Raw genomic sequence first — 43715 nt, forward strand, 5'->3', positions numbered from 1 at the left:
GGCTCTACCGGACCTCAAGGTAACACGGGCGCTACTGGTTCTACTGGACCTCAAGGTAAGACGGGCGCTACAGGTTCTACCGGACCTCATGGTAATACTGGCGCTCAAGGCAACACTGGCGCTACTGGTTCTACCGGACCTCAGGGTAATACAGGCGCTCAAGGCAACACTGGCGCTACTGGTTCTACCGGACCTCAAGGCAACACTGGCGCTATTGGTTCTACTGGACCTCAAGGTAACACGGGCGCTACCGGTTCTACTGGACCTCAAGGTAATACAGGCGCTCAAGGCAACACGGGCGCTACTGGTTCTACCGGACCTCAAGGCAACACTGGTGCCACTGGCTCTACCGGACCTCAAGGCAACACGGGGGCGGCGGGCGCTACTGGACCTCAAGGTAATACTGGTGCCCAAGGTAACACGGGGGCTCAAGGACCAACTGGTGCTACGGGCGCTACGGGCATTGGTGTTACAGGACCTACTGGACCTACTGGAACTGGCTTCCCAGTAGCAACAATTGTTGTTACAAACAACATTCAACAAACAGTCCTCCAATTTAATAACTTTATCTTTAGTACTGCAATTAACGTAAACGATATTATCTTTAACGGCACAAATACAGTTACTGTTATCAATGCTGGTATTTATGTAATTAGCGTATCCATTTCTACAACTGCGCCAGGATGTGCTCCACTTGGAGTAGGAATTTCAATTAATGGAGCAGTCGCAACTGACAACTTCTCTTCAAATCTAATAGGCGACTCACTTTCCTTTACAACAATTGAAACTTTAGCAGCTGGCACAAATCTCTCTGTCCAATCTACTCTTAACGAGATTACAATTCCTGCAACCGGAAACACTAACATCAGGCTAACTGTATTTAGAATCGCTTAAATTTCAATCTTATGTAGTTAATGACAAATAAAAAAAGAGCGAGTTCTCTCGCTCTTTTTTGTTATGTACAGTTAATTACTATTCTAATTCAATGGAAACATTTTTTTGTGGTACAAATGTAGAAATTGCATGTTTATAAATAAGCTGTTGCTTACCTTCTGTTTCCAGTAGGACTGTAAAGTTATCAAAACCTTTAATTAATCCACGAAGCTGGAAACCATTTAATAAGTACAGCGTAACGAACGTATTTTCTTTACGGAGTTGATTTAAAAACTGATCTTGAATATTGATTGATTGCTTCATGTCGAATCCTCCTCTTTTTCTCTACTTACTATTATTCGACTTTAGTTGTAACTTTCCTTCTATGTATCGTAAAATTTCTGACGTTTTTTCACCATCAGTAACATCGAACCACGCGACATCCATTTTATTACGGAACCACGTTAATTGACGTTTTGCATAACGGCGTGAATTCGTCTTTAATTGTGATACCGATTCTTCTAAAGAGACACGATTCTCAAAATAATCATATAACTCTTTATAACCAATCGCTTGAATAGATTGACACTCTCGCACTCCTCTTTCATGCAGACCTTTTACTTCCTCTAATAAACCTTGTTCAACCATTAGGTCAACACGCAAGTTAATGCGATCGTATAGCATTTCTCGATCCATTGTCAAGCCAATTAATGAAACATCGTACAGTAACTCGTTTTCTTGCTTTTCGAGCTGGTTACTCATTTTTTCACCCGTCGTGTGAAAAATTTCCAACGCCCGAATAACACGCCTTACATTATTTGCATGAATACGCTCCGCACTTTCCGGATCTACTTCTTGCAACTTTTCATGTACATATTCCACACCGTGTTCTAACGCTAACTTTTCCATCTGCTCTCGGTAAACAGCATCCCCAGCCTTATCGGTAAACTGGTAATCGAATAGAACAGATTGTATATAAAGGCCGGTTCCACCAACAATAATCGGTAATTTCCCGCGCTCTGTAATTTCTCGAATGTACTTACGAACACGTTCTTGAAATTCCGCCACAGAAAATGAATCTTCCGGATTTTTTATATCAATCATATAATGCGGAATTCCGTCCATCTCATCCGTCGTTACCTTTGCAGTCCCAATATCCATCGTACGATAAATTTGCATGGAATCACCACTAATAATCTCACCATTCAACGCTTTTGCAAGATCGATACTTAATTTCGTCTTTCCGACAGCAGTTGGCCCAATGATGACAGCAACTTTTTCACGTTGCACTTCTCCCATATCATTCAACTCTCTTTATCTAATATACTCCATCTATTGATTATACCCAATCTTACCAATTTTAACGGCATGATTGCAAGTTCTTTGAATCCAGTACATGAAATTACACATAAAAAAAGAGCATAGCTTGTCCAATTCTGCATATACATGATAAAAAATAGCTCGGAGAGGGTGCAATGACTATGAAACAAGCCACTATCGATTTTCCATTATTAATAAAAGACCTTATTTTAGCTACTGCTACAAAAGAACAAAATTGTTCACAAGAAGAATTATACTTCGCACTAAATTGTTTACTACGTTCCTTTCATTCTACTCTTCAAGAAACAGCGTTACATCCAGAAAATAAAAATACAGAGTATATGCAAACTCAATTTTGCACCGCGTATAAAATTATTACAGGTAAAACAATTTACCCTTTTCAATAATTCTTATATAAAAAAAGCGGCCGCTTAGACATTTTCAAGCAGCCGTTTTTTATTTTAATAAATTATTTTATAACTTTCACTTTAACGGATTTACGACCCCAACTATCAGCAGTGCCATCTGAACCAACTAAAACATCAATACGGTTTCCTTTAATCGCACCACCAGTATCTCCAGCAATTGCTTCTCCATATCCTTCCACCCACACTTTTGATCCGAGAGGAATTACTTTCGGATCAACAGCAATAACTTTCATATTTGGATTCGCTGTTAAATCATGCCCCATCGCAGTTAACACACGACCACCATATGTGCCATTTTCACTCGGATTAGCTGTGTAAGCTGTCGCTTCTACTGTTATTTCACGACCACCAGCAGGTGCACTTGTTTCAGTAGATTTCGTCACTGGTTTAGCTGCCGGCTTCGCTTGCGCTACTGGTTTACTTGATTCTCCACTTTTAACAGATCCTTTTCCATTAACTGCTGTATCATTTTTAGCCGGAGTTTTCTCCTTAACTGCTGTATCATTTTTAACCGCCGTTTTCACCTTAGTTGGCGCTTCAGCTTGAGCTGGAACTTCATTTCTTTCAATAACAGGTGCTGTACCTGTTAAAAATGGTACGTGAACATACGCCGCTTTCCCATCATATTCGAATTGTAACCATTCTTTTTGTACTTGATTTGTCGTTTCAATCAAGTCATCTTTTTTAAGCGTGCCAAGAATTTCTGAATCAGTATTCGCTCCAGCACGAACGTTTAATACGTTTGCTGTTACATAATAAGAACTTTTCGTAAACTCAGCACTTACAAACGCTTCTTTTCCATCTAATTTAATTTTGGACCATCCGTTTTCTGTATTTATAACATCTAATTTATTTCCACTTAACATTTTACCTACAAGCTTTGATTCTACAGTTGGGTTTTCTCTAACGTTTAATACATCTGTTGTTACAATCGTTTCCGCTTTAGCAGAACCTACAAAAATCCCAAGACCAAAAACTGCTGCTGTTGCTATACCTAATAATTTCTTCATGAATAGCCTCCATTTGCTTTGTTTTCGTGTTCTCATTATAGCAACAGTCTTTTACAGAATTTCGAAAATCACACAATTACAAAGCATTCGTAATAAACGATTAATGATTTGTAACATAAATTCCCATATTAAAGAATTGTATTTCTACCATAATTATCAAGGGTTTTCATATATTTACCATAAGATAGTATAAGAATTTTTTTCCAGAAAAAATTACAGTATTACTTTTTTGTTACAAAAAAATCACTTTTCATTACATCTTTTACCAAAATCCATCATAATCCAATTATTAAATTACTTTTTTGTAACGAAAAAGGAACAGCTCCTATTAGCTGTCCCTTTTTATCTTTTATTTAACTCTCTTCTTCCAAACACCTATCATAATAGCTGAAACAATCGTCCCTATTAATATAGAGAAAATATATAGCAACGGTTTATTTACTAATGCTATAACAAATAACCCACCATGTGGTGCCGGTAATGTAATTTGGAATAACATAGATAACGCACCGGCAATACTTGAACCAACAACACAACTTACAATTACTCGAACCGGATCTGCAGCTGCAAATGGAATCGCACCTTCTGTAATAAACGACGCTCCCATTATATAATTTGTTAAACCAGATTTACGCTCCGTTTCTGTAAACTTCGTTTTAAAGAATGTAGTTGCTAATGCAATTGCTAATGGCGGTACCATACCACCAGCCATAACAGCGGAGTGCACTCCAAAATTCTTTGCTTCTATTGCAGCAATACCAAATGTAAATGCAGCTTTATTAATTGGACCACCCATATCAATTGCCATCATACCACCTAAAATAAGACCTAATAATATAGCATTCGTACCACTCAAACCATTTAACCATCCTGTTAACATTTCATTTAATGCTACTACAGGTGGATTTACTACTTTTTGCATAACAACTCCTGTAATCAACAATCCCAAGACTGGATATAACAAAACAGGTTTAATTCCTTCTAACTGTACTGGTAATCCTGAAAATAATCTTTTCAACCCTAAAACAACATATCCAGCTAAGAAACCAGCGATTAATCCACCTAAAAATCCAGCATTCGCTTGTGCTGCTAAAAACCCACCTACAACACCAGGCATAAAACCAGGACGATCAGCAATAGAACTCGCAATAAATCCAGCTAAAATTGGTACAAGGAATAAAAATGCACCTGTTTTTCCTCCACCAATAGACATTAGCAATTCAGCTAAAGGTCCTTCTGCCTTTATACCACCAACCCAAAACGCTAGCGCAATTAAAATCCCGCCACCAACAACGAATGGAAGCATATTACTTACACCGCTCATTAAATGCTTATAAATTCCTAGCCCTTTTTCTTTCTCTACATTTTCTGGCTTCCCATTCTCTTTTGCACCTTTAAAGATTGGTGCATCTTGTTTTACAGCTCGATTAAGAAGGATTTCAGTTTTTCTAATACCATCAGCGACTGGCACTTGAATGACATGCTTTCCAGCAAAACGGTTCATTTCTACTTGTTTATCTGCCGCAACAATAATCGCTGTTGCGCGTTCAATATCCTCTTTCGTTAAACCGTTCTTTATACCTGTTGATCCGTTCGTTTCAACTTTAATCGCAATCCCTAACTCTGCTGCTTTTGCTTTTAAACTATCAGCAGCCATATATGTGTGAGCGATACCAGTCGGACAAGCTGTAACAGCTAATACGTATGGTTCATTCCCTTCTGGTTTTGCAACTTCAATTTCAGCTTCTTCTTTTTCATTCTCTTTTTCATCAAATAAACGAAGAAGTTCCTCTTCATCCTTTGCTTCTAATAATTGTTTACGAAAACCTTCATCCATTAACAATGTAGATAGACGAGACAACGTTTCTAAATGCGTATTATTTGCCCCTTCACTCGCAGCAATCATAAAGAATAAATGAGCAGGCTGTCCATCAAGCGATTCATAGTTGATACCGCTTACACTTCTACCAAAACAAATCGCTGGTTGCTTAACAGCTTTCGTCTTTGCATGAGGTATAGCAATACCTTCACCAATTCCAGTTGTGCTTTGTGATTCTCTCTTTAAAATAGATTCTTTAAATTCAGCTTTATTATTTAAACGATTCGCACCATTTAATTTCTCAACTAATTCATCTATAACAGCTTCTTTATTTGAAGCTGTCAAATTCATAATGACTATATCCCTTTTTAATAGTTCTGTAATTTTCATATGTTACTTCCCCCTATCGCTTAGCTACAATTACTTGCGACAATAATTCTTCTACTTTTTCCTTTGTACATAAATCCGCCGAAAATGCTGTTGCACTCCCTGTTGCAACACCATATTGAAATGCCTTTTCAATATTTTTTGTCTGCTCATATTTACCTACAAACCCTGCAACAAGGGAATCTCCTGCCCCAACTGAATTTATTACAACACCTTTTGGAACAGTTGCTTCATATATACCTTCTGCCGTAAATAATAAAGCTCCATCTCCTGCCATTGATACTATAACGTGCTCTACACCTTGTTCGATTAATTTTCTTCCATATGGTAAAATGTCTTCTACTGTTGAAAGCTCCACTCCGAATAACTCACCAAGTTCATGATGATTTGGCTTTATTAAAAATGGCTTATTTTTAGTTACATGCTGCAGTGCACTTCCACTTGCATCTACTACTACTCGAATACCTTTTTCGGCTCCAAACGCTGCGATTTTCTCATAAAAGGTATTTGGAATAGAAGCTGGTACACTTCCAGCTAGTACAACACAATCTCCAGATTGCATACTTTCAATTTTTTTCATCAATTGTTCAAATTGCTCATTTGTCACAATAGGACCCTGTCCATTTAACTCTGTTTCTTCTTGCCCTTTTACTTTCACATTAATTCGGGACTCTCCACCTACTTGGACGAAGTTTGTTGTTACACCTTCATCATGTAATACATCTTTAATAAATTGACCGGTAAATCCACCCGTAAATCCAAGCGCTACATTTTCGACACCTAAACGATGAAGAACGCGAGAAACATTAATCCCTTTTCCTCCAGGAAACTTCATATCTTTCTCTGCTCGATTTACTGTTCCTAAATCGAAAGAATTAACTTGTACTACATAATCAATAGATGGGTTTAAAGTAACTGTATAGATCATTGTTTATCAGCCTCAATTACATTGGTTTGTCTTTTATATTTTTCTAAATCAATTTCTAAATGATTGGTAATAATGCTCGCCTCTTCAACATTTGCAATTTTTGCAAATGCAACTTCAGAAAACTTACTTTCATCAATTAAAAAATAACCTTCGTTTGCTAATGTTAATGCCATTTGTTTCAAGAGTGCTTCTTCTGGATCTGGTGTTGTAAAACCAAGCTGTTCATGTACACCATTCGCTCCTAAAAAACATTTATCAAAGCGATATTTCTGCATACTTTCCTGCGCCATAGCACCAATTAAGGCTTTCGTCCTACTCTTCATCATTCCGCCTAGTAAATACGCACGAATATTATTTTCAACTAAAGCTTCAATATGCATAAGTCCATTCGTAACGACAGTAACATCTTTATTTATTAAAAATGGAATCATTTCAAATGTTGTACTTCCTGCATCTACATAAATGCAATCACCTTGTTCAACAAAGGTGGCCGCAAACTTTGCAATTTGTTGCTTTATATGAATGTTTTTGGATGATTTTTCAATCATTGTTGGCTCCTGTCCTTTTCCTGTTAAAACAGCGGCACCACCATGAACTCTTTTTAATAACCTTTGTTTTTCCAATTGCGCTAAATCACGACGAATTGTCGATTCAGAGCTTTCTGTTCTTTCAACTAATTGCTGCAATTTAACAACTTTTTGTTCTTTTACAAGTTGCAATATCATTTGATGACGTTCAGGAGTTAACATTTTCTTCACCTCTACTTTGATTACAGTATAATGAAAACGATCACAAAAATCAATCAAAATCAATCAAAAATAATCACAAACATTCATAAACATTTATAAATAACAAAAAAGAAACCTATTTGATACAACAATCAAATAGGTTTCTTCTCTCGATTCACTTATAAAGAAGCTTTATATATATTTAGAACATCATCTTTATTTAACTTTTTAAAGTTACCGAATTCACCATAAGCCATCGCTTTATCCGCCATTAAGTCAATTTCACTTTCTCTAATAGCGTAATCAGCTAATGTTACTGGCGCTTCAATTGAAGTCCAAAATTGACGTAACGCCTCAATTCCCTCTAATGCAACCTCTTTATCTGTCTTCCCATCTGTTTCTACATCGAATACACGAATAGCGAACTGTTTAAAGCGACTCACATTTTCATCTATAACATGCTTCATCCAATTTGGGAATAGAATTGCAAGGCCACCTCCGTGCGGTATATCATGAACAGCAGAAACTGCATGCTCAATATTATGAGTTGCCCAATCCCCTCTTACTCCCATCGCTAAAATGCCGTTTAGCGCCATCGTTCCACAATATAAAATTGTTTCCCTATGCTCATAATTTTCTAGATCACTTAAAAGCTTAGGTGCTGTTTCAATTACTGTTCTTAAAACAGATTCACAATAACGATCTTGTAGTTCTGTATTTGTTCCATGATGGAAATATTGTTCTAATACGTGCGACATAATATCGACCATACCGTAAATTGTTTGATCTTTCGGTACAGACGCAGTATGAACTGGATCTAAGATCGAAAACTGCGGGAAGGTAACCGGGCTACCCCAGCCGTATTTTTCATTCGTTTCCCAGTTTGTAATTACAGATCCTGCATTCATTTCAGAGCCAGTTGCCGCAAGAGTGAGTACAGTACCAAACGGTAGCGCCTCACTAGCAAATGATTTTTTCGTTACAATATCCCATACATCTCCATCATATTTACTACCAGCAGCAATCGCTTTCGTACAGTCAATTACACTTCCTCCACCAACTGCTAAAATAAAGTCGATTCCATTATCTTTACAAATTTGAACCCCTTTCTTTACAGTTGATACACGAGGATTCGGTTCAACACCTGTCAACTCAAACACTTCCGCATTTCTATCCTTTAAAATAGAAATTACATTATCATAAATACCGTTTCTTTTAATACTGCCTCCTCCATATACGAGAAGAACTTTTTTACCGAACTGTAGAATTTCAGTTTTTAACTGCTCCAATTGTCCTTTACCAAAAATAAGTTTTGCTGGATTACGAAATACAAAATTTTGCATATACCTTTACCATCCCTTCCATATAAAAAGCAACTATACTTTTGTATACCACACTTTTTTAATTTCACAAACAAATTTGCTTAACAAAAAAATCCCAGCCTTTAGGCTGAGATTTTTTATTGATAATAAGGTGAGATCATTAAGTAAACAATAACACCAGATAAACTCACATATAACCAAATCGGCATCGTCCAACGTACAATTTTACGGTGACGTGTTAATTGATTCGTAAAACCAAATACGAGTGCGAACAATGCAAGTGGTACAATAATTGCCGCAAGGATAATATGTGTAATTAAAATGATGAAATACACGTATTTAATGAAACCTTCTCCACCGAAATGCGTTGCCGGTGCCAAGTAATGATACGATAAATATGACACACAAAATAATAAAGTCGTTGTAAATGCCGCAAGAATAAAACCGCGATGCATCTTTACATTCTTTTTAATAATAGAAAATAAAGCTGCTAATAAAAATACAAACGTAAAACTATTAAAAATTGCATTTAACATTGGTAAGATAGTTACATCAAAATGTACTTCTCCTTCATAGCCAACAGGTCCAAAGAACAAAAATAAAATAATCGCATTTACAATTACAGAAAGCGTTATCACAATAGGAGCATAGCTTTTCTGATTTGTTGATTGATCCACCAAATTGGTCACTCCTCTTCATTCAAATATGTATAATTAACCTCACTATTTTAACATATTATTCACGTTGTAAATGTGACAATAGTTTGACACAGTAAGACGGTGCAAAGAAAAAATCCTTCTTAACAATACTTCTTAAGAAGGATTTTATCGCTTTATTATTCAAATAGCAATGCGATTAGTTTTTATTAAAAAACGTATTGCTATACGCTTGATATATTTCAGACACTTGATATCCCATTAATGAAATTGCTGTTAATGAAAAGAAACCAATCATAAGAAATCGAAACCACATATAAATCTCCTCCTTGTATTTAGCTTAAAAAGCGTTGGCTACATAACAAGTTGGATGGCATTCTTCTTCATCACTTTCCTTCTTCTTCACAATCGCCGTTATAAAACGAATCATAAAGGATATAACAAAAGGAATTTGTTTATCATTTATATTGGCATAGTTTAGCAACGGCTCTCGTTGCAAATCGAACGGGGATGAGAAGGAATAGAACATACCTTGCTCTTCCATATATACGATTACAATTTTCATACAGAATACTATCCCAAGAAACGAAACAATATCTTGCCAATCCGTCGTATATAGCAAATTATAAAGCTCCAATACGTACTCTTCCATCATCATCCCCCCTTCCTTTTTTACCATTTTGCTCGCCTTCGTATAAAAAGTCAAGAAAAAAATTTATATTCACTATGACAATAGTAATTACTTGTTTCTATGTTTATATATGATTCTTTTATAGCAATGATTGGGTGTAACTCTCTTCCAAAACAATAAATTAGAATCGAACGGATTCTTCATTTCTACTTTTAGGTTTCAAAACTGTGCTATTTTTATTTCTATTTCACATCCATATCTAAATTATGAAGAGATTCTTCTCCATTTCTTAAATAGCTATTTACGAGACTTAAAAGCAATTTACCACCAACTAACATTGCACGTTCATCAAAATCAAATTGAGGATGATGATGTGGATATGTTGCTCCTATTTCTTCATTACCCGCACCTGTGAAGAAAAATGCTCCTGGAACATGTTCTAAGTAGTATGCAAAATCTTCTCCACCCATAATTGGTGGAACCTCTAATACACGCTCTCTTCCAAAATCACGCTCTGCAATTTTCATAAAACGATTCGTTTCATCCAAATGATTAATTAATATTGGATATCCACGTTTGTATTGAATATCCACTTCCGCATGGAGTGAATGACAGATTCCCTCTACAATTCGTTTGAATTCTTCTTCTATAAAATCTCTTATTTCAGGATCTAACGTTCGAATTGTTCCTGTTAGTGTTGCTGTATCCGCAATAATATTATCCGCCTGACCAGCGTGGAATGTACCGACTGTTAACACGGCAGATTGAACTGGATCTATTTTTCGACTCACTAAAAGTTGCAATTGATTAATAACTTGTGTCGCTACAATAATTGCATCTACAGTATGATGCGGCATACCTCCGTGACCGCCTCGCCCTTGAATCTTCACTTCAAAAGTATCCGCTGCTGCCATCATCGCTCCAGCCTTCGCACCAACAATTCCTAAGGGCATTTGAGAAGATAAATGTGTACCAAAGACAACATCTACCCCTTCTAAACAACCGTCCTCAATCATAGCAATTGCCCCGCCAGGTTCTTTCTCTTCTGCATGTTGATGTATAAGTACTATTTTTCCAGAAAGCTGGTCTCGGTTATCACTTAATACTTTCGCAACTCCTAAAAGTGTTGCCGTATGCCCATCATGCCCACAAGCATGCATGACGCCAGGAATTTTTGATTTATATGAAACTTGTTTTTCATCTTGAATAGGTAGCGCATCAAAATCAGCACGTAACGCTATCGTCTTCCCAGGTCTTCCACCTTCAATTACGCCGATTACCCCTCTTCCACCTACATCTGTTTTCACATCAATATGAAAACTTTTTAAGATTCCAGCTATTTTTTTTGGTGTTTCTATTTCTTGAAACGATAGCTCTGGGTATTGATGAAAATCTCTTCGCCACGAAACCATTTGGTTATATAAACTTTCCAATTCTTTATGCCATGTTTCTATCATAGAAATTCCCCTTTCTTTTTAACACTTTAAATAAAAAGTACACAATATTCTGGTTTTAATCAATAGAAAAAGAACTTTCTATTAAAAGTTCTCTTCTTTTCAAACATGTTAAACGCCCTATTCTAATTACTATTTTGCTTCAATACAAAAACTGAAAGTTCCGGTACACTCCAAAATCTTACAGGCATTCGAGTCGTCCCAATACCTCGATTTACATATAAATGTAACGGCTTACTCGTTCCTTCTAATTCATACATTCCTTCAACATACTTCTCTGCTAATTTTGTGGTAATTAAAGGGCCCACAAAGGGAATTTGAACTTGTCCTCCATGACTATGTCCTGACATTTGAAAATCAACTGGATAATGAGCTACTTTGTCTACAACATCAGGCTCATGCACTAATAGCATATTGAAATCTTGTTGTCTTAAGTTTTTTAAAGTCGAGTCTATTTGTGGTTTTCCTAATAAGAAATCATCCAAACCTGATATTGTAATATACTTGCCATTTTCCACTTTAATTTTCTGCACTTCATTTACTAAAACAGAAAAACCAGCCTCCTCCATGTACTTTTTGTAAAATAAACTACCACCCCCACCTCTATCATGATTCCCAAACACAGCATATTTCCCTAGGGGAGCATGAATTTTCTGCAAAATCCCTTTCGCTTCTTCTCTTTCCGCATTATAAGATCCAAACTTATCTATTAAATCTCCTGTAAAAACTACTATATCTGGATGTAAATCATTCATCTTCTCCACCAAATTTTCTAGTTGTTTCAATGTAAACTCTGGCCCTAAATGTACATCTGAGAATTGCAATATTTTTTTGTTATTAAACTCTTTAGGAATCGTAGGAGCTTCTATTTCATTCCACGTAACTGTTACTAGTTTTCTTTCTATTTCTGCCGCATAGAAATACAAGCTTACTGGAATCATTAATATACTTATGAAACTAATAATAAGTTTCTTTAAGATTGATTTTTTTTTCTCTTTTTTTACATGATGCGTATTCACGTTTTCACCTCTAGATGTAGTTTAAAACCTTTTTGTTACATTGATGTGACAATATGAAAAAATGTTAAGCTACACTCGATTTTATCCCCATATAAATTTGACAAATTTATACACATTCCATAACATATTTTTATAATACATAGATTTTTAAAAATGTTTCTTCTATTCGTTCCATCACAATATTTATGGAGGGGTTATTCATGTCTGTATGTACACCAGAAGAGATTACTGAACTTGCTGCTAATTCCGGAAGAAAAAAAGCTCATTTATCCTTACTCCCTATGCTAATTCTCGGATTTTTCGGTGGTGCTTTTATAGCATTAGGATATTTACTCGATATTCATGTTATTGGGACAATGCCAAAATCTTGGGGATCATTTACTAGTTTTTTAGGTGCTGCTGTCTTCCCTATCGGTCTTATACTCGTTATTCTTGCGGGCGGCGAATTAGTAACCGGAAACATGATGACAGTTTCAATGGCTTGGCTTCACAAAAAAATCACCTTATTTCACTTAATACGAAATTTAGTTATTGTTACGTTTAGCAATTTCATAGGCGCTGTATTCGTTGCTTATTTTTTCGGTCACATCGTCGGCTTAACAGAGGGAGCTTTTCTAGCGAAAACAGTATCTATTGCACAAGCTAAACTACAAGATACACCACTGCAAGCCTTCATTTCTGCAATTGGATGTAATTGGCTCGTTTCTTTAGCTGTTTGGCTTAGTATGGGAAGTAAAGAATTTATCGGAAAGATTATCGGTATTTGGTTCCCAGTTATGACATTCGTTGCTATTGGCTTTCAGCACGTTGTAGCCAATATGTTTGTCCTTCCAGCTGCCATTTTTGCTGGTCATTTAACTTGGGCTGAATATTTTCCAAATTTCATTTTTGTTTTCTTTGGCAATTTAGTAGGAGGTATGTTATTTGTAGCATTACCTTATTTCATATCTTATAATAAGAAACTATCTTCCACTACAGAGAAGACTGAAATAAAGAACAAATCTGTGTCCGCTTAAATTGAATGTCTATAAAGTGATCCTAAAAAATATTACAAATTTCATTTTTTTCGTGAATATATCTACGTACACTTGTTCTCGAATGTTTTATACGTTATAATAACAACTTAAATAGCATTATTTACATATGAGGTGAAAAACATGAATAAAACAGAATTAATTAAAAGCGTAGCACAAAATGCTGAGATTTCTCAAAAAGAAGCTACTGTAGTTTTACAAACTGTAGTAGAATCAATCACTAACACTTTAGCTGCTGGTGAAAAAGTACAACTTATCGGATTCGGTACATTCGAAGTTCGCGAAAGAGCTGCTCGTACAGGCCGTAACCCACAAACTGGTGAAGAAATGCAAATTGCAGCTTCTAAAGTACCTGCTTTCAAAGCTGGTAAAGAACTAAAAGAAGCTGTAAAATAATGAAAAAATAGCCTTCTCATTTATGAGGAGGCTATTTTTTTCATTACATAATTAATAAAAATCTGACCATTATGCTGCTTATTTTGTTCCTTTATGCAAATATAATCTACCCTTTCAAAGAATGGTTTTGCTGTAATACTGGCCTCTGTATATATATCTCTATGCTGCAAGTTCACTGCTTCTTTTTCTAACTTCTGTAGTATGTAAGAAGCTATTCCTTTTCCTTGATAATCTTTATGCGTAAATAAACGATCTACGTAATGTTCCTCATTATAATCCCCAAATCCTACTATCACACCTTTATAATCAGCAACGTAACAAATATTCTCTTCTAAAGACTGTAGCCATCTCTCTCTATCTAGTCGCTCTGGAGCCCATGCCTGTAACTGTAACAAGTTATAATCTTTTACATTAACCGTATGAACCGTTTCATAGAATAATTGCAATACTTGTTCTAAATCCTCTTTCTGAAATGTTCTAATTATAATATCTTTAAACATATATAAATCTCCTCATCAAGCTATCACTTCTATTTCTGCTATATTATATCTTTTTTCTTTCTATACGAACAAAAAACAATACTTATTCAAAATATTGTTTTTTGTAAAAAAGCATATTTAATTCTCATTATAGTTAAAAGTTTTTAAGTTTTTAAGTTTTTAATTTAAATCTTTGTAATCTTAATGCATTTAATACGACCGATACAGAGCTAAATGCCATTGCTGCACCTGCAACCCAAGGAGCTAAGAAACCGAGCGCCGCAATTGGAATTCCTAGGCCGTTATAAGCTAACGCCCAGAATAGATTTTGCTTAATATTTCTAATCGTCATTTTACTCATAAAAATTGCATCAGCAATACTATTTAAATCACCACGGATTAACGTAATATCCGCTGCTTCCATTGCTACATCTGTTCCTGTTCCGATTGCCATTCCGATGTCTGCTGTAGCAAGAGCAGGAGCATCATTTATTCCATCTCCAACCATAGCCACTTTCTTACCACTAGCTTGAAGTTTTTTCACTTCTTCTGCTTTTCCTTCTGGTAATACTTCTGCAATTACGTGATCAATACCAACTTGCTTAGCAATTGCTTGAGCAGTTTGTGTATTATCCCCTGTAATCATAACAACGTCTAGACCCATTTTCTTAAGCCTTGCAATTGCTGCTTTTGAAGTATCTTTTACAGTATCCGCAACGGCAACTATTCCAGCATGCTCCTTATCTATCGCTATTAACATTGCTGTTTTTCCTTCTCGTTCTAGTTCTTCCATCGATTTAGAAACTTCTTCAATATCAATATTAAACTTCTTCATTAATCGGCGTGTACCAATTAATAAGTGTTTTCCTTCCACAACCGATTCAATACCAAATCCCGGAATTGCTTCAAACGTTTCTGAACTTGGGATATCAATTCCCTTTTCTTTAATTCCTTCTACAATTGCTTCTGCAAGTGGATGTTCAGAATTTCTTTCTGCTGCACCGACTAATTTTAATATTTCCTTCTCTTCAAATCCATCTGCTACAATTATATCAGTTAATACCGGTTTTCCATTTGTCACTGTACCTGTTTTATCTAAAATAATCGTATCTAATCGATGGGTTGCTTCTAAATGCTCTCCACCTTTAAATAAAATGCCATATTCAGCTGATCTTCCTGAGCCCGCCATAATAGATGTAGGTGTTGCAAGACCTAATGCACATGGACAAGCGATAACAAGCACTGCTATCATTTTCTCAAGTGCTCCTCCAAAATCACCAGGTGTAACAAATATCATCCATACCGCAAATGTGATTATAGCAATCACAACTACAACAGGTACGAAAATACCTGAAATTTGATCAGCTACCCTTTGAATAGGAGCTTTCGAACCTTGAGCCTCTTCCACTACTTTAATAATTTGAGCTAATGCAGTGTCTCTTCCTACCTTAGTTGCCTTAACTTTTAAAAATCCATTTTTATTCATTGTAGAACCGATTACTACATCCCCAATTGTTTTATCAACTGGAATACTCTCGCCTGTTAACATCGATTCATCTATCGCTGATTTTCCTTCTACAATTTCTCCATCTACTGGGATTTTTTCACCAGGTTTAACATAGACAACATCACCAGCTACCACTTCTTCGATTAAAATTTTCATTTCTGTTCCATCTCGTACAACTGTAGCAGTTTTCGCCTGTAATCCCATCAATTTTTTAATAGCTTCTGATGAACGTCCTTTTGCTTTTGCCTCAAATAATTTACCTAAAATAATTAATGTAATAAGTACCGCACTCGTTTCAAAATATAAATCTGTCATATGTTCCGAGGAACCTATCGATTGAACACTTAAATACACACTATAGAAATAAGCTGCTGACGTTCCGAGTGCCACGAGAACATCCATGTTTGCACTTTTATTGCGTAATGCTTTATACGCACCAATATAAAACTGAGCTCCAATTATAAACTGCACTGGAGTTGCAAGAGCTAGCTGCACCCACGGATTCATAAGCATATCAGGTAAATAAATAAACGATGTAAATGAGAAGTGACTTACCATTGCCCACAATAACGGAAATGATAAAACAAACGAAATAATAAACTTTTTCTTTTGTCGCTCAATTTCTTGTAATCGATGATCTGTTGATAAATTTTGCTCATCTGATTTCACTTCTAATTTATACCCTAATTTTGTAATCGTACTCTTCATTTCATTAACATTAATTTCATCAGGATTAAATTCTACAGTAGCTGATTCTAAAGCGAAATTTACTGTTGCCTTACTCACACCATCTAGCTTATTTAAACGTTTTTCCACCCTATTCGCACATGCAGCACACGTCATTCCCGATACGGTAAATTCAGCTTTATCACTTACAACCCCATATCCTAACGATTCAACTTTTTCTTTAAATTCTTGCGGATTTGTTTGAGTTGGATCGTACACAATTTTTGTTTTTTCAAGTGCAAAATTCACATTTGCATCTTGAACACCTTCACCTTTTTTAAGACCCTTTTCAATTCTATTTGCACATGCTGCACATGTCATTCCTGATATTTGAAGATTGGCCTCTTTTTGTTCATTCATTCCTCTCACCTCTATATACCCTTACGAGGTATAATTATTAGCAAAATAAATCGTACTCCATATAAAGTACGATTTACTTCTATATTTAAAAATTATTATTGGACATCGTATCCTTGATCTTCGATTGCAACAACAATGTCTTTTAAAGTGACGATTGATGGATTAATAGTAACTTCAACAATTCCTTCTGCTAATTGAACTTTCACTTGTTCCACACCGTTTAATTCTTTTACACTTCCTTCAATAGAATTTACACAATGTCCACAAGACATACCCTCAACCTTTAATGTTAACTGTTCCATTTAAAATCCTCCTCTTGTTCATTCATTGTTTGTTAATCACAACCTCATTTTACCATACCCCCCTAAGGTAATCAATGGTTTTATATAATGATTTTTATATTTTTTTATAAATTCCTTGTTTTCTCTTATCCCACACAGCATTCTTTGAAATAAATCCATTCATTCTACGACAAAACATATATATACCCCTTATAGGTATATAACAGGAGTTTAATCAATCGAACTATTACGTACACTCTGAAATTCCCTAGCCTTCTTGCTGTCGCTAAGCTTTAAGGTAAAGGTCTTAAATAAACAAAAAACAAGCTAGTTAGATACTAGCTTGTTTTTTAAGCCTTTGAAAATCGTTCAAATACGGTCATTAATTCTTCAATTGCTTCATCACCATTACCATCCTTAATAGCACCTGAAACACAATGACTTGTATGATTTTTGAGAACACCCATTCCTACTTTTTTCATCGCTGCATTAATCGCTGAAATCTGCACTAAAATATCTACACAATAGCGATCATTTTCAATCATATTTTGAATACCACGGACTTGTCCTTCAATTCGCTTTAATCTATTTATAATTTGCTCTTTTTCTTTTTCTGATCTATGTGTTACCGCTTCATGTTCTTTATGATCCATATTATCACCTTCTTAAAGTTTCTCTTCATCTGATAAAAATAAATGTCTTTTTGAGTATATCAATTATAGCATTAAATATCTATGTATTGATACCCCATATGAGTATCTAATGTTTATATGATTATTCTTAACAAATTATTAGCTTCTCAATCTCAATTATCATTATACCCTGTCCCTTTTCCAAAAACCATTTAAGTGAAACTTTAATCAACGAGGTTTTTGTTCATCTCCCACTTATTATTAACCCGCAAATAGCTGGATAAATAAAAGCCTCAATCTTCACATATTTGAATTGAGGCTTTTTTCTTCCTATTATATATAAAGTTATTGTTGATCACATACTTTTGTGTCATTCACTACTGAAGTTCCTTCAACAGTTACCGTATGAAAACAGTCATTTACTCGAACAGTAACAACGTTATCTTGTCGATCAATGATATGATATTCATTAAATTGTTTATTAAGAGCACTGCGAATTTGCTCTCCTTCATAAATTGGAATGCCATGTGATAAAACCCAAATAAGCCCAGCGATAGCAAGAATAGTTTTCATACGATCTACCTCCTTGAGAATAAAGTGAACTTTTAATCGGTGTTTATTTCAGCCCTACTAATCATTAGTTGAATCAGTCGAGCTTTTATGGGGTAAGTTCATTTCGTCTATTTTATGTTTATGCTAATTGTGACGGAATTGTGACAACTTTTTGTCTCTTTAGACGAAAAATTGAAACAAAACTTTCAAAAAGGACAATTCTATTTACGTAAAACGAAGAGGCTATGGAGAATTTTCTCCATAGCCTCTTCGTTTCGTTTTATTAAACAACCATTTCACTATGCTTACTCTTTAAGAGTTTTAATTTAAATTGTATTGTGTTCAATATAAAAATCATGCTTTAACATATTAATAATATTTTGAAGCAATTCTTGATCATCCTGATTTTTATCAATCATTACATGGCAGCTTAAAGCATCTAATCCTGATGTAATTGTCCAAATATGAAGATCGTGTATATCACGTACACCCTCTACTCCTTTAATAGCTTGCTTAACTTGTTCTATTTCAATTGAAACAGGTGTACCCTCCATAAGTATATGAATGGAATGTTTTGTTACTCCCCATGCACTAATTAAATTTGCTAATAAATCTTAATCCTTTACTTAAAGAAGTCGGTACAACTGATGCATGATTCTCTCCTTCAGCCTCATAAAACTTAAGCCTAAACTTCTCATGTTTGAATTGAAGAAGACGCTCTGATAATGCATTTGCATCTACAACCATATGTCCTCGTTCCAATGATCCCACTGTAAGGAATACTCCCGTTTCAACCTTCGCTTCATTTAATTCATTTATAAGATTCTCTTCTTTTTCAAGTACGGATTGATTATTCCACCAAATAGACGGGCTACTAATAAAATAATTTTGAAAAGCGTTTACATTTGTAAATAGTATATGTAACGCAAATAATCCACCTAAAGAATGTCCAAATAACGTTTGCTTTTCTTTATCGATTTCAAAAACATTTTCAATTTGTGGTTTCAATTCTTCTTCAATAAATGTAAAGAAGTTATGTGCCCCTCCTGTTTTAGGCCACGGTTTGCCATCCGGTTTTAAAGGAGCATCTTTTGAAATTACGGCAGGTGTAAAATCATAACATCTTTCCTCTCCTGAAAATGCCCCTTCAATCGGATATCCAATACCAACTATAATAGCTGGTGAAACACCTGTTTTTTCTGCTCTAACCGATTGTATTTTAATCGCTTCATGGAACGTTTGAAAAAAGGCATTTCCATCTAATACATATATGACAGGATATCCTGAATCTAGTGCTGGTTGCCTCGGCTTTGAAATATGAATTTGATATTCCTTACCTTCTAATTTTGAATACATTTTCCATCGTTCTGTATTAGATGTAATAATCTGCTGTTTTTCGATAGTGGTATTCATTGTATATCCCCCTTCTTTAACTCGTTACATATATTTCCACTTTTTCATCTTGGGATACAACACTATCATAACCGAAACAAACAGGGGCCCCATTATATGGATCAATCATGACACGTGCATCAATATGAAATACTTCTTTTAATACTTCATTCGTAATAATTTCTTCTGGGCTACCAATTGTAACAATTTCCCCTTCTTTCATTGCAATAATTTCATCTGAAAATCTCGCTGCATGGTTAATATCATGCAGTACCATTACGACCGTACAATTATGTTCTTTATTTAATTTCTCCACGATTTGCAGTACATCTAATTGGTGTGACATATCAAGGTATGTCGTTGGCTCGTCTAATAATAAAACTTCAGTCTCTTGTGCTAAAGCCATCGCTAGCCATACTTTTTGTCTTTGTCCACCTGATAAATTCGCAATTTGTCTCGTCCGAAACGCTGATGTTTTGGTAATATCTAATGCCCAATCAATCATTTCTTTATCTTTTGAAGTTAACTTATTCACGTTATTACGATGTGGGTAGCGCCCATAAGAAACCAACTCTTCTACCTTAATCTCCCCCGGGGCAATTGGATTTTGCGGAAGTAAAGCTAACTGTTTCGCGATTTCTTTCGTTGAAATCGTATTTAAATCTTGGCCTTGTAAATATACTTTACCGCTTTTTTGTTTTAAAATTCGTCCCATCGTTTTTAATAGTGTTGATTTCCCACACCCATTTGGACCGATAATTGTCGTTACTTTTCCTTTTTGTATTTCCACATTTAAATCGCGAAACACTGTAAGTTTTTCATAATTTGCTTCTAAGTTTTTTGCACTTAAAATATTCACTTTTGTTTCCTCCTCTTACGCTTTCGCCTTATAAAGTAAATATAAGAAATACGGTACACCGACAATAGCAATAACAATCCCGACAGGCAATTCTGCAGGCATAAAAATTGTTTTTGCGATAAAATCTGAAGCAATTACAAGTAGCATCCCAATCACTCCGCATGTGGGAATTACATATTTATGTTGAATGCCAACAAGTCTTTTGGCTATATGCGGCGCCATTAGACCAATAAATCCAATACTTCCTGAAACAGCAACACATGCACTTACAAGTCCAATGCTGCTTAATAACAAAATGGACTTCTCTCTTTCTACTGAAACGCCTAAACTTGTAATACTCGTTTCTTCCAATTGAAATAAATCTAGCAAATAAGCTTTCTTTTTTATAATTGGAATTAATATAATAAGCCATGGCAACATTGCAATAATGTATTTCCAGTTTGCATTATATATGCTACCTGAAACCCACACAGCTGCCATTTCAAAGTCAGTTGCTTTCATTTTCAATGATAAACACATAGAAAATGCTCCGAATCCTGATCCTATTGCGATCCCTGTTAGTAAAAGGCGTTGTGAATCTAACTTTCCATTTCGCCAAGAAAATATATAAATTAATACAGCCGCGCCTAACCCTCCAACTAAGCCAAACATCGGCATCATCATTATCGAAATCCAATCCGTACTCTTTACTTGTCCTTGGAAAAAGAACATAAAAATTACGATTGCAGTTCCTGCACCGGCATTTACTCCTAAAATACCCGGATCAGCTAAACCATTTCTCGTAATCCCTTGAATAACAGCGCCAGCTATCCCTAGGCCTAATCCTACTAGGCCAGCGATTATGATTCGCGGCAGTCTAAAATCAAATATAACTAAATCATGTTCTGGGACTGGGTCAATCCGAAAAATTGTTCGAAAGACATCCGTAATTGTAATATCAAATGTACCATTCGTTAAGCTAATATAAATGGTACATAAAATTAAAAGTATAATAGTCCCCATAGTCATTACAAAACGCTGACTTGAACCTTTAAGCATGTCTCTCTCCCCCTCTTGTACGAATTAAATAAAGGAAGAAAGGAATTCCAATTAGAGACGTAACAACGCCTATTGGTGTTTCAAATGGATAATTTACAAATCTACTTAATACATCACATAAAGCAAGAAAAACACCACCAATTACTCCAGCACAAGGCACAATCCATTTATAATCTATACCGATTAGAAAGCGAGTAATATGAGGAATAATTAGTCCTACAAAACCTATTTTCCCTACTAAAGCAACTGCTGTACCAGTCAGAAACACAACAGATAAAATTGCAGTCACTTTTATAATTTTCGTACGCTGTCCTAAGTTAATAGACACTTCTTCTCCCAATGAAAGGATTGTAATAGATTTCGAAATGAGAAGTGCTAAAATAATACCAACTATACCAAACGGAATTGCTAATTTAAGTATATTGGGATCTACTTGATCTAATTTCGCGTTGTACCAAAAACTAATATTTTGAGAGACTTGAAAATAAGAAGCAATTGCGGCAGAAAGACTACTTAAAAATGTCCCTATCACGGTTCCTATAATTGCTAATCTTACAGGTGACAATCCGTTTCTAAGCAGTGAACCAAATCCAAAAACAATTCCTGCGCCTAATGCTGAACCCAGCATAGAACATAAAATCATGTTGACTGAAGACATTCCCGGAAGGAATACCATACACATTGTAATAACAAAAGCAGAACCATCCGTCACACCCATAATAGAAGGGGATGCAAGATAATTCCTTGTCATCCCCTGCATAAGTGCTCCTGATATGGCTAGAAAAGCTCCAACTAAAAGAGCTCCAATTACCCTTGGTAAACGAGACGTAACAATAATATTATGATTTACATTACTCGAATCAAAATGAAACAATGCATTCCACGTCGTTTCAAAATCGATATTTTTTGTCCCATATAAGATAGATAAAATAACAGTAAGTAAAATACATATGGGTGCTAAGCATAAAATTATCATTGGAAGTGAATTTATTTTCCGCATATCATTCAACGCACCTTACTAATTTTATTATTTAGTCAAATTTTTCACTGCTTCTTTTAAAAATACTGTTTTACTCCAAGCAGTACCACCTTGTGCAATAGGATCTACAGTATTTACAAATACTTTCTTCTCTTTTACAGCATTTACACTTTGCCAAATTGGATTACTTTCTATTTCTTCTAGTACTTTTGGTTTATTATTTTCACTTGCTTCATATTGTAAAAATACGTAATCCGGATTTATTTGAGCCAATTGTTCTAAAGAGATTTTCTCTTGCGCTTTTACATTTTTAAGTTGTTCTGGAGCCGTTAACCCAAGGTCTTTATAAATTACAGGGTTGAAGTATACTTCTTCTGGATAAACGAATAATGTATTTGCTCTTAATCTTATTACAAGTACCTTTTTATCTTTTAACTTATCTCCAATTTTTGCTTTCGCTTTTTCAGCATCTGCTTTATAATCCTTAATAATTTTTTCTGCTTTGTCTTTTTTACCAGATAGTTCTCCCATTAATTTTAAGTTTTCTTCCCAATCTGTAGAAACATGTGATATTGGGATTGTTGGAGCTACCTTCGTAAATTTCTCAGCCGCTTCTGCTGGGAATTTCGTACTTGATGTAATAACATCAGGTTTTAATTGAAGTAATGTTTCAAAGTTTGGTTCCATTTTCTCACCGATAGATTTCGCACCTTCTAAATCTTTCGCAACGTTCCCTGGTAATTTCCCACCAATCGTAATTGCCCCCACTGGTTTAATTCCAAGTACTGCCGCATCTTCCATTGACTCTAAACTAGCTGTCGCAATTTTATCTACTTTTGCTGGCACTGTATATTCTTTACCTAAATATGTAATTTTTCGCTTTTCATCTTTGTTCGTTTCCGTAGCTTTCGTCTGTTGCTTTTGCTCCCCTGAAGTTTTATCCGCACTATTACATGCTGCTAAACCTACACTTAAAACTGTAACCATCCCTAATGTAAATAATTTCTTGTTCATTTTTGTATATCTCCTCTCGAATCCTTTAAATATATTATTTCAACTATGAAACCTAATTACATGAAACATATTTCTCATCTATATTTCACATCATTAATAAATCTACTTAAAATGGAGAGCCATTCTCGTTCACTTCCCCTAGTATTAAATTCTTTACAACCCTCATCCGACGATACTCATTACCAGTGATAATGATTATCGTTATTAAGTATATATTTAATATCATATTATTTCAAGAATGATTTGAAAAATTTTAACAAACTGAATAAAAAAAGAAGTATCCTCCTTTCTCCAGGAAGATACTTCTTTTTTAGAAATCTATATGTAATTCAACTGGGCAATGGTCTGATCCCATCACTTCACTATTAATTTTTGCATCCGTTATCTGCTCTTTCATTCTTTCAGAGACAACAAAATAGTCTAAACGCCATCCAATATTTTTCGCTCTTGCTCCCATGCGATATGACCACCACGAGTATGCTTCCTCCTGATCAGGATAAAGGTAACGATACGTATCAACAAATCCTTCTTCTAAAATGCGTGTAAACTTCTCCCTTTCCTCATCAGAAAAACCAGGGTTTTTCCGATTGCTTTTTGGGTTTTTCAAATCGATTTCTTTATGGGCAACATTTAGATCACCACAGAAAATAACTGGTTTCTTTTCATCTAATCGCTTTATATAGGCCCTGAAATCATCTTCCCATTTCATTCTGTAATCTAAACGCTCTAATCCTCGTTTTGAGTTTGGTGTATACAGCGTTATCATATAAAAATCATCAAATTCTAATGTAATAACTCGTCCTTCTTGATCATGCTCTTCAATTCCTAAACCATACATAACAGAAATCGGTTCTTTTTTCGTAAAAATAGCAGTTCCTGAATACCCCTTTTTCACAGCATAATTCCAGTATGTATAGTATCCCTCTGGATTTAAATCAATTTGTCCATTTTGTAATTTAATTTCTTGTAAACAAAATATATCTACATTAGATTCTTCTAGATATTCTAGAAATCCACCTTTTGCAATAACTGCTCGCAAACCATTTACATTCCATGAAATCAACTTCATTTATGTTCCTCCTCTTGGTGTGCACTTTCAAAATCCATGCTAACACAAAAGTGAGAAACTATCACATTTTCACCTTTGTAATCTTGCTCTTACATTCGTAAATACGTACATACGTACTTTATTCAGGTTATACTAATGCCAGAGGTGATGTTCTGTGCATAATGAAAAGTTCACAGTAACAAATGAGTATTGGCAAGCGATTATTCAGAATGATACCGCATATGATGACAAATTCTTTTATGCTGTAAAATCAACTGGTATCTTTTGCCGGCCATCATGCAAATCGAGAATACCGAATAAAAACAATGTACGAATTTTTCTTCATGCCGAGCAAGCAATGCATGAAAATTTTCGTCCTTGTAAACGTTGTAAACCAAATGGGCTTACTTTGCCTATTGAAGAATGGGTAGAGCAAATTAAAAACTATATCAAAAATCATTATAACGAAGCATTAACTCTCAGCCTACTCGCAGAAATGTGCCACGGCAGTCCGTATCATTTACAACGCACATTCAAAAGATTGACGGGAATAAGTCCAATAGAATATATACAGCAATTCAGAGTCGTTAAAGCGAAAGAATTCCTTTTAAATACGAACCAAACCGTTATGGAAATTAGTACTGCTGTCGGGATAGAAAACCCGGAATATTTCGCGACTTTATTTAAAAAGAAGACAGGGTTTACCCCTACTGAATACCGAAAAAAGAACGAGATAAATGAGGAATGAAATAATGGAACCACATGAAAATAAAACTATATATTGGACATTGCTTGTTCATAAACATTGGCGTATGCATATTGCAGCCACTTCAACTGGATTATGCTTCATCGGGTCGCAAAATGAAACTTTTGAAGAACTAAATACGTGGGCTAGAAAAAAACTACCACAACATACACTCATCCAAAATCCAGATTATTTGCAAACATTTACGAAAGAAATCAGCGAGTATTTGGAAAACAAGCGAGAAGCCTTTACATTTCCTATCGATGCTTACGGAACTGAATTTCAATTATCTGTATGGAGTACGGTACGTGAAATTCCTTATGGAAAGACACATTCTTATTCAGAAATTGCGGAAAGAATACAAAGTCCTAATGCAGTACGTGCTGTCGGTGCCGCTGTTGGAGCAAATCCTCTTCTTATTACAATTCCTTGTCACCGTGTTATAGGAAAAGACGGAAAACTTACTGGTTTTAGAGGTGGCTTGGAAATGAAGAAAGCTTTGCTCAAATTAGAAGCAATACGGGAGGAATAAATATGACAGAAGGTTGTAATGAAATATTATCTTTAGTCGTTCCTAAAGAATTTAGTTTTCAAGAAAACTTACGCTATCTTTCACGTTCTAAAAATGAATGTATGTTTCACATTGAAAATAATAAAATCTATAAAGTCATTCCTGTTCAAAACATAAATCCATTAGTTGAAATTAGTTTGAATACTGATGGCAATATTCAAATACTTTTTTTAGGAGAATCATATATCTCTGAAAAATGGGTACACGATGCCGTATCTAACTATGTAAAAGAGTGGTTTGATTTAACTACTGATTTAGCTCCCTTCTATAAATTAGCTAAACACGATCCACTCCTTCAAAAACCCATTAAAGAATTTTACGGTCTTCGTACTTTGGGAATTCCGGATTTATTTGAAGCACTATGCTGGGGAATTATCGGTCAACAAATTAACCTCACATATGCCTATACTTTAAAAAGAAGATTCGTTGAGCACTTTGGGGATTATGTAGAATGGAATGATAGAAAACATTGGATATTTCCATCACCTGAAATAATAGCAAATCTAGATGTAGAAGATCTCGCTACATTAAAAATGACTACAAGAAAGTGCGAATACTTAATTGATACCGCACAGCGCATTACAAAAGGTAAATTATCAAAAGAATCTCTATTACAAATACAAGATATGAAGCAAGCCGAAAAACAATTAACTGACATTCGGGGTATAGGACCATGGACAGCTCACTATGTTTTAATGCGATGCTTACGATTCCCTTCTGCCTTTCCAATTGACGATGTCGGTCTGCATAATGCGATTAAATTTATAACAGGTTCCGAAAATAAACCGACTAAAAATGAAATAAAAGAATTTGCAGCAAATTGGATAAATTGGGAGTCTTACGCAACATTTTATTTATGGCGAGTGCTTTTTTTCAATATATTTTCAGGTGATATTTCATCATCACTTTTTGTATAATAGTTTTCATCATGATATGGTAACGATAAGTGTTCTAATTTCTCATCGTCTTCTACACACATAATTTTTAAATTATATCCTGCTAAATCAACTGGAAAGAAAACCTCTTCACTTTGATTTTCATTTAATGCTATATCAATCATATTTTTTAATTGCTCTAATCCTTCTTTATTTCCAATAATAATAGCTTGATCATGCCACATTTGTTGTCCGTATATATGACATATTTTATAATCTTTAAAATTCATAAATGTTCTCCTACCTAGTTTTCACATGTGAAAACTTCACACATACTGGCTCTGGAACATTGACGTCCGTCTGTACAAGCGTCAGCTCACCTGTCATTTCATCCCTAGCAAATAAAGTCAAAGTATTGGATCTTTCATTCGCAGTAATTAAAAATTTACCATCCGGATCTAAAGAAAAATCACGTGGCCAATCTCCTTCTGCCGATACTGTTTCAATAAAAGCGAGCTCTCCATTGTGCTCGTTCACTCGGAAAACTGCAATACTATTATGTCCCCTATTTGCTGCGTAAACAAATTTACCATCAGAAGAAATCTGAATCGCACTTCCATAACTATCCTGACTATACTCTTCAGGTAATGTAGAAATGTATTGTTTTTCTTTAAAACCACCACTCTTCGCATCATATTGAAGTACAATAATCTCTGAACTTAGTTCCGTCATAATGTATGCAAGCTGTTCATTGGGGTGGAATACAAGGTGCCGCGGACCACTACCAGGTTTAACAGATAAACCATTGATTTCTATTAATTTCCCGTCACTCTCTTTATATGTAATCACTTTGTCCATTCCTAAATCAACTGCTACTACATATTTTTCATCAGGCGTAAAATTCACATAATGAGCATGCGCCTTTTCTTGTCTTTCCTTATTCGGTCCTGAACCTTTATGTTCTACAATTGCCGTAGTAGCATTTATACTTCCGTCGCTCTGTTTTACTACATAAGATTCAACTGTTCCTTTATGATAATTCGCTGCTACTACTGTACTATTCTCTCGATCCACACTTAAGTGACACGGAGATGCCCCTTCTAAAAGTTGCGTGTTAATCAAATCCAGATTACCTGTTTTATTACAAATGGAAAAACTAGCAATTCCACCGAGTCTACTATCTTTCGCAACTGAATAAAGATATTGATTGTTATGACTAAGTGTTACATATGTAGGACTTCCTATAGAAGCTGCTAATTTAATCTCTTTAATTTCTCCAAGTTTCGTATCAAGTATAAATTTATAAATCCCCTTACTATTTGCTTTTGTATATGTCCCTATATAACCATGAAACTCATTTTCACTCATAGCATTACCCCCTTCACAAAGCAGGAATTTACAAATATATTGTAAACAAGTATATCACTTTACCTTGTATTTTTTAGTATAGAAAAGAACCAAGTAGCACTCATTACTACTTGGTTCTCTTTTTAGGCTTGCTCTTCAAATCGTCTTGCAATTTCTACGATAACTTGAACAGCTTTTTCCATAGTATCTACCGAAACATATTCAAATTTACCGTGGTAATTTTCACCGCCAGTGAAAATATTTGGCGTCGGTAATCCCATATATGATAATTGCGATCCATCTGTCCCGCCACGAATCGGATGAATATTCGGCTCAATATTTAAACTTTTCATTGCCTCATAAGCAATATCAACAATTTCTCTCACCGGTTCAATTTTTTCAAGCATGTTGAAATATTGGTCATTCATTTCTAAAACGACCGCATCTTCGCCATACTTTTCTTGCATGCTCTTCACAATATTTTTAACGTTATTTTTACGTACTTCAAAATTTTCACGATCAAAATCTCGAATAATATAGTAAGCTTTACTTTGCTCGACATCACCATTTAAAGAAAGTAAATGATAAAATCCTTCATATCCTTCCGTATACTCTGGTGCATCTTCTACTGGTAAATGCCCATTAAACTCCATAGCAAGCTTAGTGGCGTTACGCATTTTGTTTTTCGCTGTTCCAGGATGTGTGTTTGTCCCTTTAAAAGTTAACTTAGCACTTGCAGCGTTAAAACTTTCATACTCTAAACCACCTAATGGACCTCCATCCATCGTATAAGCAAATGATGCACCAAACGCTTCTACATCAAAATGTGCTGGTCCACGGCCAATTTCTTCATCTGGTGTGAATGCTACTCTTATTTTTCCATGCTTAATTTGCGAATTATGTATTAAATAATTCATTGCGACCATGATTTCTGTAAGACCAGCTTTATCATCTGCTCCAAGAAGTGTTGTGCCATCAGTTGTAATAATGGTATGTCCTTTATATGATGGTAATTCTGGGAACTGTTCTGGTGTTAACACAACATTTAATTCTTCATTTAACGTAATAGCTTTCCCATCAAAATCCTCATGAATTTGTGGCTTTACATTTTCCCCTGTAAAATCTGTTGCCGTATCTAAATGGGCTAAAAAGCCGATTACAGGAACATCCTTATCCGTATTAGCAGGAAGTGTCGCCATTACATAACCATTGTCATCCATCGTCACTTCTGATAATCCGATCTCTTTTAACTCTTCTACTAATAACTTACCAAATTCAATTTGTCCAGGTGTTGTTGGTACTGTATGGCTTTCTTCATTTGATTGTGTATCAATCTTTACATATCTCGTAAATCTTTCAATAAGTTCTTGTTTCAAATTCGTTCACTCCCTTTTATATTTCTTTCTCTATTATAATCCTTAAAACGAAATATTTTAACTTTTTTGACTGTGAAGATGTATATTTCATGTACATTGTTAACACTTTTAAAAAAATCATAAAAAGACATAATATTTGTACATTGAAATTCTAACATGTAATATACATAATTATATAATGGGAGGTTTAAAAGATGAGACTAACTCTCTTTCGCTATTTTCTTTTTTTCTTAGGATTAATTTTCTTTGGGCTCGGAAACGCTCTTGCAGTCAAAGTTAAATTCCTCGGGTTACATCCTTGGGAAGTTTTAAATATGGCTCTCTATGAACGATTCGGATGGACACTTGGTACTTGGAGTGTTATATGCGGGTTATGCCTCGTACTTATTTCTTTATTAGTAGATCCAAAATATATAAACGTAGGCACATTTTTAAATGCATTGCTTATCGGCCCTATTATGGACTTTTTCTTACAATCAAACATCCTTCCAAACGCTACTGATTATTTATGGATAAATTTATTCATTTTGTTTTCTGGTATTGTAATTACAGGTATTGGGGGCGGTATGTACGTTGCGGCTGGAATTGGTGCTGGACCACGCGATGGATTCATGCTTACTATTTCTGACAAAACTGGACTGTCTATTAGCCGGGCTCGAATCATTGTAGAATGTGTTGTACTAGTTATTGGATATATGCTAGGAGGTCCTGTTTTCATCGTAACTTTTCTATACACTTTTATTCAAAGTCCAATCTTTCAGCAATCATTTAAGATATTTCAAACATTCTTACATACTTTACATAACAAAAACAAAGAGCAAATTAATGAAAATATATAAAACATAACTTAATACCAATTACTCTTTTCATTAACTTTCTTACAAATAATTCGCCCTATTTACGATTCCCACCGCAAATAGGGTGTTTCTTTTTTCATCCGAAAAAATATATTTAATTAAACATCAAGAGCATATACTACTCATTCACAATAAAAGTATATACATCATTATAAATACAACCATTTACTCTAATAACATACTTCCCAGGCTCACTAAAACTAATTGTGTATTTGTTTAACTGAATTGCCTCCTTATTTCCAGAAAGAACGTCGATGCTTCTACCACTCAATAAATAAGATTCACTTTGATTCATCGCTACATTAATAGCATTGAACTTCTCCTCTTTCACTTGCGTTGTTTCTGCAGCGCTTACAGTTGGTTCTAAAAAAAGTAATCCACTTAATCCGATTGAACCCACTAGAGCTACTCCTGCAAATTTCTTCATTTTTTTCATCACAATGACCTCCTTATAATTTTAGTGTAAAGGCGATGCCCCCCTTACACCACAAAGCCTATATGTTAAGAAATGAAAAGTAAACGTGTATAGTAAGACAAAATTCTACATTTTTTTCTCCTATTGAATATAAATCCAGCGTTTGGAGTTTTGTCACATTTAAAATTGGTTTAACATTCTAAAAATAGTTGATAAAAATGCTTTCTCTTCAAAAAAAGAGTGTGTTTTAAAAGTTACTTTTAAAACACACTCCATATATTCAGTTTCATTCTTCTCTCCACAATTTCTCTACATTCATTAATTGCTCGTCTTTAAATTCTAACTTATATACGTCTGGTTTTGATGTATTCATTAAAAATTCAAGCCCATATTGGTTATCAAAATGGTTCATCATCAATGTCATTACAAGCCCATGTGTACCAACTACAATTTTATGTCCTTGAAAATCTATTAATATTTCTTTTAATACTTTCACTACTCTTCTCTGACAATCAACATACGATTCTCCTTCAGTTAGTGTGAAATCTGGATTAGAAAACATCTTCTTTACGAGTGGATACACTTCCTTATCTGATATAATCTTATCCTCACTTAAAAACCTACACTCTTTGAGATTTTCATATACTATTATTTCTTTTTCATGAAAATTAGCTGACTTTTCTATCGTTAACATAGCCCTCTTATACGGACTTGAAATGAAAGTATCAATCCCCTCTGTTTTTAATATCTCAGTTACTTTATGGGCATCTAAAGTTCCCTTCTCAGTTAATCCACGTGTTCTTTCATTTCCTTCTAATTTTGGTGATTCACCATGTCTAACCATATAGATGTATGTATTCATAATTCCTCCTTGAAAATATTTATAAGTTAATTACTTATATTAATCTCTGCCGTCCCAAAACTTGAGTACAAGCAAAATATAAATTAATTCTTCTTTTAAACTATTTTATGAACTTTGCTAAACTGTTCGTCTAATCCATTCCCAAACTAAACTCTCAAATAAATCCGGCTGTTCAATTTGCAAATTATGTCCCGCCATATCTAACACCGCTAATGTTGCTCTTGGGTAATCTTCAATCATTCGTACAATATCTTGATAACCTACCGTTATATCTTGTCTTCCGGCTAATAAAAGAACGGGTTTCTCATATTTCTTACGATGAAAATCCATAGTAAGAGGATAATTTTTTTGCAATCTGTCAATAAACTCATAATTAGCAATATCTAGCCCCGGCTTAATCTCTTCTTTGAATCGCTTATATGTATATTCATTCGCTACCACTGCTAATTCGCAAAATTCTTCCCTTTCGGTTGAAGTGAGCGTTTTTAAAAATTCCTCATCTCTTACAATTACCTGTTTATCTGGTAGAAGTCTTTTTCCTGGTTGTGCTACAACAACAGGACATACTAATAATAATCCATTAACCCTCTCAAACATCTTTGAAAGTATCCCTCTAGCTAAATATCCCCCGTATGATTCTCCTACCAATAAAAATTCTTCAGCAGAAATGATTTCCTCAATAAATGTGATAAGCACTTCTACTATACGATCTGAACTATTTATCCACCCTGGAGCATTCGATTTCCCCATGCCAGGTAAATCAATATAAATTCTCTGATAACCTTCATATTTCTGAAATACTGATTCCATACACCTCTTCATTAACCTATGGTCAGGAGCACAACCATGTATGATAAGGACTGGTTTACCTTCTCCTACAATTTCATAGTATATTTCTGCATCCTTAATCCGGCATATCATAAAATGTCCTCCTTTTTTATATCCTTCTTTAGAGACAAAACCATAAGAATATGCGTTCTTATTTTATAACATTCGATAACTTTTTTTCAAATGTAAATTTTCAGATTATAAACACAAAAAGGCTTGCCTTTAAGTTTCTACCCTTACTAAGGAGCCTTTTTATATTTTCTTTTATCCAAATTGAAAGTTGAAATCTCCTCCTCCTTCTAACAGTTCCGTTACACCTTATCCTTCTATTTGCATCAACACAATTCTCCAACCATCCGGATCCTCTATCGTTATCCCCTTATCTTTCCAATATGGATTTTCTGGTTCTACTTCATCGTATCCCATTGCATGCAGCCTTTTACTCACTTTTTTCATTTCACTATCTTCACGCATGTAAAATACAAGTAAATTGTCTTTTGTTGGAGCCGGACAAGGGCTCCCATCTATATGTCTTGTAAATTCTAAATGATACTCTTCATCTGGTAGACCGAACATGATTCCATCATAGCCTTCATGATCGTAGAATTCACCTATACGTTTTAAACCTAACCCTTTTTCATAGAATGCTATAATCTCTTCAAACTTATCTGTTGGACGTGCTATTCTAAACTTCACCCAATTTTTCATGCTCTTCCTCCCATACTAAAAATTTTATGAAGTGTTACTTATTATTGTATATACTTAACATCTTTCTGAAATCCCTCATTAGTACGAGAATAGCTACATACAAAGGTCTTACTTAATACTCTATAATAACGAAAAACTCCCCTCATCTAGAGAGAAGTTCCCATCGTTTTATATGCACTTTTGCATCTTCACTTGCAAATTACTAAAAAACCTTTAAAATTTACAAGATGACTAAATATACAAATTTTATCTACATTCCTTATAAACTAAAAATTATTAACTACAACATTTTTTCAATTTTAAGAAGTATTATACTCTTCGTTTTTTTCTTATAAGCATGCTTTTTATAAGGAAATCTGGTACAATCCTTAAGTAATATTAATATGTATAGATATTACGAATATAGTACATACTTTAAGAAGGTGATTTTATTGAAATTAAATAAAAATTTACAAATATGTATATTAATCGCAACGTTAATATGCTATTCAATCTATTCTATGTTTTTCTTTCTATTCCCTACTCATTTTTCAAATTTCAATGTACGCTTCGCTTCACTCATCGTTGAAGCCATTACATTTATATCACTAATTTACTCTATATATTCTAAAAAAGTTAGTTCAAATCCTTTTTGGATATGTATCACAATAGCAATTGGTAGTTTTTTATTAGGAAAAATAGTATATACGTATCAAGATACCTTTTTCGAAATTCCAATACATCATTTTACTATTTCTGATGTATTTTACATGTTTTTTCTATTCTTCTGCCTTATCGCTTTCTGCTATAAAATCTTAAAAGAGTGCAATAAATGGGAAAAGGCGTTCTTTATTTGTGATCTATGTATCGTACTCATTTCTATATTTACATTAGAATGGTATTTATTTAATCAGCCAGATTTAAATATATTTTCCCTTTCACTGGGAGATATTTTTCTCTCCTTTCTATATCCAGTTGCAGACCTATTATTTCTTCTACTAGGTGTTAGTCTCTTTTTCCGTCCAACTGTTTTTAATTCAAAAAGGAAAATTTATATTTTTATTTTTGTATTAATAAGTTCTGCAACTTTTAACTATATTTATTTTTACTTACATAACCATTTATCAACTGACACGATAACATCATTACGTCTTTTATATAGAATACCTATATTACTTATCGCAATAGCTGGGGCTATTTCAGAAGATTATAATAGTCATAAAAATTATTTCATTGTAAACCCTATACTAGGAAAAAAAGTATTAGTCGTATTTCCCTATCTTGCTGTTGCAATACTAATCGGGTTTACATTAAAAGAACAAACAGCATCTTCAACTCTCATTACAGGAAATTGTATTACTTTTGTTTTCGTACTCATTCGTCATTCTATTGTACGTATGCAAAACAATTCCCTAACAAAACGTCTACAAGCATTTAATGCTCAACTAGAAGAAAAAGTTACTTTACGGACCTCTGATTTAGTCCAAAAATCAGAGGCTTTATCGCAAAAACAACAAAAATTCAAATCTTTATATGAGTATCATCCTGATCCTATTTTTACGATTGATTTAAATGGAATATTCTTAAATGTAAATAAAGCTGGGAGTATACTACTTGGAGCACCAACGAACGAGTTACTTGGTGAAACATGTTTTTCGATTATTTTAGAAGAAGATAAACATAAACTAGCATCTGCATTAGAAAAGGTTAAACAACAAGAATCAGCATCTTTACAACTTAGTTCTCAATATAAAGATGGCTTTACTTATTTTTTATACGTTACCATCGTTCCTATTATGATAGATGGACAAATTTCAGGAAGCTATATTATGGTAAAGGATATTACTGCGCTCAAAAAACAACAAGAAGAAATAAAATATTTAGCATTCCACGATACTGTAACGAAAATCGGGAATCGAGCCTTTTCCCATAAGAAATTAAGAAAAGTTATAAAGAATGCTCAAACAACACAAAGTGAGTTTGCATTATTATATTTAGATTTAGATCGCTTTAAAGTAATTAACGATACACTTGGACATTCGTCAGGTGATTACATATTAGAAGAAGTAGCAAAACGTTTCCAATCATGTCTTCCATCACATACTCATGTGTCAAGAATCGGTGGCGATGAATTTACAATTTTAATCGAAAACTATATAGACCATGATTCCTTATTCCAGTTATGTAACAAACTATTTGAAAGCATGAAAAAACCGTTTGTCATACATGAGCATAAATTAACTTTATCACTTAGTATCGGCATCGCTATATATCCATCTGGCGGAATCGATACCGCTACACTCTTAAAAAACGCTAATGTTGCAATGTATGATGCTAAGGAAAAAGAGCTTAACTCTGTCTCTATTTATGACGATGTAATCGCTAAAAAAATTGAAAGACGATTACAATTAGAAAAAGATTTACCAAACGCAATTCAAAATGAAGAATTATTCCTTTTATATCAACCTCAGGTTGATAGTGAATCTAATAAAATTATCGGTGCTGAAGCTTTAATCAGATGGAATCATCCCGAATTAGGTGTTATTTCTCCATATGAATTTATCCCGTTTGCCGAAGAAACACTACAAATTATTCCAATAGGAAAATGGACATTACAGCAAGCCTGTCAGCAAATGAAACGTTGGCACGCACTCGGATATTCACATTTAAAAATAGGAGTAAATCTATCTGCTAAAGAATTTGAACAAGAAGATTTTGTAAAGTCTATTTCTTCTACATTAGCAACTACAGGTTTACCAGCAAGTTCTCTCGATCTTGAATTAACAGAACGAATTGCAATGATGGATGAGAGAGAAACATTGATAAAACTGCGTACACTAAAAAGTTTAGGCATTCACATTTCAATCGACGACTTTGGTACAGGCTATTCTTCCCTAGCCTACTTACCTTTATATCCAATCGATACGTTAAAAATCCCGAGAGAATTTATTACAATGTCTGAAACGTGTGAAGATGGAATGGAAATCATTAAAACGATCATCACATTAGCACATACACTAGGAATGTCTGTCATTGCTGAAGGTGTAGAAACGAAAGAACACGTAAATTTCCTTCAAAAAAATAAATGTCAGTTTATTCAAGGTTATTATTACAGTAAACCTATTCATACAAATGCATTTACTAAGCTGTTAGAAAACGGTATTCGTCCATAGTATATAGCTCTATACAGAATATAATCGGCATAAGTAACAATGAATTTGAACAACTACAGTAAAAAGGAAAGAAGATACCTTCTTTCCTTTTATTTTTCCATTCAAATTTCTATTATTTGACGACTTCATTTATTAAATCTATTAATTGATGAATCCCCTCATCATTTGTTTTCTTATATCCATTCATGTTTTGAATATATCTCTCCTTATTGGCATACAACTGATTTACTGCATGTGTAAATGTACTATTACTTACTCTATCTTGAAGTAAAACTTCCGCATACCCTTGTTGTGCAAAATAGTCAGCATTTAAAACTTGATCCCCTCTACTGGAACCGTTAGTTAACGGAATAAGCAACATCGGTTTCTTCAAAAATAACAATTCAGAAATAGCAGTAGAACCCGCTCTGGAGACTACAACACTTGCCATATTCAATATATGCGGCAACTCTTCCCCTATATATTCAAATTGCATATAACCTTCCATGCCAATAGATGAGTCCATCTTTCCTTTACCGCACATATGAACAATATTAAAACCTATTAATAATGTATCTAAACTTTTCCTTACCATATCATTTATCCATTGCGCACCTTGACTCCCGCCCATAATTAACAATACCGGTTTATCTTGCTGAAATTCACAATAGCTTCTTCCTCGTAATACGTTACCTCTCTCGATTTCTTCTCTTACAATTGGCCCCACATAAACCTTCTTCTCAGTACTTACATTACCCCCTGTTTGAGGAAATGTTGTGCATAGTTTTTTAGAAAAAGGTAATGCTATTTTATTTGCCAACCCTAACGTACTATCTGGTTCACGTATTATTATAGGTACACGATTTAACCATGCCCCTATAACTACAGGAACTGAAACAAATCCTCCTGCAGAAAAGATAACGTCAGGCTTCATTTTCTTAATTAATTTATAACTTTGTAAGCAACCGTGTATAATTTTGAAAGGATCTTTAAAGTTCTCCCAATCCCAATATCTCCTAAGCTTCCCGGTTGAAATACTATTATACTTAACATTTTGAACCAATAATTTTTCAATTCCATTTTGAGATCCAGTATACTCAACTCTCCATCCCTTTTCTATAAATTTAGGAATCAATACAATGTTAATCATAACGTGTCCGGCTGTACCGCCCCCAGTAAAAAGAATCTTTTTGCTCATAACTTATATCCACCTTTATCATTAAAAATCTAGCTTTATATTAATCTTTCAAATGTAAATATACTTACTATTATTTATATAAATCTTTAAATCTATTCCTATATCTTGTAAAAGATCTTTGATGAGTTCATAAAAATCATTTCCATACTCACTACACTCATACTGAGCAAAAACTTGAATCACATGCCTAGTTCTTGTCTCTAGTGCTGGCTTTATTGGATCAACCTTTTTTTCTTCCACATACGCTCGATATTGATTTATTGCCTCATAGAGGTGCAACACATGCGCTTCTTCATCTTTCCAATCCAGCGTATCAACAATCGAAAGAAATAGCGTATTTTGATTATCTATTGCTTCATAACCATTCATATACTTCTTACACCCTTTTTTATTTTTCATTGAATGCAGATGTCACTGCGCTTCGCATACTCAAGTACATCTTTTAATGATTGATGAAATTGGATTTTTGGGACCCAACCTAACTTTTTTATATCCTCTAACACTAAACTTTTATTTGAGTCACTCTCAAAATTCTCTGTTTCTTTTATAGTAAAGTTCAGCTGTGTTAATCCTTTATATTGTTCTAATACATCTAATAAAGATCGTTTTACTCCTGATCCAATATTATATTCTTTTCCATTTATACCATCATGCAATAACAAATGATACGCTTTAACTGCATCACGTACATCTAGAAAGTCCCTACTATCTTTCAAACTGTTTACTTCAATAATTGGTTCACTTTTACCCGACTCTATATCTATCATTTTTTTTGCAAGAATAGAACAAATGCCATTCGATACTCCTGGACCAATTAAGTTCGAGGGCTTTGCAATGATAATATTTGAATCCATTAATCCACCCCAAGCCTCTGCGACGATTACTTGCATAGTTTTACTTAAACTATATGGATTTGAAACCTTTATGTTGTTCATACTATCTGCTTGCAATGCAGATCCTATAACTAATGTTCTACAATGTGGTGCTTCTTGCTTAATTGCTTCTAATAAATATAACGTCCCTATTACATTAATCTCCATGTATTCAAGAGCAGCTGTCCAAGACTCTATGACCGAATTCCTTCCTGCTAAATGCAATACATAGTCTGGCTTTATTTGTTTAATTACCTTCATTACTTCGCTCTTATTAGTTAAATTACAAGTAATGCCATTCCTGAATTTTTCTCTATATGAGCGATTTTGAAACATAGGAATTACATGAAAGCCCTTGTCTAAAAAATATTGGCAAGCATGGCGCCCTGTGAAGCCATTTGCACCAGTTATTAAAAGCTTCGCATTTTTTTTCATAGTAAAAATCCTCCTTTTTCTAACATTTGTTTCACCTCATGTTTTGCAAGTAAGTCTTGTTGAGAACTAAAACTCTTCACATCCACAAGCGGATAACTAGCATAATATTCTTGAAGTCCCTCTATAGGAATAGTCGGTAGTACCACAAAATAATTTTGATCAAAACTTATACTTGTTTTACTCTCTACCTCAGATAAAAGCATTTCACTTAATTTTTCACCAGGTCTTATCCCTACCTCTTTTATCTTCACGTTTTCTTTTTTTGAATCTTCAATCAACACTTTTGCTAAATCCGTTATTTTACATGCTGGCATTTTCATAACAAAGATCTCCCCTCCTCTTCCTTCAGATGCTGCTTTAAATAACAATCCAACAGCATCTTCAATTGTTAAGAAAAATCTAGTCATATTTTCATCAGTAATCCCTACCTGTGAAGACTTTTTAATTTGCTTTTTAAAAAGCGGTACCACACTTCCACTCGTCCCTAAAACATTTCCACCACGAACACAAATGAATTTTGTTTTCTTCGTTTGCACATTCGCATGAACCATTAACTTTTCACCAATTGCTTTTGTCATCCCATACGTATTTGATGGGTCGGCCGCTTTATCAGTTGAAACATATGTAACTTTCTCAACTTGCTTCTGGATTGATGCTTCAATTACATTTTGCGTACCATGTATATTTGTTTTTATAGCTTCATAAGGATAATACTCACATACTGGAAGATGTTTTAAAGCTGCAAGATGGAATACATAATGTACACCTTGGCAAGCATAGACTAGTTGGTCTTTATCACGAATATCTCCAATAATAAATTTTAATCTATCGTCATTTATAAACTGTTGCTGCATTTCAAACTGAACTGTCTCATTCCTTGAAAAAACCCTAATTTCTTTCGGCGATTTTTCTAATAGTTGTTTTATAAGTTCATGTCCCCACGAACCTGTTCCACCAGTAATTAAAATTATTTTATTAAGCATTCCTTTTCCTCCTACCATACATTTCAATAAAAATTGTACTTACCAAAGCTATTGAATTATTTTCAATTGATTCAAATCATAATCGTCGTTTGTTACATTAAATTGACAAAATAAAAAAACAGAAACTATTAAACATAGTTTCTGTTTTTCATTTCACCTCTTAACAGTAAGATTTTTCATACTGTTTGCACGATAACTATATTACTTGTAAAAAAACACCGCTCATTTATTTCATATACTCGTAATAAAATAAATAGAATGATTCATAACCAATATCATGTTTAAATTCATGAAAAGGGAGGTAATGGAATGTACCAAAGCAACTCAAATAATACATATAACGAAGCTTCCAAAGCACTTCCTCTCTCCCTATTTGATGTGAAAAATGAGTTAAAACAAAAATGCAAACTCATTCATTCTGGAACCATGTATAAATTAACGAAAGAAGAGCAACTCATCATCGACAACATAAAAGCACAAACAAAACAACTAAATAAAAATAATGTAACAAGAACACGTGCATACTACCAATTTTACACTCAATATCCAGAAATACATTGGGCACTACTTGGACATATGGTATCACGTAACGGTGGTTGGAATATGACCGATTTAAAGGGAGATTTATATACGAGAATTTTATCTGAGAAAGATCAAATTACATTTTTTACTTTCTTAGAAAGAGGAAATTGGCTCATTTTCCAAGATGTATATCCTCAATTTTTGCTATATGAACAAAGTGTAAAAAGATCACAAAGGCTATTTCACCTTCTCCCTCACCTAAATGTTTCTACATTTATGGAAACGATGTGGAACGATTTTTGGAAAACAGGTAACAAAAAAACATTAGCCATTGCAACTATTATTAATGAACAAAACTACTTAGAAAAAAGAGTTATTCAAAATGTACACTTTAAAAAGACTGTACTAAATAGTATTGGATTTAAACTCTTTGATTTCTTTCAGTTTAATCATATCCTTTTCCCATTCCACGAAAATGATAAGAAACAAAAAGTATTACTATTTGGTGATACAATGAAGCATTTTACGTCCTTGCATGAACGAATCTTAATTGGAAAAAGGTTGTATTCACTATTATTTCGGGATACACATATTTTATCTCAAATAATAAGTTGGGCCCAACATCATCCACACACAGGCTCAAGGAAAGATTACTGGCCTCATTTATTTTCAAGTGTAAATGAATCTTTTTCCCGTGAGTTTTATAAACGCCGAATAAAGAAATGCCAGTTGCGTAGTGGCGCATATCGTATATACAGCCCTGCACTCATCTACGCATGGCGCGATATGAAACATGAAGAAGATGAAAGTAAAGATTGGTTTACTGATTGGCAAGTTGTAAATTACTTAGTTGATAAGGAGGAGAGTATAAGTGGACAAATTTCAGAAGACTACTGCAAAACACTCGAAAAAATTGAACTTGCCATTCTCGCAAAGAAAAATGTCCTCCTTCGAGAAGAAGAATAATTTTCTAGCATTAGCAGTTACAATCTTACTCTCTGCTATTATTGGAACTTGTTTAGATGCTTTCTTTGTTAATAAACAAATATATGCTTTTCCGGTTAGACCCTTCTCATCCACATTTTCAGTTAACATAGCTTTCACGTTACTCGTACTACCGATTTTAACAGCCTCTTTTATACAAATTTCAAAAACATTATCTACAGTTTCTAGAACTCTATTTATTATTTCAATAGGCGTTTGCGCTAGCATTTTTGAGCAAATTGCTGAGAGGTTAGGTTTATTTATTCATAGTGCAGATTGGCATCATAGTTACTCTTTGTTTGGATATATGTTATTTTTATTTTTCATATGGAAGGTCTATCAGTCAATTATTAGTAAAAACGGATACTAAAAGGCTAACAATCCTTTTAATACCCGTTTTTATTATAATCCGTTCTTCCTTTTTCACATACAAATCTTTATGCATATGACTCTGATAACTCAATAATTTTATCACCGATACTTCTCTCGTCAATCTTTAAACATGTTGACGCATGATTCATTAATACTTCATGACTACCAATACAAATACTTTCCTTAGCATGTATAAACATTGATAAATCGTTTGAATCATTACCAAACACTACGAATTCTCCCTCTTGTATACCTAATCGTTTTAAGCCTTCCCATTTATCAATATGTGGCGGACTTATATCAATAATCCCCTCTTTATCGTGCTCATATATTCTTATAGGAAGTTCTTCCAACGCATTTATAATTAATTCTTTTTTTATATTATCAGGAAATAAAACCACCTTTACCACTTCATCAATTTCATCAATATTCATATTAATAGCCAATTGATTAGGGTCGATATTTTTGTAGATAGGGTGATTCTCGCTTCCTGTATAAGCATAATTCCACTGACTATCTACCAAATATGAAAGACTATACTTTTCTATGATTGAACGCATCGCACTTACTGTTTCAATATCAAAAGGTATAACTTCAACAACTTTTCTCTCCTTTGCGATAAAGGCACCATTCCCACCAATCATTGAATAATGATGCATATGAGTTGGTAGAACAGGTAATAAATCTCTAATAGGTCTAGCAGATGCAAATATAATCTCATGTCCTCTACTATGACAAGCGTCGAGCGCTTGAATAATCTCTTTGGTTATTGCTTTTCCTTTAAAACAAATAGTACCATCGATATCAAAAATAAATTTCATATACATCACTCCTTTCTTTTTAATGTAAATGAATTATTTTATAATAGACAGGACAGATGTCCCAAAAGGAGAAATATTATGCAAAAGATTGTAGATAATACCTTACTATTAAGCTACTTAAATAATGAGTACATAAAGAAGTTATTCCAACAATTCAATCATCCATTTGAGATTCGCAGATATGCAGCAAAAGAAACTGTATTACAAGAAGGCGAGACTATTGACGGCCTATACATTCAAATGTCAGGACGTACAAAGATAACTTCCAGTGTAATTACAGGTAAAGCATTATTACTACGCTTTTGTTCCGCAGTTTCTATCATGGGAGATATTGAATTAATTCAATCCGTAGACATACAATCTCATGTAACCTCCGAGCAACAGACTGATTTTCTTTTTATCGATAAAAATTATGTAACAAATTACCTATTACAAGACGTAGCCTTTCTTCAAGAGCTAATTCATCATGTCACTTATAAACTACAAACCTGCACAACTGCTTCACGTATCAATTTACTGGCTTCTGTGGAGACACGCTTTGCTAGTTATTTATGCACAGCCCGAAATCCATCTAATTTATTTGAGCGAGAAATTCATACTAAAGATCATCATGAAATTGCCTCATTAATCGGGTCAACTACTCGTCATCTTAATCGAATCATTGAAAAACTAATAACTAACAATATAATTCATAAAAATAATAAGCAAATTATTGTTGATGATTGGAAAGCTATTGAAGAACTTTCAAATGGACTACGATATGAATAAAAGTTTAATAATTATATAGACCCTACCTATAATAAAGAGACCGTTGTAAAATGGTCTTATCGCTGTCAAGTAGACAGTATTAAAAAGACTAAGCAGCCATCGAGACTCGATATTCTATCGGAGCTCGATGGTTGAGTCGTTTTTGGAACCGTTTATAGTTATAAAAGTAAATA

The 43715-nt window shown here is 34.2% G+C and carries 46 protein-coding genes and 1 pseudogene; 12 read left to right on the forward strand and 35 right to left on the reverse strand.

Annotated features, from left to right (window positions below):
- The coding region (locus MR071_RS22290) for a Gly-Xaa-Xaa repeat protein (protein ID WP_242238038.1) at window positions 1-894 on the forward strand (894 nt) is incomplete at its 5' end.
- Window positions 895-972: 78 nt separating this feature from the next.
- Here MR071_RS22290 and hfq read toward each other — a convergent pair.
- Window positions 973-1197: an RNA chaperone Hfq gene (gene hfq / locus MR071_RS22295; RefSeq protein ID WP_000813896.1), complete on the reverse strand. Its 225-nt coding sequence runs from the start codon at window positions 1195-1197 to the stop codon at window positions 973-975.
- Between the two features lie 21 nt (window positions 1198-1218).
- Window positions 1219-2172 (reverse strand): tRNA (adenosine(37)-N6)-dimethylallyltransferase MiaA, encoded by a 954-nt coding sequence (gene miaA / locus MR071_RS22300; protein WP_105585360.1) that lies wholly within the window; start codon window positions 2170-2172, stop codon window positions 1219-1221.
- A gap of 182 nt (window positions 2173-2354) precedes the next feature.
- Between miaA and MR071_RS22305 the strand changes: the two genes are divergently transcribed.
- Window positions 2355-2600, forward strand: coding sequence for a hypothetical protein (locus MR071_RS22305; RefSeq protein ID WP_002199601.1), 246 nt, complete (start codon window positions 2355-2357; stop codon window positions 2598-2600).
- 62 nt (window positions 2601-2662) lie between these two features.
- Here the strand turns inward: MR071_RS22305 and entD are convergent, their stop codons facing one another.
- The 9 genes from entD to MR071_RS22350 form a co-directional block, all read right to left on the reverse strand.
- Window positions 2663-3631 carry a cell wall-binding protein EntD gene (entD, locus tag MR071_RS22310; protein ID WP_242238040.1) on the reverse strand — a complete coding sequence of 323 codons (969 nt, stop codon included), beginning with the start codon at window positions 3629-3631 and terminating at the stop codon, window positions 2663-2665.
- 349 nt (window positions 3632-3980) lie between these two features.
- Complete coding sequence (locus tag MR071_RS22315) at window positions 3981-5840, reverse strand: PTS fructose transporter subunit IIABC (protein WP_242238042.1); 1860 nt, start codon at window positions 5838-5840, stop codon at window positions 3981-3983.
- Between the two features lie 13 nt (window positions 5841-5853).
- A complete protein-coding gene (gene pfkB / locus MR071_RS22320) occupies window positions 5854-6765 on the reverse strand; it encodes a 1-phosphofructokinase (RefSeq protein WP_242238043.1) in 912 nt (303 codons plus the stop codon).
- Window positions 6762-7514: a DeoR/GlpR family DNA-binding transcription regulator gene (locus MR071_RS22325; RefSeq protein WP_105585364.1), complete on the reverse strand. Its 753-nt coding sequence runs from the start codon at window positions 7512-7514 to the stop codon at window positions 6762-6764. Before MR071_RS22325 ends, pfkB begins: the two co-directional genes overlap by 4 nt.
- Window positions 7515-7672: 158 nt before the next feature.
- Window positions 7673-8836 carry an iron-containing alcohol dehydrogenase gene (locus tag MR071_RS22330; protein ID WP_242238044.1) on the reverse strand — a complete coding sequence of 388 codons (1164 nt, stop codon included), beginning with the start codon at window positions 8834-8836 and terminating at the stop codon, window positions 7673-7675.
- Between the two features lie 116 nt (window positions 8837-8952).
- Complete coding sequence (locus tag MR071_RS22335; RefSeq protein ID WP_000228315.1) at window positions 8953-9495, reverse strand: DUF420 domain-containing protein; 543 nt, start codon at window positions 9493-9495, stop codon at window positions 8953-8955.
- 316 nt (window positions 9496-9811) lie between these two features.
- Window positions 9812-10150, reverse strand: a complete 339-nt coding sequence (locus MR071_RS22340; protein ID WP_142395805.1) for a hypothetical protein — start codon at window positions 10148-10150, stop codon at window positions 9812-9814.
- Between the two features lie 194 nt (window positions 10151-10344).
- Entirely contained in the window at window positions 10345-11559 is a 1215-nt protein-coding gene (locus tag MR071_RS22345; protein WP_242238045.1) for an amidohydrolase, read from the reverse strand.
- A gap of 122 nt (window positions 11560-11681) precedes the next feature.
- Window positions 11682-12575, reverse strand: coding sequence for a metallophosphoesterase (locus MR071_RS22350; RefSeq protein WP_105585368.1), 894 nt, complete (start codon window positions 12573-12575; stop codon window positions 11682-11684).
- Window positions 12576-12775: 200 nt separating this feature from the next.
- Between MR071_RS22350 and MR071_RS22355 the strand changes: the two genes are divergently transcribed.
- Entirely contained in the window at window positions 12776-13591 is an 816-nt protein-coding gene (locus tag MR071_RS22355; RefSeq protein ID WP_105585369.1) for a formate/nitrite transporter family protein, read from the forward strand.
- A 141-nt stretch (window positions 13592-13732) separates the two neighbouring features.
- Window positions 13733-14005 (forward strand): HU family DNA-binding protein, encoded by a 273-nt coding sequence (locus MR071_RS22360; protein ID WP_001043913.1) that lies wholly within the window; start codon window positions 13733-13735, stop codon window positions 14003-14005.
- Between the two features lie 20 nt (window positions 14006-14025).
- Here MR071_RS22360 and MR071_RS22365 read toward each other — a convergent pair whose 3' ends face one another.
- From MR071_RS22365 to MR071_RS22420, 12 genes and pseudogenes are all read right to left on the reverse strand, one after another.
- Entirely contained in the window at window positions 14026-14505 is a 480-nt protein-coding gene (locus tag MR071_RS22365; protein ID WP_242238046.1) for a GNAT family N-acetyltransferase, read from the reverse strand.
- A gap of 151 nt (window positions 14506-14656) precedes the next feature.
- The gene (locus tag MR071_RS22370; protein ID WP_242238047.1) at window positions 14657-17077 is read right to left on the reverse strand and encodes a heavy metal translocating P-type ATPase; all 2421 of its coding nucleotides are present in this window, start codon (window positions 17075-17077) and stop codon (window positions 14657-14659) included.
- Between the two features lie 95 nt (window positions 17078-17172).
- A complete protein-coding gene (copZ, locus tag MR071_RS22375; RefSeq protein ID WP_105585372.1) occupies window positions 17173-17379 on the reverse strand; it encodes a copper chaperone CopZ in 207 nt (68 codons plus the stop codon).
- Window positions 17380-17708: 329 nt separating this feature from the next.
- Entirely contained in the window at window positions 17709-18011 is a 303-nt protein-coding gene (locus MR071_RS22380; RefSeq protein WP_000349636.1) for a metal-sensing transcriptional repressor, read from the reverse strand.
- A 324-nt stretch (window positions 18012-18335) separates the two neighbouring features.
- Window positions 18336-18563, reverse strand: a complete 228-nt coding sequence (locus MR071_RS22385; protein ID WP_000849107.1) for a hypothetical protein — start codon at window positions 18561-18563, stop codon at window positions 18336-18338.
- Between the two features lie 262 nt (window positions 18564-18825).
- Window positions 18826-19141 (reverse strand): annotated as a pseudogene (locus MR071_RS22390) (cation transporter dimerization domain-containing protein); the annotation flags it as partial.
- On the reverse strand, window positions 19134-19955 hold the full coding sequence (locus MR071_RS22395; protein ID WP_105585374.1) for an alpha/beta hydrolase: 822 nt from the start codon (window positions 19953-19955) through the stop codon (window positions 19134-19136). The gene MR071_RS22395 and the pseudogene MR071_RS22390, both read right to left, overlap by 8 nt.
- A 16-nt stretch (window positions 19956-19971) precedes the next feature.
- Complete coding sequence (locus MR071_RS22400; RefSeq protein WP_105585375.1) at window positions 19972-20793, reverse strand: ABC transporter ATP-binding protein; 822 nt, start codon at window positions 20791-20793, stop codon at window positions 19972-19974.
- Between the two features lie 15 nt (window positions 20794-20808).
- A complete protein-coding gene (locus MR071_RS22405; RefSeq protein ID WP_105585376.1) occupies window positions 20809-21831 on the reverse strand; it encodes a FecCD family ABC transporter permease in 1023 nt (340 codons plus the stop codon).
- Window positions 21824-22831 (reverse strand): FecCD family ABC transporter permease, encoded by a 1008-nt coding sequence (locus MR071_RS22410; protein WP_105585377.1) that lies wholly within the window; start codon window positions 22829-22831, stop codon window positions 21824-21826. Before MR071_RS22410 ends, MR071_RS22405 begins: the two co-directional genes overlap by 8 nt.
- A gap of 27 nt (window positions 22832-22858) precedes the next feature.
- Window positions 22859-23824: an iron-hydroxamate ABC transporter substrate-binding protein gene (locus MR071_RS22415; RefSeq protein ID WP_105585378.1), complete on the reverse strand. Its 966-nt coding sequence runs from the start codon at window positions 23822-23824 to the stop codon at window positions 22859-22861.
- Between the two features lie 310 nt (window positions 23825-24134).
- On the reverse strand, window positions 24135-24893 hold the full coding sequence (locus MR071_RS22420; RefSeq protein ID WP_105585379.1) for an exodeoxyribonuclease III: 759 nt from the start codon (window positions 24891-24893) through the stop codon (window positions 24135-24137).
- 154 nt (window positions 24894-25047) lie between these two features.
- On the opposite strand from MR071_RS22420, the gene MR071_RS22425 reads away from it, so the two are divergent.
- From MR071_RS22425 to MR071_RS22435, 3 genes are read left to right on the forward strand one after another with little or no spacing between them, the layout of a single operon-like run.
- Entirely contained in the window at window positions 25048-25620 is a 573-nt protein-coding gene (locus MR071_RS22425) for a bifunctional transcriptional activator/DNA repair enzyme AdaA (protein WP_105585380.1), read from the forward strand.
- A 4-nt stretch (window positions 25621-25624) separates the two neighbouring features.
- Window positions 25625-26149, forward strand: coding sequence for a methylated-DNA--[protein]-cysteine S-methyltransferase (locus MR071_RS22430; protein WP_105585381.1), 525 nt, complete (start codon window positions 25625-25627; stop codon window positions 26147-26149).
- Between the two features lie 2 nt (window positions 26150-26151).
- Window positions 26152-27105, forward strand: a complete 954-nt coding sequence (locus MR071_RS22435; protein WP_242238048.1) for a DNA-3-methyladenine glycosylase 2 — start codon at window positions 26152-26154, stop codon at window positions 27103-27105.
- Here the strand turns inward: MR071_RS22435 and MR071_RS22440 are convergent.
- The 3 genes from MR071_RS22440 to pepT all read right to left on the reverse strand — a co-directional run bounded on the left by MR071_RS22440 (window position 27039) and on the right by pepT (window position 29786).
- Window positions 27039-27353, reverse strand: coding sequence for a hypothetical protein (locus MR071_RS22440; RefSeq protein ID WP_242238049.1), 315 nt, complete (start codon window positions 27351-27353; stop codon window positions 27039-27041). The genes MR071_RS22435 and MR071_RS22440 overlap by 67 nt on opposite strands.
- A gap of 10 nt (window positions 27354-27363) precedes the next feature.
- Complete coding sequence (locus MR071_RS22445) at window positions 27364-28431, reverse strand: lactonase family protein (protein ID WP_242238050.1); 1068 nt, start codon at window positions 28429-28431, stop codon at window positions 27364-27366.
- A 122-nt stretch (window positions 28432-28553) separates the two neighbouring features.
- Window positions 28554-29786, reverse strand: a complete 1233-nt coding sequence (pepT, locus tag MR071_RS22450) for a peptidase T (RefSeq protein ID WP_242238051.1) — start codon at window positions 29784-29786, stop codon at window positions 28554-28556.
- 194 nt (window positions 29787-29980) lie between these two features.
- Between pepT and MR071_RS22455 the strand changes: the two genes are divergently transcribed.
- Window positions 29981-30625 carry a YczE/YyaS/YitT family protein gene (locus tag MR071_RS22455; RefSeq protein WP_242238052.1) on the forward strand — a complete coding sequence of 215 codons (645 nt, stop codon included), beginning with the start codon at window positions 29981-29983 and terminating at the stop codon, window positions 30623-30625.
- Window positions 30626-30761: 136 nt separating this feature from the next.
- Here MR071_RS22455 and MR071_RS22460 read toward each other — a convergent pair whose 3' ends face one another.
- From MR071_RS22460 to MR071_RS22475, 4 genes are all read right to left on the reverse strand, one after another.
- Window positions 30762-31079, reverse strand: a complete 318-nt coding sequence (locus MR071_RS22460) for a hypothetical protein (protein ID WP_242238053.1) — start codon at window positions 31077-31079, stop codon at window positions 30762-30764.
- A gap of 265 nt (window positions 31080-31344) precedes the next feature.
- Window positions 31345-31920 (reverse strand): histidine phosphatase family protein, encoded by a 576-nt coding sequence (locus MR071_RS22465; protein ID WP_242238054.1) that lies wholly within the window; start codon window positions 31918-31920, stop codon window positions 31345-31347.
- Window positions 31921-32037: 117 nt separating this feature from the next.
- Complete coding sequence (locus MR071_RS22470; protein WP_105585388.1) at window positions 32038-32841, reverse strand: alpha/beta fold hydrolase; 804 nt, start codon at window positions 32839-32841, stop codon at window positions 32038-32040.
- Between the two features lie 225 nt (window positions 32842-33066).
- Window positions 33067-33456, reverse strand: a complete 390-nt coding sequence (locus tag MR071_RS22475) for a VOC family protein (protein WP_105585389.1) — start codon at window positions 33454-33456, stop codon at window positions 33067-33069.
- Window positions 33457-33887: 431 nt separating this feature from the next.
- Here MR071_RS22475 and MR071_RS22480 point away from each other — a divergent pair, with 431 nt between their 5' ends.
- Window positions 33888-36608 carry a sensor domain-containing phosphodiesterase gene (locus MR071_RS22480; protein WP_242238055.1) on the forward strand — a complete coding sequence of 907 codons (2721 nt, stop codon included), beginning with the start codon at window positions 33888-33890 and terminating at the stop codon, window positions 36606-36608.
- A 112-nt stretch (window positions 36609-36720) separates the two neighbouring features.
- Here MR071_RS22480 and MR071_RS22485 read toward each other — a convergent pair whose 3' ends face one another.
- The 4 genes from MR071_RS22485 to MR071_RS22500 are packed head-to-tail and all read right to left on the reverse strand — an operon-like array spanning window position 36721 to window position 40075.
- The gene (locus MR071_RS22485) at window positions 36721-37785 is read right to left on the reverse strand and encodes an undecaprenyldiphospho-muramoylpentapeptide beta-N-acetylglucosaminyltransferase (RefSeq protein ID WP_105585390.1); all 1065 of its coding nucleotides are present in this window, start codon (window positions 37783-37785) and stop codon (window positions 36721-36723) included.
- A gap of 48 nt (window positions 37786-37833) precedes the next feature.
- The gene (locus tag MR071_RS22490; protein WP_105585391.1) at window positions 37834-38184 is read right to left on the reverse strand and encodes a DUF6572 domain-containing protein; all 351 of its coding nucleotides are present in this window, start codon (window positions 38182-38184) and stop codon (window positions 37834-37836) included.
- Window positions 38181-39092 (reverse strand): SDR family oxidoreductase, encoded by a 912-nt coding sequence (locus MR071_RS22495; RefSeq protein WP_105585392.1) that lies wholly within the window; start codon window positions 39090-39092, stop codon window positions 38181-38183. Before MR071_RS22495 ends, MR071_RS22490 begins: the two co-directional genes overlap by 4 nt.
- Window positions 39089-40075, reverse strand: coding sequence for a UDP-N-acetylglucosamine 4,6-dehydratase family protein (locus tag MR071_RS22500; RefSeq protein WP_242238056.1), 987 nt, complete (start codon window positions 40073-40075; stop codon window positions 39089-39091). The genes MR071_RS22495 and MR071_RS22500 overlap by 4 nt, the downstream gene beginning before the upstream one ends.
- A 309-nt stretch (window positions 40076-40384) precedes the next feature.
- Here MR071_RS22500 and MR071_RS22505 point away from each other — a divergent pair, with 309 nt between their 5' ends.
- Entirely contained in the window at window positions 40385-41563 is a 1179-nt protein-coding gene (locus MR071_RS22505; protein WP_105585394.1) for a DUF2515 domain-containing protein, read from the forward strand.
- Entirely contained in the window at window positions 41538-41951 is a 414-nt protein-coding gene (locus MR071_RS22510; RefSeq protein ID WP_142395808.1) for a CBO0543 family protein, read from the forward strand. The genes MR071_RS22505 and MR071_RS22510 overlap by 26 nt, the downstream gene beginning before the upstream one ends.
- A gap of 67 nt (window positions 41952-42018) precedes the next feature.
- Here MR071_RS22510 and MR071_RS22515 read toward each other — a convergent pair whose 3' ends face one another.
- Window positions 42019-42774 carry an HAD-IIB family hydrolase gene (locus MR071_RS22515; RefSeq protein WP_105585396.1) on the reverse strand — a complete coding sequence of 252 codons (756 nt, stop codon included), beginning with the start codon at window positions 42772-42774 and terminating at the stop codon, window positions 42019-42021.
- 78 nt (window positions 42775-42852) lie between these two features.
- On the opposite strand from MR071_RS22515, the gene MR071_RS22520 reads away from it, so the two are divergent.
- A complete protein-coding gene (locus MR071_RS22520) occupies window positions 42853-43542 on the forward strand; it encodes a Crp/Fnr family transcriptional regulator (protein ID WP_242238057.1) in 690 nt (229 codons plus the stop codon).
- Window positions 43543-43715 lie beyond the last annotated feature (173 nt).

Source organism: Bacillus cereus group sp. BfR-BA-01316, from assembly GCF_022664195.1.
GTDB lineage: Bacteria > Bacillota > Bacilli > Bacillales > Bacillaceae_G > Bacillus_A.

Excerpts from the sequence above, each read along its gene's own strand:
- hfq (WP_000813896.1), bottom strand. The coding sequence starts at position 1,197 with ATGAAGCAATCAATCAATATTCAAGATCAGTTTTTAAATCAACTCCGT.
- miaA (WP_105585360.1), bottom strand. The coding sequence starts at position 2,172 with ATGGGAGAAGTGCAACGTGAAAAAGTTGCTGTCATCATTGGGCCAACT.
- MR071_RS22305 (WP_002199601.1), top strand. The coding sequence starts at position 2,355 with ATGAAACAAGCCACTATCGATTTTCCATTATTAATAAAAGACCTTATT.
- entD (WP_242238040.1), bottom strand. The coding sequence starts at position 3,631 with ATGAAGAAATTATTAGGTATAGCAACAGCAGCAGTTTTTGGTCTTGGG.
- MR071_RS22315 (WP_242238042.1), bottom strand. The coding sequence starts at position 5,840 with ATGAAAATTACAGAACTATTAAAAAGGGATATAGTCATTATGAATTTG.
- pfkB (WP_242238043.1), bottom strand. The coding sequence starts at position 6,765 with ATGATCTATACAGTTACTTTAAACCCATCTATTGATTATGTAGTACAA.
- MR071_RS22325 (WP_105585364.1), bottom strand. The coding sequence starts at position 7,514 with ATGTTAACTCCTGAACGTCATCAAATGATATTGCAACTTGTAAAAGAA.
- MR071_RS22330 (WP_242238044.1), bottom strand. The coding sequence starts at position 8,836 with ATGCAAAATTTTGTATTTCGTAATCCAGCAAAACTTATTTTTGGTAAA.
- MR071_RS22340 (WP_142395805.1), bottom strand. The coding sequence starts at position 10,150 with ATGGTAAAAAAGGAAGGGGGGATGATGATGGAAGAGTACGTATTGGAG.
- MR071_RS22345 (WP_242238045.1), bottom strand. The coding sequence starts at position 11,559 with ATGATAGAAACATGGCATAAAGAATTGGAAAGTTTATATAACCAAATG.
- MR071_RS22355 (WP_105585369.1), top strand. The coding sequence starts at position 12,776 with ATGTCTGTATGTACACCAGAAGAGATTACTGAACTTGCTGCTAATTCC.
- MR071_RS22360 (WP_001043913.1), top strand. The coding sequence starts at position 13,733 with ATGAATAAAACAGAATTAATTAAAAGCGTAGCACAAAATGCTGAGATT.
- MR071_RS22365 (WP_242238046.1), bottom strand. The coding sequence starts at position 14,505 with ATGTTTAAAGATATTATAATTAGAACATTTCAGAAAGAGGATTTAGAA.
- MR071_RS22370 (WP_242238047.1), bottom strand. The coding sequence starts at position 17,077 with ATGAATGAACAAAAAGAGGCCAATCTTCAAATATCAGGAATGACATGT.
- copZ (WP_105585372.1), bottom strand. The coding sequence starts at position 17,379 with ATGGAACAGTTAACATTAAAGGTTGAGGGTATGTCTTGTGGACATTGT.
- MR071_RS22380 (WP_000349636.1), bottom strand. The coding sequence starts at position 18,011 with ATGGATCATAAAGAACATGAAGCGGTAACACATAGATCAGAAAAAGAA.
- MR071_RS22385 (WP_000849107.1), bottom strand. The coding sequence starts at position 18,563 with ATGAAAACTATTCTTGCTATCGCTGGGCTTATTTGGGTTTTATCACAT.
- MR071_RS22395 (WP_105585374.1), bottom strand. The coding sequence starts at position 19,955 with ATGAATACCACTATCGAAAAACAGCAGATTATTACATCTAATACAGAA.
- MR071_RS22405 (WP_105585376.1), bottom strand. The coding sequence starts at position 21,831 with ATGCTTAAAGGTTCAAGTCAGCGTTTTGTAATGACTATGGGGACTATT.
- MR071_RS22410 (WP_105585377.1), bottom strand. The coding sequence starts at position 22,831 with ATGCGGAAAATAAATTCACTTCCAATGATAATTTTATGCTTAGCACCC.
- MR071_RS22415 (WP_105585378.1), bottom strand. The coding sequence starts at position 23,824 with ATGAACAAGAAATTATTTACATTAGGGATGGTTACAGTTTTAAGTGTA.
- MR071_RS22420 (WP_105585379.1), bottom strand. The coding sequence starts at position 24,893 with ATGAAGTTGATTTCATGGAATGTAAATGGTTTGCGAGCAGTTATTGCA.
- MR071_RS22430 (WP_105585381.1), top strand. The coding sequence starts at position 25,625 with ATGGAACCACATGAAAATAAAACTATATATTGGACATTGCTTGTTCAT.
- MR071_RS22435 (WP_242238048.1), top strand. The coding sequence starts at position 26,152 with ATGACAGAAGGTTGTAATGAAATATTATCTTTAGTCGTTCCTAAAGAA.
- MR071_RS22440 (WP_242238049.1), bottom strand. The coding sequence starts at position 27,353 with ATGAATTTTAAAGATTATAAAATATGTCATATATACGGACAACAAATG.
- MR071_RS22445 (WP_242238050.1), bottom strand. The coding sequence starts at position 28,431 with ATGAGTGAAAATGAGTTTCATGGTTATATAGGGACATATACAAAAGCA.
- MR071_RS22455 (WP_242238052.1), top strand. The coding sequence starts at position 29,981 with ATGAGACTAACTCTCTTTCGCTATTTTCTTTTTTTCTTAGGATTAATT.
- MR071_RS22460 (WP_242238053.1), bottom strand. The coding sequence starts at position 31,079 with ATGAAAAAAATGAAGAAATTTGCAGGAGTAGCTCTAGTGGGTTCAATC.
- MR071_RS22465 (WP_242238054.1), bottom strand. The coding sequence starts at position 31,920 with ATGAATACATACATCTATATGGTTAGACATGGTGAATCACCAAAATTA.
- MR071_RS22470 (WP_105585388.1), bottom strand. The coding sequence starts at position 32,841 with ATGATATGCCGGATTAAGGATGCAGAAATATACTATGAAATTGTAGGA.
- MR071_RS22475 (WP_105585389.1), bottom strand. The coding sequence starts at position 33,456 with ATGAAAAATTGGGTGAAGTTTAGAATAGCACGTCCAACAGATAAGTTT.
- MR071_RS22485 (WP_105585390.1), bottom strand. The coding sequence starts at position 37,785 with ATGAGCAAAAAGATTCTTTTTACTGGGGGCGGTACAGCCGGACACGTT.
- MR071_RS22490 (WP_105585391.1), bottom strand. The coding sequence starts at position 38,184 with ATGAAAAATAAAAAAGGGTGTAAGAAGTATATGAATGGTTATGAAGCA.
- MR071_RS22495 (WP_105585392.1), bottom strand. The coding sequence starts at position 39,092 with ATGAAAAAAAATGCGAAGCTTTTAATAACTGGTGCAAATGGCTTCACA.
- MR071_RS22500 (WP_242238056.1), bottom strand. The coding sequence starts at position 40,075 with ATGCTTAATAAAATAATTTTAATTACTGGTGGAACAGGTTCGTGGGGA.
- MR071_RS22505 (WP_105585394.1), top strand. The coding sequence starts at position 40,385 with ATGTACCAAAGCAACTCAAATAATACATATAACGAAGCTTCCAAAGCA.
- MR071_RS22510 (WP_142395808.1), top strand. The coding sequence starts at position 41,538 with ATGTCCTCCTTCGAGAAGAAGAATAATTTTCTAGCATTAGCAGTTACA.
- MR071_RS22515 (WP_105585396.1), bottom strand. The coding sequence starts at position 42,774 with ATGAAATTTATTTTTGATATCGATGGTACTATTTGTTTTAAAGGAAAA.
- MR071_RS22520 (WP_242238057.1), top strand. The coding sequence starts at position 42,853 with ATGCAAAAGATTGTAGATAATACCTTACTATTAAGCTACTTAAATAAT.